Source organism: Aequorivita marisscotiae (genome assembly GCF_029814825.1).
GTDB lineage: Bacteria > Bacteroidota > Bacteroidia > Flavobacteriales > Flavobacteriaceae > Aequorivita > Aequorivita marisscotiae.
On record NZ_CP122379.1, the window covers coordinates 1,326,447 to 1,384,117 of the forward strand.

General features: G+C 38.4%; 40 protein-coding genes and 1 tRNA gene (2 of these 41 cut by a window edge). 23 read left to right on the forward strand and 18 right to left on the reverse strand.

The annotated features are described in order from the left end of the window. The 8 genes from QCQ61_RS06155 to QCQ61_RS06190 form a co-directional block, all read right to left on the reverse strand. Window positions 1-1,751, reverse strand: the 5' portion of a protein-coding gene (locus QCQ61_RS06155; RefSeq protein ID WP_279449893.1) for a pyruvate carboxylase. 1,702 nt of this gene lie to the left of the window's left edge; the window shows 1,751 of its 3,453 coding nt (coding positions 1-1,751); the start codon lies at window positions 1,749-1,751; its stop codon lies beyond the left edge, outside the window. 139 nt (window positions 1,752-1,890) lie between these two features. After that, window positions 1,891-2,955, reverse strand: coding sequence for a hypothetical protein (locus QCQ61_RS06160; protein WP_279449894.1), 1,065 nt, complete (start codon window positions 2,953-2,955; stop codon window positions 1,891-1,893). A 132-nt stretch (window positions 2,956-3,087) separates the two neighbouring features. Next, window positions 3,088-4,671, reverse strand: a complete 1,584-nt coding sequence (locus QCQ61_RS06165; RefSeq protein WP_279449895.1) for a T9SS type A sorting domain-containing protein — start codon at window positions 4,669-4,671, stop codon at window positions 3,088-3,090. 68 nt (window positions 4,672-4,739) lie between these two features. Next, entirely contained in the window at window positions 4,740-6,326 is a 1,587-nt protein-coding gene (locus QCQ61_RS06170; RefSeq protein WP_279449896.1) for a T9SS type A sorting domain-containing protein, read from the reverse strand. 76 nt (window positions 6,327-6,402) lie between these two features. Next, on the reverse strand, window positions 6,403-7,737 hold the full coding sequence (locus QCQ61_RS06175) for an FG-GAP-like repeat-containing protein (RefSeq protein WP_279449897.1): 1,335 nt from the start codon (window positions 7,735-7,737) through the stop codon (window positions 6,403-6,405). 88 nt (window positions 7,738-7,825) lie between these two features. Next, complete coding sequence (locus QCQ61_RS06180) at window positions 7,826-9,295, reverse strand: zinc metalloprotease (RefSeq protein ID WP_279449898.1); 1,470 nt, start codon at window positions 9,293-9,295, stop codon at window positions 7,826-7,828. 190 nt (window positions 9,296-9,485) lie between these two features. Then, window positions 9,486-10,097: a nucleotidyl transferase AbiEii/AbiGii toxin family protein gene (locus tag QCQ61_RS06185; protein WP_279449899.1), complete on the reverse strand. Its 612-nt coding sequence runs from the start codon at window positions 10,095-10,097 to the stop codon at window positions 9,486-9,488. After that, window positions 10,052-10,357 (reverse strand): DUF6922 domain-containing protein, encoded by a 306-nt coding sequence (locus tag QCQ61_RS06190; RefSeq protein WP_279449900.1) that lies wholly within the window; start codon window positions 10,355-10,357, stop codon window positions 10,052-10,054. The genes QCQ61_RS06185 and QCQ61_RS06190 overlap by 46 nt, the downstream gene beginning before the upstream one ends. A gap of 273 nt (window positions 10,358-10,630) precedes the next feature. Here QCQ61_RS06190 and QCQ61_RS06195 point away from each other — a divergent pair, with 273 nt between their 5' ends. Then, the gene (locus QCQ61_RS06195) at window positions 10,631-11,152 is read left to right on the forward strand and encodes a lipocalin family protein (protein WP_279449901.1); all 522 of its coding nucleotides are present in this window, start codon (window positions 10,631-10,633) and stop codon (window positions 11,150-11,152) included. An 87-nt stretch (window positions 11,153-11,239) separates the two neighbouring features. Here the strand turns inward: QCQ61_RS06195 and polA are convergent, their stop codons facing one another. Beyond that, window positions 11,240-14,074 carry a DNA polymerase I gene (polA, locus tag QCQ61_RS06200; protein WP_279449902.1) on the reverse strand — a complete coding sequence of 945 codons (2,835 nt, stop codon included), beginning with the start codon at window positions 14,072-14,074 and terminating at the stop codon, window positions 11,240-11,242. Window positions 14,075-14,298: 224 nt separating this feature from the next. Between polA and QCQ61_RS06205 the strand changes: the two genes are divergently transcribed. Beyond that, entirely contained in the window at window positions 14,299-15,228 is a 930-nt protein-coding gene (locus QCQ61_RS06205; RefSeq protein ID WP_279449903.1) for an isoaspartyl peptidase/L-asparaginase family protein, read from the forward strand. Between the two features lie 53 nt (window positions 15,229-15,281). On the opposite strand, the gene QCQ61_RS06210 is transcribed toward QCQ61_RS06205, so the two are convergent. After that, a complete protein-coding gene (locus QCQ61_RS06210; protein ID WP_279449904.1) occupies window positions 15,282-16,154 on the reverse strand; it encodes a cyanophycinase in 873 nt (290 codons plus the stop codon). Window positions 16,155-16,250: 96 nt separating this feature from the next. On the opposite strand from QCQ61_RS06210, the gene cphA reads away from it, so the two are divergent. After that, entirely contained in the window at window positions 16,251-18,884 is a 2,634-nt protein-coding gene (gene cphA / locus QCQ61_RS06215; RefSeq protein ID WP_279449905.1) for a cyanophycin synthetase, read from the forward strand. 163 nt (window positions 18,885-19,047) lie between these two features. On the opposite strand, the gene QCQ61_RS06220 is transcribed toward cphA, so the two are convergent. From QCQ61_RS06220 to QCQ61_RS06230, 3 genes are read right to left on the reverse strand one after another with little or no spacing between them, the layout of a single operon-like run. Then, complete coding sequence (locus QCQ61_RS06220) at window positions 19,048-20,364, reverse strand: sugar MFS transporter (protein WP_279449906.1); 1,317 nt, start codon at window positions 20,362-20,364, stop codon at window positions 19,048-19,050. An 18-nt stretch (window positions 20,365-20,382) separates the two neighbouring features. After that, window positions 20,383-21,381: an isoaspartyl peptidase/L-asparaginase family protein gene (locus QCQ61_RS06225; protein WP_279449907.1), complete on the reverse strand. Its 999-nt coding sequence runs from the start codon at window positions 21,379-21,381 to the stop codon at window positions 20,383-20,385. A 51-nt stretch (window positions 21,382-21,432) separates the two neighbouring features. Then, window positions 21,433-24,336, reverse strand: coding sequence for a GH92 family glycosyl hydrolase (locus QCQ61_RS06230; protein ID WP_279449908.1), 2,904 nt, complete (start codon window positions 24,334-24,336; stop codon window positions 21,433-21,435). 101 nt (window positions 24,337-24,437) lie between these two features. Here QCQ61_RS06230 and QCQ61_RS06235 point away from each other — a divergent pair, with 101 nt between their 5' ends. Both QCQ61_RS06235 and QCQ61_RS06240 read left to right on the forward strand, forming a co-directional pair. Continuing rightward, window positions 24,438-25,667, forward strand: coding sequence for a metallophosphoesterase (locus QCQ61_RS06235; RefSeq protein WP_279449909.1), 1,230 nt, complete (start codon window positions 24,438-24,440; stop codon window positions 25,665-25,667). Between the two features lie 141 nt (window positions 25,668-25,808). Further along, window positions 25,809-26,105: a thioredoxin family protein gene (locus QCQ61_RS06240; protein ID WP_279449910.1), complete on the forward strand. Its 297-nt coding sequence runs from the start codon at window positions 25,809-25,811 to the stop codon at window positions 26,103-26,105. 16 nt (window positions 26,106-26,121) lie between these two features. Here QCQ61_RS06240 and QCQ61_RS06245 read toward each other — a convergent pair whose 3' ends face one another. Beyond that, entirely contained in the window at window positions 26,122-26,760 is a 639-nt protein-coding gene (locus tag QCQ61_RS06245) for a polysaccharide deacetylase family protein (protein ID WP_279449911.1), read from the reverse strand. 27 nt (window positions 26,761-26,787) lie between these two features. Beyond that, window positions 26,788-30,111, reverse strand: coding sequence for a protein O-mannosyl-transferase family (locus QCQ61_RS06250; protein ID WP_279449912.1), 3,324 nt, complete (start codon window positions 30,109-30,111; stop codon window positions 26,788-26,790). A 237-nt stretch (window positions 30,112-30,348) separates the two neighbouring features. Here QCQ61_RS06250 and QCQ61_RS06255 point away from each other — a divergent pair. Continuing rightward, window positions 30,349-30,421, forward strand: a tRNA-Gln gene (locus tag QCQ61_RS06255). Window positions 30,422-30,552: 131 nt separating this feature from the next. On the opposite strand, the gene QCQ61_RS06260 is transcribed toward QCQ61_RS06255, so the two are convergent. Together QCQ61_RS06260 and QCQ61_RS06265 are read right to left on the reverse strand one after the other, a co-directional pair. After that, window positions 30,553-31,143: a hypothetical protein gene (locus QCQ61_RS06260; protein ID WP_279449913.1), complete on the reverse strand. Its 591-nt coding sequence runs from the start codon at window positions 31,141-31,143 to the stop codon at window positions 30,553-30,555. Beyond that, a complete protein-coding gene (locus tag QCQ61_RS06265; RefSeq protein WP_279449914.1) occupies window positions 31,144-31,965 on the reverse strand; it encodes a universal stress protein in 822 nt (273 codons plus the stop codon). 149 nt (window positions 31,966-32,114) lie between these two features. Here QCQ61_RS06265 and rimP point away from each other — a divergent pair, with 149 nt between their 5' ends. From rimP to QCQ61_RS06285, 4 genes are all read left to right on the forward strand, one after another. Then, the gene (gene rimP / locus QCQ61_RS06270; protein WP_279449915.1) at window positions 32,115-32,579 is read left to right on the forward strand and encodes a ribosome assembly cofactor RimP; all 465 of its coding nucleotides are present in this window, start codon (window positions 32,115-32,117) and stop codon (window positions 32,577-32,579) included. 10 nt (window positions 32,580-32,589) lie between these two features. Continuing rightward, complete coding sequence (gene nusA / locus QCQ61_RS06275; protein ID WP_279449916.1) at window positions 32,590-33,822, forward strand: transcription termination factor NusA; 1,233 nt, start codon at window positions 32,590-32,592, stop codon at window positions 33,820-33,822. A 60-nt stretch (window positions 33,823-33,882) separates the two neighbouring features. Next, the gene (infB, locus tag QCQ61_RS06280) at window positions 33,883-36,714 is read left to right on the forward strand and encodes a translation initiation factor IF-2 (RefSeq protein WP_279449917.1); all 2,832 of its coding nucleotides are present in this window, start codon (window positions 33,883-33,885) and stop codon (window positions 36,712-36,714) included. A 136-nt stretch (window positions 36,715-36,850) separates the two neighbouring features. Continuing rightward, window positions 36,851-39,349 carry a DUF5916 domain-containing protein gene (locus QCQ61_RS06285; protein WP_279449918.1) on the forward strand — a complete coding sequence of 833 codons (2,499 nt, stop codon included), beginning with the start codon at window positions 36,851-36,853 and terminating at the stop codon, window positions 39,347-39,349. A gap of 4 nt (window positions 39,350-39,353) precedes the next feature. Here QCQ61_RS06285 and QCQ61_RS06290 read toward each other — a convergent pair whose 3' ends face one another. Then, a complete protein-coding gene (locus QCQ61_RS06290; RefSeq protein WP_279449919.1) occupies window positions 39,354-39,749 on the reverse strand; it encodes an SPOR domain-containing protein in 396 nt (131 codons plus the stop codon). Window positions 39,750-40,064: 315 nt separating this feature from the next. On the opposite strand from QCQ61_RS06290, the gene QCQ61_RS06295 reads away from it, so the two are divergent. The 13 genes from QCQ61_RS06295 to sov all read left to right on the forward strand — a co-directional run. Then, window positions 40,065-41,372, forward strand: coding sequence for a c-type cytochrome (locus QCQ61_RS06295; protein WP_279450240.1), 1,308 nt, complete (start codon window positions 40,065-40,067; stop codon window positions 41,370-41,372). 30 nt (window positions 41,373-41,402) lie between these two features. Further along, window positions 41,403-44,468: a TAT-variant-translocated molybdopterin oxidoreductase gene (locus QCQ61_RS06300; protein ID WP_279449920.1), complete on the forward strand. Its 3,066-nt coding sequence runs from the start codon at window positions 41,403-41,405 to the stop codon at window positions 44,466-44,468. A gap of 34 nt (window positions 44,469-44,502) precedes the next feature. Further along, window positions 44,503-46,302 carry an NrfD/PsrC family molybdoenzyme membrane anchor subunit gene (gene nrfD, locus QCQ61_RS06305; protein WP_279449921.1) on the forward strand — a complete coding sequence of 600 codons (1,800 nt, stop codon included), beginning with the start codon at window positions 44,503-44,505 and terminating at the stop codon, window positions 46,300-46,302. 2 nt (window positions 46,303-46,304) lie between these two features. Beyond that, window positions 46,305-46,841, forward strand: a complete 537-nt coding sequence (locus QCQ61_RS06310; protein WP_279449922.1) for a DUF3341 domain-containing protein — start codon at window positions 46,305-46,307, stop codon at window positions 46,839-46,841. Window position 46,842: 1 nt separating this feature from the next. Further along, window positions 46,843-47,502: a c-type cytochrome gene (locus QCQ61_RS06315; protein WP_279449923.1), complete on the forward strand. Its 660-nt coding sequence runs from the start codon at window positions 46,843-46,845 to the stop codon at window positions 47,500-47,502. A gap of 25 nt (window positions 47,503-47,527) precedes the next feature. Next, window positions 47,528-48,904, forward strand: coding sequence for a quinol:cytochrome C oxidoreductase (locus QCQ61_RS06320; RefSeq protein ID WP_279449924.1), 1,377 nt, complete (start codon window positions 47,528-47,530; stop codon window positions 48,902-48,904). Between the two features lie 28 nt (window positions 48,905-48,932). Further along, a complete protein-coding gene (locus tag QCQ61_RS06325; RefSeq protein ID WP_279449925.1) occupies window positions 48,933-50,003 on the forward strand; it encodes a cytochrome c oxidase subunit II transmembrane domain-containing protein in 1,071 nt (356 codons plus the stop codon). 17 nt (window positions 50,004-50,020) lie between these two features. After that, on the forward strand, window positions 50,021-51,850 hold the full coding sequence (locus QCQ61_RS06330; protein ID WP_279449926.1) for a cytochrome c oxidase subunit I: 1,830 nt from the start codon (window positions 50,021-50,023) through the stop codon (window positions 51,848-51,850). A gap of 240 nt (window positions 51,851-52,090) precedes the next feature. After that, window positions 52,091-53,113, forward strand: a complete 1,023-nt coding sequence (gene ruvB / locus QCQ61_RS06335; protein ID WP_279449927.1) for a Holliday junction branch migration DNA helicase RuvB — start codon at window positions 52,091-52,093, stop codon at window positions 53,111-53,113. A 45-nt stretch (window positions 53,114-53,158) separates the two neighbouring features. Continuing rightward, complete coding sequence (gene queG, locus QCQ61_RS06340) at window positions 53,159-54,082, forward strand: tRNA epoxyqueuosine(34) reductase QueG (RefSeq protein WP_279449928.1); 924 nt, start codon at window positions 53,159-53,161, stop codon at window positions 54,080-54,082. Between the two features lie 129 nt (window positions 54,083-54,211). After that, window positions 54,212-56,506, forward strand: a complete 2,295-nt coding sequence (locus tag QCQ61_RS06345) for an NADP-dependent malic enzyme (protein WP_279449929.1) — start codon at window positions 54,212-54,214, stop codon at window positions 56,504-56,506. An 85-nt stretch (window positions 56,507-56,591) separates the two neighbouring features. After that, window positions 56,592-57,173 (forward strand): Holliday junction branch migration protein RuvA, encoded by a 582-nt coding sequence (gene ruvA, locus QCQ61_RS06350; protein ID WP_279449930.1) that lies wholly within the window; start codon window positions 56,592-56,594, stop codon window positions 57,171-57,173. Window positions 57,174-57,176: 3 nt separating this feature from the next. Further along, on the forward strand, window positions 57,177-57,671 hold the 5' portion of the coding sequence (sov, locus tag QCQ61_RS06355) for a T9SS outer membrane translocon Sov/SprA (protein ID WP_431605804.1). Its footprint extends 6,720 nt past the window's final position; only the first 495 of its 7,215 coding nucleotides appear in the window; its start codon is at window positions 57,177-57,179; the stop codon falls past the right edge of the window.

A 57,671-nucleotide genomic window follows, 5' to 3' on the forward strand; every position in this document is an offset into this window, starting at 1 on the left:
ACATCAAAAGTAGCGCCGCCCCACATTTCAATACTAAAAGTGTTGGGATGGTTTTTAGCAAAACTTTCTGCAACTTGCAACATATCGTAACTGCGCATACGAGTTGCGAGCAGGGATTGATGCGCATCGCGGATGGTTGTATCTGTATAATGAATTTTTTTATCTTCCTTTAACCAAAGGCAGAATTTCTCTGGTCCCAGTTCGGTGAGCAGATCTTTTGTGCCTTTCGGAAATTCTTTCTCGGCTTCAAACTTTGGAATTTTTGGTGTTCTAAAAATTCTGTTTTTATCAAAAGTTTTTACGTCCGGATTACCATTTACTATTACTTCACCTAAATAATTTACAATTTTTGAAGTGCGATCCTGTGGTAATTTTATATCGAAAAGTGAAGGAGTATTGGCAATAAAATTAACGGTCGCTTTTCCGTCCTTAAACGTTTCACTATGTATTACATTTTGAAGAAAGTGAATGTTTGTTTTTACTCCGCGAATACGAAATTCGCGTAGAGCACGCGACATTTTTCGTACCGCGCCGTCTAACGTTCTGCCGTGCGCCGAAACTTTAACGAGCATAGAATCAAAAAACGGACTAACGCTGTACGATTGGTAAATACTTCCGGCATCTAGCCGAATTCCCATTCCGCCAGCACTTCTGTAGGTTGTAATGGTTCCGTAATCTGGGGTAAAATTGTTTTCGGGATCTTCGGTAGTTAATCGGCATTGCATGGCGAAACCATAGGTTGCAAGCGATTCCTGATCGTAAATTTTAATTTGTTTGTCTGAAAGTTTATACCCGCCGGCAATAAAAATTTGCGTTTTTATAAGGTCTATTCCCGTTACCATTTCGGTAACTGTGTGTTCTACTTGAATGCGCGGATTTACCTCGATAAAGAACACATTATCGTCTTTATCTACCAAAAATTCTACGGTACCTACATTGTTGTATTTTACCTCTTCTGCAATTTTTAAAGCGTATTTATAAAGAGCATCTTTTACTTTTTTTGAAACGTTATACGAAGGTGCAACTTCAATAACTTTTTGGTGCCTTCTTTGTACAGAGCAATCGCGTTCAAACAAATGGCGAATGGTACCGTGGTTATCTGCCACAATTTGCACTTCTAAATGCTTGGGATCTTCCACATATTTTTCGAGAAACATTGTGTCGTCTCCAAATGCGTTAAGCGATTCGCTTCGGGCAGATTCAAAATTATTTTTTAGATCGTCGTTATTTCTAACAATACGCATGCCGCGTCCACCACCACCGGAAGCCGCTTTCAACATTAATGGGTAGCCAATGGTAGCTGCTTCAGAAAGTGCAACTTTAAGTGAAGTAAGTTTTTTTGTATTGCTTTTTATAATGGGAACATTGCATTTTTCGGCAATTTTTTTGGCGGTAATTTTATCGCCCAAAGCGTCCATAACCTTCGGGTCTGGCCCTATAAATACCAGTCCGTTTTTTGCGCAATTTCGGACAAATTCAGAGTTTTCGGATAAAAATCCGTATCCGGGATGAATGGCATCTACGCCTTTAGATTTTGCCAATGCAATTATGGCATTACCGTCTAAATACGGTTTTAAAGGTTGGTCGTTTTCGCCAATTTGGTAAGATTCGTCAGCTTTGTAACGATGTTGCGAATAGCGGTCTTCGTAAGTGTAAACGGCAACTGTTTTTAAATTTATTTCTGAACAAGCGCGTAAAACTCGAATGGCTATTTCGCCACGATTAGCAACCAACACTTTTTTAATTTTCATGGATACGGTTTTTTAAAATTTTAAATAAGGCGTTAAAGTTAGCAATTGCACAATTGTATAAAGAATAATAAATAAATAACTATAGAACCTATTACGACAATCAAGTTTTGGGGAGTAAGAAAAGTGTAAAAATATAAAACTATGAGAGTATATATGGGTTTTCACTTTTATAATTCCGAATAACAAAATCTAGCGCACTTTGTAATACCTCGCCCATATTTTGTGCTTTTTTAAATTTTATATCGCCAGTTAACTCAAAGAGCTCCATTTTTAATTGTTTCATTTTTTCGGGTGGTGCAATCTTATCTTTCTTCATACAGGCCATAAGCCCTTTTAAGCGTTTTTTCATACTGGTGGCGCGCTTAGCCAACAGCGATCTTTCTTCATTAATGTATTGGTCTATGGATGCTTGTTGTAAAAGTTCGGTGGTCATTGCCACCAGCTTGTTGTTTTCCTTCAAAAATTGTGGTTTGTAAACTTTTGAATTTCCTTCATAACTCTGTTGGTCAAAATCTATGGCGCGAATTCGGTACTGAATACGGTCAAAATCGTGGGTTAAAACCATTACGTAATTATACGAACGCATATCGCCCAATAATCGCACAAAGCAACGTTCGTTAAATTTCACGAACTCTTTAGCAATTTCCATTTTATCGCGATGGGTGCAATTTTCTAAATGGTTTTCTATAAAATCATCGCCGGGAATACCCGAAATATGTTCTTCAATTAAAGTGTTTTTTCGCACTAAAAAGTTTATGTGATTTGGCGAAAGCAAATCTTCCAGTTCCAAGCCGTAAATACGGGAAGCATCGGCTTTTTTAATATACAAATAGAGGTAATTGTCGTTTAGGATATTTCGAACTTTTATACGAAAAGGTTTTGAATTTCCGAAAGTGCAAAAATCTATACTGTCTATATTTAAGTAGGGAAAAATAGTATCGCTACCATCGGAATGCAAGATGGAATATACTTTTTTTAGGCTTTGGTTGATTTCTTCGGTTTCAAATTCAGAATAATAAACACTTACCCAAAGGGTGTCTTTTCCGTTTTTATCGAATACGGCCACCGAGCCGTGAAAACGCAACAAATCGTCGTAGTAGATAGGAATTTTAATGGTTCTTCCGTGGCGGGTTAAGTATTTTAAAAGCGCATCCGAAACGGGATATGCGGGTTTCTTTTTTGAAATTAATTTGTTTCGCTCCATAATTGCGGTAATAATTTTTAAAGATATGGATTTAAAAAAAGACGTAAGACCGCTTCGCTGAAAAGATGTAAGACCGCTTCGCTGAAAGACTTAAGATATAAGACTAAAAAAATCAGAATTCGGAAATGAAAGTTATTCCTTCACAAACTTTTTCAAAGCCACATTTTTTCCAGAATATAGTTGAAGATAATATACACCTGAAGCCAAACTGGAAACGTCCACGGTTGGGGAAACGGTATCAACATCAAATTGCAAAACTTTACTGCCCGTCATTGTGTAAATGTTTACTTGGTCTATGGTTTTGTCTTGGGTGTTTAGTTGCAATGTGTTTTTTGCGGGGTTGGGGTAGAGGGTTATTGCTTCTGAAAATGGGTTTTCTTCGAGGCCTAATGTTTCTGCATGTTTTAATATCCAGAAATCATTGCCACCCCGAGAATTTTCTGTTTTATCTCCTGAGATATTTGATGCAGAACGCCCTCCAAGGAAAAAACTTCCATTGGTTGCTTGGCTTAGTGACATTATAACATCAGGATTGTTTCCTCCAATGGTGTTTTGCCATTCTATAATACCTAAATTATTTATTTTTATTATCCAATAGTCTGACTCTCCTAAAGAATTTTCTGATTTATCACCTGAAATATTTGAATAGGAATATGTCCCTATGAGGTAACCATTATTTGAATCGGAAATAAGCGCAGTTAGCCCATCAGTTTGATCACCTCCAATAGTATTTTGCCAAAGAATATTTCCATTTTCATCTAATTTTATAATCCAACTATCAGAACCACCTAAAGAATCTTCGGTTTTATCTCCAGAAATGTTTGAATCTGAAGATGCTCCAATTAAATAACCTCCATCATTGGCAAGGATAACACTTGAAGCTCTATCTCCACTACTCCCTCCAATTGTATTTTGCCACTGTATTTGACCTAATGAATCAAGCTTTAAAATCCAACAGTCACTACTTCCTTGAGAGTTTTCGGTTTTGTCGCCAGAAATATTAGAATATGAAAACCCAGCTAAAATATAACCTCCATCTAATGTTTGTTTTATTGAATCGACCCAATCTTCATCATCTCCGCCAATTGTATTTTGCCATTCAATTTCGCCCATAGAATCTAATTTTACTATCCAAATATCATTTAATCCTATGGCATCTTCAGTCTTATCGCCGGAAATATTTGAGTTGGAATTGCCTCCAGCTAAAAAACCTCCATCAGAAGTTTGTATAAAACTTCTTAATTGATCGTCGTAATTGCCACCAATAGTATTTTGCCATTCAATGTTGCCTGTTGAATTAAGTTTAATGATCCAATAATCATAATAACCATTTGTGTCTTCAGTTTTATCCCCTGATATATTCGAATCAGAATAGCCTCCCAAAATATAACCTCCATCTGATGTTTGGGAGATTTGGGGATTCCAATCTGCCCAATTACCACCAATTGTATTTTGCCATTCAATGCTGCCTGCGCTATCAAGTTTTAAAATCCAATAATCAATACTGCCATTTGAATCTTCTGTTTTATCTCCTGAAGCATCAGACTCAGAATAACCACCAATTATTATTCCACCATCCATTGTATTTCCCATTGAAGTAAAAGAATCGTATTCACTCCCCCCAATAGTACGCTGCCAAAGTATATTTGGGTCTTGAGCGTAAAGTGAAATTGTTATTAATGCTAAAACTAAACTAACGAGGATATTTCTTTTCATAATAAAGGGTTTCTATTTTTACTAATTTTTTTTCGATTTCGATTTCGATTTCAGTTTCGATTTCAATATCATTCCTTCACAAATTTTTTCAAAGCCACATTTTTCCCTGAATACAGTTGAATATAATAAATGCCCGAAGCCAAGCTGGAAACATCTACGGTTGGGGAAACGGTATCAACATCAAATTGCAAAACTTTACTACCCGTAATTGTATAAATGTTTATTTGATCTATTGTTTTGTCTTGGGTATTGAGTTGTAGTGTGTTTTTTGCTGGGTTGGGGTAGAGGGTAATTCCTGTAGCTAAAAAGTTTTCCGTTGTGCCTAATAAATCATCTAACTTTAAAACCCAATAGTCATTTTCTCCAATAGAATTTTCTGTTTTATCTCCAGATATGTCTGATCTTGAATTTCCACCTAAAAATATTTTATTTTCAGATGTTCGATTAATTGATACTGCATAATCAGCGTGGCTTCCGCCTATGCTATATTGATTTAAAATTTCACCAGAATCATTTAATTTTAATAGCCATATATCAATACTGCCATTGGATGGGACAGTTTTATCTCCAGATATATTTGATGTAGAAAAACCAACGATCCAAAAGGAGCCATCAAAATCACTATATGAATCTAAACAACCATCAGCTTCATTTCCGCCAATAGTGTTTTGCCATTCAATATTTCCTGTTTGATCAAGTTTAATTATCCAATAATCCGAATCACCATAATTGTTTTCCGTTTTATCGCCAGACATATTTGAAAAGGATTCTCCTACAAGAATATATCCGCCATCATAAGACTGCGTAACATTATTTAAAATATCACCATCATCTCCTCCAATTGTATTCTGCCATTCAATATTTCCTGAAGGGTTTAACTTGACAATCCAATAATCATAATTTCCTTGATTAATTTCAGTTTTATCTCCTGAAATACCTGATCGAGAATATCCTCCTAAGATAAATCCGCCATCAGGAGTTTGCAGAACGGATTTTAATCTGTCTTCTGAATTTCCTCCAATTGTATTCTGCCATTCAATGTTTCCAGTGCTATCTAATTTTAAAATCCAATAATCGTCACTGAAGTTTACTGAGTCTTCAGATTTTTCTCCAGAAATATTAGAATTTGAGGTGCCACCAACAAAATAACCCCCGTCATTTGTTTGAATGATAGTATTCATTATATCCTGGTTGCTTCCTCCAATAGTTTTTTGCCATTGAATAATGCCTGAAGAGTTTAATTTTACAATCCAATAATCGTAAAAACCTCGACAATTTTCATTTTTATCTCCCGAAATGTTTGAGCCAGACCATCCTCCAATAACATATCCTCCATCAGAATCTTGAATTATAGTTTCTACTCTGTCAATATCGTCTCCTCCAATAGTATTATCCCATTCTATATTTCCAGTGGAACTCAATTTTACAATCCAATAGTCATCTTCGCCAATATTGTTTTCAGATTTATCTCCTGAAATATTTGATTTTGACGGTCCAGCAATCAAAAACCCCCCATCTAGTGTACTAATTGAAACCCTTAATTCTTCATCATCACTCCCCCCAATAGTTCGTTGCCAAAGAATATTCGGGTCCTGAGCATAAAGTGAAACTGTAATAAATGTTAAAACTAAACTTGCAATTAAATTTCTTTTCATAATGAATGGTTTTTATTTTTTCAAATTTTCCAAAGCCTTTCAGCTTTGATTTCATTTTCGATTTTGATTCAAAAAATTATTCCTTAATAAACTTTTTCAAAGCCACCTTCTTCCCAGAATACAACTGCACATAATAAACGCCAGCAGCCAAGCTGGAAACATCCACGGTTGGGGAAACGGTGTTAACCTCCAGTTGCAAAACATTGCTGCCCGTGATTGTGTAAATGTTTATTTGGTCTATGGTTTTCTCTTGGGTATTGAGTTGCAATGTGTTTATTACCGGGTTGGGGTAGAGGGTTACGTTTGTTTCAAGTTCGCTCCCTTCTACGCCCAAAATCGTTAAATTTTCATACCATACCAATTCCCTGTTTTGATTGGAAAGGGCCGCAGATAAAATGTCCAGATCGCCATCGTTGTCCAGATCTGCGGCATGGACCGTGCGCGGGCTTTGCAGATTGGGGTCGATTATGTTTTGGGGTCCAAAGCCGCCCATTCCATCCTCGTTTCTATACCAAGCAATTTTATTATCGTCTGTAGAGGCAGATAGCACGTCAACATCACCGTCGTTATCCAAATCTGCACTAGTAGTATCGAAAATATTGAGTGCCTCATTGCTTATTATGTTATAATAGTCGAACTGCCCCAAACCATTTAAATTCTCCCTCCAAATTACCAAATCTGTTTTTTGCGAAACTATGTCAAGATCATTATCGCCATCAATATCTACCAAGCTAAGGGAATTTTCATATAGCCCGATAGGGTCAATTATATGTTGTTCATTAAAATCTCCTAAGCCATCCACGTTTTCAAACCAAGAGAGATAAGCACTTCCTACAGAGTTGGTCAAAATATCCATATCCCCATCCCCGTCTATATCCCCGATTGCCTGGGTCCTGGCTTGGCTGATATTTGCATCTATGGTAATTCTTGAACTAAATGTTCCCGCTCCGTCAAGGTTTTCCACCCAATATAATCCATTCCCGTTAGAGACTCCCAGGACCAAATCAAGATCGCCGTCTCCATCTAAATCCGCTCCAGTAATTCCTGCGGCCCTTAGCAAATTATTGGAGATTAACTGTAATGCGGAAAAAGTGCCATTTCCAAGATTACGGTACCAAACCACTTCATCATCATCAAAAAAGCTAACGGCTAGGTCTATTTTCCCATCATTGTCAATATCTGCTGGGAACAGGGAAAAAGACTGTTTTTTGCCTTCCTGTATGGAAATGGGAGCGCTAAAAGTTCCTAAACCATCGAGGTTTTTATACAATGCAATTCTATCAAAAGAAGAAACAGCCACATCCAAGGCTCCATCTTGATCGAAATCCGCAGTTCGCACCATACGTACCGTACCGGAATTTTGGTCTATAATTTGTCGGGACCCAAATTGGGCATGACAACTTGTTCCCATAATTAAAATCCATAAAAAAATTTTAAGTTTATCTCTCATATTAAAAGGAAGGAGGCAGTTAAATATGAACTACCTCTTTTTTTATTTTTTAATTATTGCTTTTTAATATAACGGTTTCTTCTGTTCCGCCATCGTCATATTCTTTTATGATATTGTAAAGCCCCGGATCCAAATCGTTTATTAATTGGGGGTCGTTAATGCCCAACGAGTCCTTTGGAGTAACCGTTACGTTGGTGTTGAAAATGCCATCGTTAAACTTTAAAATATCCCCGCCACTTGGGGCTCGGTTATTATTGTCATAGCATCGTTGTGGCTGGGTGGTGTTTTCCTCCAATTGCAAAATACGTATGGCAGCGTGGTTGGGGTGCACAATGATATCGTAACGGGGCTCGTCAGCATCTATGCTGCTTACTATATTGAAATTATTATAGGTGAAATTTGTATTGCCGTATTCAATAGGCTGTGGGCAGTCGCATTCGCAGGAAACAAACCTATAATCAAAGCCCGGTTGGAATAAGGGTTTGTGGGTTGGCATGGTAGGCCCCACTAAGTAATAATCCCCCTTATAGGGTTCATAAAGCGATGCCACATCATACGTCATTACGGCCGCATACTTTCCATAGCAATCAATATCGATGGCCTCACGCATGCGGATGGCCTGACCCACGGAAAATATATGGCCACAGGCCAAAACTTCAGGCACATAATTCATATAGTTGCGCACATCTTCATCAAAAATTTGATAAGGATCTCCTTGACAATCCGCATCATTACCCAAATATTCACAAGTCTGATCATCGGTATTATATGCCCGTAATATCAACGTAGCAGCGGTATCGGTAACACGGTCGCCATTGGTATCTGCATTATAGTCCGGGTCGGTTTCAACGCGGGTTACGTGTTCACATTCATCTTCTTCTCCTGGTGGTACATTATAAAACTGGAAGGTATGTACCAAACCCATGTTGTGGCCCAATTCGTGGATCATCCCCCAAGTTGTAAACAACTCTCTTTTTACGATGCTCCTTGTTCCAAATAAGGTTGCGGAGCCCCCATAATTTTGCACAAAATCGTATGGAATGTACATATTTAAGGTGTTGGGATTTATTACATCTTCAGATGGACCGGGGTATTCGTCTATCCAATTGGCTAAATCAGAAGGTTTTTCAGGAATATAAATGGCCGTACTTTCAATATCATCAAACCCTCTATACTTAAAAAAGATATTGTATTGATTGAAAATTATGTTCATTTTGGCAACAGCTTTTAGAACGTCCTGTTCATTGATGTGTTCAGGACCGGGATTACCATTGTCCTGAACTATTCGCCAAAAGAAAATATTAAAAACCACAGGTTCAAAAGTATCCAAATAATTTTGGTCCACGGATTTGCTGAATTGTTCATCGCACCAATTTGTACTCAATGAAAAGTCTGACGCGCATTTAAGCTCAATTTGATCGTTGATTTGAGCGAACAAACTACTGTTATATCCAATAAATAAACAAAGGAAAATGGGAAAAAGGGCTGTTCGGCTTTTGTTAAAAATGATTGTTTTCATAAGAAAAATGGTTAGTGGCTATTAATCTTGAAGATATGAAATTTTTCTAAAAGGGAAGGGTTTAATCCCTTAAAAAGAAAAATCTCATAATTTCCCTTAAAACTGTCGTAAATATCCCTTAAGCAATTAATATATGTATAATTTCACAAAAAATTAAAAAAAGGATTCCTATTCCTTAATACTTCTATGGCTATCTTAGGTTTATTGTTTCCTGAAGGATTTTTTCTTTTACACTTTCCCAAGCTGTTGGCTTGGTCATTACCGGCATTTCTTCTTTTTCGGCATCTTCAAAATAGGTCAGGCTTTTCAGAACTAAAAATTGGGAGCCATCTTCATATTTTTTATTGTAGAACCCTATCATTTCTTTTAGGGAAAATGTTTTTAGTAAAAAATATAAATCAATAAAATCCCTTTTGCTCCCGCGTCCCGAAATGGCGTTGAGCTTCATTGCGGCAATATCTTCCAAGGAAAGCAAACGGATTGAATCTACTTTTTTGGTTTTTTTCAAAAGAGGATAACGATAGTTTACAAAATCCACTTTTATACCATTTATGGAATAAACGATGATGTTTTTACTTTTTTTTAAAACAAGGGGGTTCCCAAATCTGGAAAGTTCTCGATTAAATTCCAGTTCGTTTATTTCAGAATTTCCAAACATGTCAATATCCACAGAAAGACGGTGCCCAATCTGAAGTGCCAATGCCGTGCCGCCTACAAGATCGAAACCTATAAAAATTTCAGAACGCATTAGCTTATCTAAGAGTTCCAAAAGCTGGGCATCGACGTTTTGTTTGTATAACATCTGAATTCTTTTTTGTCAATTTTGAAAATAGCCGAAAGGAAAGAAAGCGTAACTGCATCCAATTCCCTAAATTGAAGCGAAATCTGTTTGATGGTTTCCAGTCCGTAAATTTCTTTAATAAGCTCCCAATCTTCCATCAATCCATACTCCAAAACCCTATGAATAATAAACTCCTTCGATTTTTCAAAATGAAGATCCGCTTTATTCACATCCCAAAAAAGATGCTCGGATAAGTGGGATATGGAATGAACAGCGGCCATTTAAAGGATATTGATTTTACATTTCAAAAATACCAAAAATAATAAGGTTTTATAAGACACCACCTTGGAATGTGAAATTTATTTTTTTTGGAATTTCCTCCCCTTCGGGAGTTAGGGAGCTTAATGCACCTTTAGCCAATTCTCGCCACCTCCTAAATCCACATCTAATAGGACTGTGAGCTCTACGGTGATACAATTTATATTTATTTAACATTTTAAAAAATACACTTAGTATAATTTCCTTAGTTTTGCGCCCACAAAAAAACAAAACTTATGAAAAAATTATTTGGATTATTATTTTTAGCTCTTGCTTTTACTGCTTGTTCAAGCGATGATGACAGCAGCAGTAACGAAGCATCTATCGAAGGTACTTGGAAAATGACAGCTTTCAACACTGAAAATGCCTACGACTTAAACAATGATGGCACAGCTTCAACAAGCGTTATGGACGAAACTAACTGTTACCAAAACGAAACAATTGTTTTTAATGCAGATGGTACGGGAACGGCTTTTAATACTTCGTATGCTGATATTGAACTAACTTTGGTTGCGGGAACTACAGACGAATATGAGTACACTGTAACTTGTGTTTCTGAAGATGATTCTACTCCGTTTTTATACACTCAAAACGGAAATACAATTACCCTAACTATGGGAGGTTTTAACCAAGATGTAACTCTTTCAGGAAATACACTTACATACGTATTTGAAGAAGGTTTTTACGTAGAAGTTGACAACAACGGAACAACTACAACAGTAACTGAAGATATTACTTTTGTTTTTACAAAACAGTAAGATTAAATTTCTAAATTGAAAAGAGCCGAAAGTAAAACTTTCGGCTCTTTTATTTTCTGCCAACTGCCACTGAATACTGCTAACTTATTAATGCGCTTCCAACCAATTCTCCCCAACACCCAAATCAACATCCAACGGCACGGTGAGTTTATAAGCGTTCTCCATCTCGTGCTTTACCATTGCTTGTAATTTCTCAAGCTCTGGCTTATAGGCGTCAAAAACCAATTCATCATGCACTTGGAGTAGCATTTTACTTTGATAATTTTCTTCCTCCAATTTTTTGAAAATGTTAATCATTGCAATTTTTATGATATCTGCGGCACTTCCCTGTATTGGAGCGTTCACAGCATTTCTTTCTGCCGCGCCACGTACAACTTGGTTGCTTCCGTTTATGTCTTTTAGGTAGCGTCTTCTGCCCAAAACAGTTTGCACATAGCCGTTTTCTCGAGCAAATTGAATTTGCTCGCTTATATAATTGCGAAGTTTGGGATAGGTTTTATAATAGGTATCGATCAACTCCTTGGCTTCAGTGCGGGAAAGGTCGGTCTGGTTGCTGAGGCCGAAAGCTGAAACGCCGTAAATAATCCCAAAGTTTACGGTTTTGGCATTGCTTCGTTGCTCCCGTGTTACTTCACTTAAAGGCACATTGAACACTTTTGAAGCCGTGGAGGCGTGAATATCCTCGCCATTTTTAAAGGCTTCAATCATATTATCCTCTTCGCTCAACGCGGCAATAATGCGGAGTTCTATCTGACTATAATCCGCTGCCATTAAAACGTAATCCTCGTTTCTTGGGATAAATGCCTTTCGCACCTCACGCCCGCGTTCGGTACGGATTGGAATATTCTGCAAATTTGGGTTGTTACTGCTTAAACGTCCAGTTGCGGCAACGGTTTGCATATAGTCGGTATGCACACGGCCGGTAGCTTTTTCAACTTGTTCGGGCAGCGCATCAACATACGTGCTTTTTAATTTTGCTAAACCACGGTATTCCAAAACATCGCGGATTATTTTGTGGTCTTTCGCCAAATAGGAAAGTACATCTTCGGCAGTAGAATATTGGCCTGTTTTGGTTTTTTTCGGCTTGTCTATCAGTTTCATTTTTCCGAATAGAATTTCGCCCAACTGTTTCGGGGATGCAATATTAAATTCTTCTCCAGCTTCTTCGTAAATATTTTTCTCAAGTTGAAGAATGTCTTTGTCCAATTGTTCGGAAAGATTTTTGAGGAAATCTTTATCTAAATTAATGCCTTCCAATTCCATTGCTGCAAGAACGCGAAGTAAGGGCACTTCAATTTCGTCAAAGAGTTTTTGGGTATTGGCTTCGCCCAATTCTTTTTCGAAATGTTCTTTTAGCTGAAACGTTACGTCTGCATCCTCAACGGCGTATTCGGTTTGTTTTTCAATTTCAACATCGCGCATACTTAATTGATTTTTACCTTTTTTACCAATTAATTCGGTGATGGCAACGGGGGTGTAGTTTAAATACGTTTCGCTTAAAACATCCATATTGTGCCGCATATCTGGGTTTATCAGGTAGTGCGCGAGCATCGTGTCAAAGAGTTTTCCCCTGACCGAAATGCTGTATTTGGCCAAAACTTTGATATCGTATTTTAAATTCTGACCAATTTTCTGAATAGATTCATTTTCAAAAAAAGGACGCAGAGCTTCAATTAATTGTTGAGCCTCCTCTTTGCTTTCTGGAAACGGCATATAAAAACCCTTTCCTTTTTCCCAAGAAAAAGCAATGCCTACCAATTCTGCTTCCAGCGGATTTAACCCTGTGGTTTCAGTGTCGAAACACACGCTCTGTTGCGCCATTAAATTTTGAAGAAACAGTTTGGTACCCATCCCCGGATTTACGGTTTGGTAAAAATGTTCGGTATTTGTAATGGTAGCGCGCGAGTTGTAATCTTTAATTTCTTGAGTAGCCTCGCCACCGCCACCAAATAATGAAAACTGTCCGCTTCCCGCAGAAGAAGCACTTTTTGCAGTTTCAGAATTTGAAATTTGCGTAACTTTTTCTGTCGCGCCTTCTTCTGAAAATAGTTTTAAAAACTGGTCTTTTAGTCGTCTAAATTCAAGCTCTTCAAAAATCTGCTGTACTTTTTCGCCATCGGGCATGGAGAGTTCGTAATTGGCTTCATTAAAAGTAACGTCGCATTGGGTATTGATGGTAGCGAGTTTTTTAGAGAGCATACCCAGTTCGGCATTTGCTTCAACCTTCTCCTTCATTTTACCTTTTAGCTGGTCTGTATTCGCCAAAAGATTTTCCATGGAGCCAAATTCTGCAATAAATTTTTTCGCGGTTTTATCGCCTACCCCTGGCAGTCCGGGTATATTATCACTGGCATCGCCCATCATTCCTAAATAATCAATTACTTGTTCGGGGCGTTCTACGCTAAAACGCTTTTGCACCTCAGGAATTCCCCAAATTTCTATTGCGTTACCCATTCGGGCGGGGCGGTACATAAAAATATTTTCGGTAACCAATTGTGCAAAATCTTTATCGGGAGTTACCATAAAAACTTGGTATCCTTGTTTTTCGGCTTGTTGGGCGAGAGTGCCAATAATATCATCGGCTTCCAAGCCCGAAAGTTCAACACACGGAATGTGCATAGCTTTTATAATTTGCTGAATTATGGGGATTGATTGCTTTATTACATCGGGAGTAGCATCGCGATTGGCTTTGTATTCCGCAAATAATTCGGTGCGCTCGGCACTTCCATCTTTATCAAAACATACTGCGAGATGGTCGGGTCTTTCGCGCCGTATTACATCGAAAAGTGAATTTAAAAAACCTAAAATAGCCGAGGTATCTTGCCCTTTGCTATTGATGGTCGGATTTTTTATAAGTGCGTAATACCCACGAAAAATTAGTGCGTATGCATCGAGAAGGAAAAGACGTTTTTGGGTGGTCATAGTTTATATTTTATTCTGAAAATGTCCTCAGGCACAGTTACAGAAGTTGTTTTAAGATAGAAATTTTTTATAGTTCTCTAGGGCGCTCGAACGGACATTCATCTTGTTTTCAAAAATAAAAATTACACTTCAGAAACGAAGGGTTTTATGTGAAAAAGAAAATTATAAATGAAGTGGATAATTATGAATGGCAATTTGTATTTTTCCATCTTAAAATATTTTAGATGAAAAAATACTCAATTGCAATACACGGCGGTGCCGGAACACTTATAAAAGGCTTAATGACTCCCGAAAAAGAAACCCAATATACAGCTGCTCTAAATGAAGCTTTGGAAAAGGGATATGCTGTTTTGGAGAATAATGGTTCGGCTATGGACGCTGTGGAGACGGCAGTAATGCATTTGGAAAATTCGCCACTTTTTAATGCAGGACGGGGAAGCGTTTTTACCAATGATGGCACTCACGAAATGGATGCGGCAATAATGGATGGCCAAACTTTAGATGCTGGGGCGGTTTCCTTAATTAGCGGAATTAAAAACCCCATTTCATTAGCCCGGGATATTTTGGATAAAACAGAACACGTTTTTCTGGCGGGAGAAGGCGCTATGCGTTTTGCGAAAAGCTTGGATTACGCATTGGAAAAACCTGAATACTTTTATGATGAGTTGCGCTATCAACAGTGGCAGGACATAAAAGATAGCGATGCTTTTCAATTAGATCACAGTGCGAAAAAAGACAGCAAATTTGGAACGGTGGGTGCTGTGGCCTGCGATAGTAACGGAAACATTGCTGCAGCAACTTCAACTGGTGGAATGACCAACAAGCGTTGGGGGCGCGTGGGCGATAGCCCAATGATTGGCGCCGGTAATTACGCCAACAACAAAACCTGTGCTGTAAGCTGCACCGGAAGTGGCGAATTTTTTATCCGAGGTGTGGTAGCTTACGATGTGTCTTGTTTAATGGAATACAAAGGAATGTCTGTTGAAGAAGCCGCTAAAGAAGTCATCAATAAAAGAATTGTAGCAATTGGCGGCGACGGCGGTTTAATTGCCGTAGATGCCAAGGGCAATATAGCAATGCCTTTTAATACCGAAGGTATGTACCGCGGGTATAAAACTTCCGAAGGACAAAAGGAGATTTCTATTTATAAATAAATAAAAATTCTTAATCCTTTACTGCCAACCGTACCTCTATATTTATTTTGAAGTTACAGCGTTTCTGCATCTGTCATTTCAAGATGAATGGGAGAAATATGAATTCGCTTTTCTTTTATATCTAATTTATCACCATTGGCTAAAATGTGAACTTTTAAATTGGTTATAGACATCGGGGAGCCTTCAGGGACCGCATCGCGATTGTTGTGAATTAATCTGCGAGGGTCAAAAAGAATTACCATTCCCGAACCAATTACTTCGCAATTATTGCGATTTTTAATTACCAAGCCGGTGTCTTCGGCTAAGCCAATGCCTACGCGCAATGGAAATTTGGCCATTGCTTCTGCCAATCTTCCAAAACGGCCGCGACGAATAAAATGCGAATCGATAATAAAGTTTGGAATAAAGCTCATTCCTTTTCCCATACGTACAGCACCTTTGGTAAAAGCTTCCTGCACGCCACCACCCGTAATCATTTCTTCGCTCATACACATGGCTCCAGCACTGGTGCCTGCAATAACAAACTCTTCATTCTCGTACTTGTTCTTTATAATTTTATCTAAAGGAGTGCCGCCAATGTATTTTACTATTTTAGATTGATCGCCACCTGAGAACATTACGCAATCTGCTTTTTTCATCAGTTCCAAAAATTCTGGATTTTTGGCGTCTTTTCGTTCTCTGATGTCCATTACATGAACATTTTTACAACCTAATTTATTAAATGCGTCCAGATAATTTTCGCTTACTTCAACCGGAATGCTGGATGCGGTGGGTATTACAATTATTGTTGCATCTATACCGCCGCTTTCTCGCACCACGCGAGATAGAATACCGTTCTCAATATATTCTAGTGTATATCTTTCGTTTTCTCCGTTTCCTTTGTCTTCATTTCCACCTATGGGGATTAGGGTGCCTTTAACGCTCATGGATTTATTTGTTTTGCGGGCAAAAATACGCTTATTGTTAGAAAAAATAATCATATATTTATCAAATTCATACGAAACTAACAAATCCGTCAACTTATGCGAATTAGAGAAATCAACGCCATGCGGGGACCTAACTACTGGTCTGTACGCCGTCATAAATTAATTGTAATGGTCCTAGATTTGGAGGAAATGGAAGAATTGCCATCCAATAAAATTGCCGGCTTTGGCGATAGGCTAAAAGCCATGTTTCCTACAATGTATAGCCATCGTTGCAGCGTGGGCGAGCCTGGTGGATTTTTCCAAAGAGTGGATGACGGCACTTGGATGGGGCATATTATCGAGCACATAGCTTTAGAAATTCAAACCTTGGCAGATATGGACACGGGTTTCGGAAGAACGCGCGATTATGGCGAAAAAGGCGTATATAATGTGGTATTCAGTTATATTGAAGAAAATGTGGGGCGTTATGCCGCAAAAGTTTCCGTAGCCATTTGTCAAGCATTAATTGATGGAGAAGATTACGATTTAGAACCAGATATTCAGCGAATGCGCGAAATACGCGAAGACGAACGATTGGGGCCAAGCACAGGATCCATTGTGGAAGAAGCTGAAAGTAGGGGGATTCCCTGGATTCGTCTAAATAAATACTCCCTTTGCCAACTGGGGTATGGAGCAAATCAAAAACGAATTCAGGCTACGGTTACTTCAGAAACCAGCAGTATAGGAGTTGAACTTGCGTGCGATAAAGAAGATACAAAATACCTATTGGAACAGGCTGAGGTTCTCGTGCCGCGTGGCGATATTATTGGCCGCGAAAGCAGTTTAAAAGAAGCTTGTAGCTATGTTGGCTTTCCACTGGTTGTTAAACCCGTAGGAGGAAATCACGGTCGCGGAATTACCGTTAACATAAAAAACTATGAAGACGCTTTAGTTGCATTTCACGCTGCAAAGGAAGTTTCGTCTAAAGTTATAATCGAAAAATATATAATTGGTGAAGATTATCGTGTGTTGGTAATCAACAATATTTTGGTGGCAGCCGCAAAACGCACTCCCGCCAATGTAGTGGGCGATGGTAAATCTACAATTAAAGAATTGGTTGATGTTGTTAATTTAGATCCGCGCCGAGGATACGGGCACGAAAATGTGCTCACAAAAATTACGATAAATAATTTAACGAAAACCGTTCTTGCCGCAAAAGGATATACTGAAGATTCAATCCCGCCGAAGGGTGAAATGGTAATTTTAAAAGACACAGCAAACCTGAGTACGGGCGGAACCGCCGAAGATGTTACAGATATATTGCATCCTTCAAATGTTTCCATGGTAGAACGAATTTCAAAAATAATAGATCTCGATATCTGTGGAATAGATATCATGACTACAGATATAAGTAAACCACTGGAAGAAACGGGTGGCGCTGTAATTGAAGTAAATGCCGGCCCAGGTTTTAGAATGCATTTGGCACCAACAACCGGCTTGCCCAGAAATGTTGCCGCCCCAGTTGTAGATAAACTTTTTCCGCAAGGAACAACGGGAAGGATTCCTATTATCGCAACTACAGGAACCAATGGAAAAACTACGACTACGAGGTTAATTGCCCACATGGCAAAAATGAAAGGTTATAGAGTGGGTTACACCACAAGCGACGGCGTTTACATCCAAAATAGATTGTTGATGAAAGGCGATTGTACCGGACCTGCAAGTGCAGAGTTTGTTCTCAAAGACCCAACGGTAAACTTTGCCGTTTTAGAATGTGCCCGAGGTGGTTTATTGCGCGCTGGGCTAGGTTTTAAAAAATGCGATGTTGCTATTGTTACCAATGTAGCCGCAGATCATTTGGGATTAAAGGGAATACATACTGTTGAACAACTTGCAAAAGTTAAAGGTGTAATTCCAGAAACAGTGTTGCCCGATGGATATGCTATTTTAAATGCCGATGACGATTTGGTGTATGAAATGCGAAGAAATATAAACTGTAACCTTGCCCTATTCTCTATGAATGAAGAAAATCCGCGGATTTTGGCACTTCAAAAATTGGGTGGAATTACAGCTGTGTATGAAAACGGATATGTTACACTTTGCCGCGGCACGTGGAAAATGCGCATTATGAAAGCTGAAAATATTCCCTTAACCTATGGCGGTAAAGCTACGTTTATGATTCAAAATATTCTTCCAGCTATTATTGCAGCCAATGTGCGAGGCATTAGTATTGAAGATATGAAAATGGCTTTGGAAACTTTTATTCCTTCAGCTTCCCAAACACCTGGAAGATTAAATTTATTCGAGTTTGAAAATTTCACAATCTTACTCGATTATGCGCATAATCCGGCAGGAATGCGTGCGCTTAAAAATTTCACCGATAATCTTGAAGCAACCGTTAAAGTTGGAATAATTGCCGGTGTGGGCGATAGAAGGGAAGAAGACACCAATGAATTGGGAAGTATTGCCGCCGAAATGTTCGACGAGATAATAATTCGTCAAGACAAACATTTACGTGGCAAATCTGAAGAGGCACTCATTAAAATGCTCAATGATGGCATAAAAATGAAAGACCCGAACAAAAAAACAACTATTATTCCTTCTGAAAAGGAAGCCATTACCTACGCTGTTAAAAACGCGAAAAAGGGTTCGTTGATAATTTGCTGCAGCGACGTAATCCCTGATGCTTTAGAACTTGTAACGAAATTTAAGGAGCAGGAAAGTAAAGGTGAGTTAGTTTTTGCGCAGTAAAATGCAATAGACTTCACTTCTAAAATTCAATCTTAATTTAAAAAATTAGGGTTGTTTAAAAAGTTTGATTTTATATTAGCAAAAGCACAGTAGGGAATACGAGAACATTAATTCTCAATCTTGGTCTCAACTGTGCTTTATGCTTAATATGGAATCTTATGTGCTAGATTTTTTTCAAAATTAAACTTCGTCCTTTTAAAATTCCAAATAATAGAATATAACCGTAGCAAGCAATTACTAAGAGCAAGGCCAGTTTAAATCCTATATTATCGGTAAGAAAGCCATAAGCGGGTGGAATTACAGCGCCCCCAACAATTGCCATACACAGCAATCCTGAAGCCTGTGGTTTTAAATCGCCCAATCCGTCAATTGTTAAGGCAAAAATAGTTGGAAACATTATAGAATTAAAAAGTCCTACTGCAAGAATGGACCACATAGCTAGTAAGCCCGATGTATTCATAGAAACAAACAACATTAATACCGCCAGAAACGCAAAAATTGATAGCACTTTGGTCGGTGCAATTATTTTAGTTAAATAGGCGCCAATAAACCTACCTACCATAGCCCCGCTCCAATAAAATACAACGAAGGCTCCCACAATGGCTTTGGGATCTATGGCATTTAAATCGGTGTTTAAAAGGCTTTCGGCTAGGTATTTCATTGTTTCGTTTTGCAGGATTATTTCAGAAATATTCATGCTCATAAAATAGTTTACCAAATAACTGCCAATAGCAACTTCGGCGCCTACGTACAGAAAAATACCCAAAGCCCCGAGCATCACGATTTTGTTTTTTAACAGTTTTCCATAGCCGCCCACGGGACTTTTTTCCAAAATAGTTGGTAACTTTATAAACACAAATAGAAGCGCCAATAAGCCAATAAATGCAGCTATATACAGAAACGGCACTTGTACGGCCGAAGCTTCAGAAATGTAATAAGAGCTTTTTTCTGTATCTGATAGAACCAAAATTTCTTCCGAAGATTTTATAGTATCGCTCAATAAAAATGAAGCGCCAATTAAGGGAGCAATGGCAGTTCCTAAAGAGTTGAATGCTTGCGATAAATTTAAACGGCTGGAAGCGCCATCTTCACTTCCCAACACCGAAACATACGGATTTGCAGCAACTTGCAGAATTGTAATTCCGCCAGCCAACGTAAAATAAGCAACCATAAATAACCAGAATTGCCTGTCGGCAGCTGCGGGATAAAAAAGCAAACAACCAACTGCCATAGTAACCAAACCCACAATTATTCCTTTTTGATATCCAATTCGCGAAAGCAAAGCTCCTGCAGGGACGGAAATTACCAAATACGCTAAAAAGAAAGCGAACTGAACGAGTCCTGCCTGAAAATAACTCAGCTCAAAAACATCTTTTAATCGCGGTACTAGGCTATCAACCAAAACGGTGATAAAGCCCCAAAGAAAAAAGAGGATGGTTACAGTGATAAATGCGGAGCGGAAAGATTTTTTTTCGGTCATGATTGCTTGTTGTTAAAATTACTTCTTATCGTAAAAATTCGAGGAAAAGTTTTCGTTTTTATCGTTTTGATATTTCGTTACCCAAAATCCATCGTGAATTGCAAAATATCCCGTTTCGCCCTTTTTATTCACTGCAATATAACCCACTTGAAAGTCATTGTAATTGGGGTTCTTTTTTATTATTCTTCCAATTGCTTCTTCGCAAGCTTGCTGTGGCGTTTTGCCTTGGCGCATCAATTCAACAATTAGAAAACTGCCTACGGTTTTTAAAACTTCTTCGCCAAGACCTGTTGCGGTTGCACCTCCAATTTCATTATCGATAAAAAGGCCCGAACCAATTATTGGCGAATCGCCCACTCGACCGGCCATTTTATAAGCCAGGCCACTGGTTGTGCACCCGCCTGAAATATCACCGTTTTTGTCAATAGCGAGCATTCCTATAGTATCGTGGTTTTCAATATTTATAATTGGTTTGTATTGTGAAGTTTTTTTCCATTCTTGCCAAGCTTTTTTTGAAGCGTCGGTGAGCAAATCTACTGGTTTAAATCCCTTAGCATACGCAAATTGTTCTGCTCCTTTTCCCGCCAAAATTACATGTGGGGTGTCTTCCATCACTTTTCGGGCAACGGAGATGGGATGCATAATATTTTGAAGATAAACCACAGCGCCATAATCGCCGTTCTTGTTCATAATACAGGCGTCCAAGGTTACATTTCCATCGCGATCGGGCAATCCGCCAATACCAACAGATTGTCCTTCGGCATTGGCTTCTTCAATCCTACATCCTTTTTCCACCGCATCGAGCGAAGAATTTCCTTCTTGCAAAACGCGCCAAGCTTCTGCAGTGCTATTATTTACGTTCCAAGTTGCTATTACTAGTGGAAAACCCGAAGCTTTATTTTGAGGATTTTTTTCTTCCGAGACTTCAGTTTTTATTTCCGAAGCGAAAACTGATGAGCCTACTGCAATTCCCAAAGTGGAAAGCGAAGCATTTTGAATGAATTTTCTGCGTTTCATAACATTTAAGTTTAGTTTTGATTATCGTTTCCCTTTAGTCTCGAGTCTAATTTATTTCACTTCTATTTCATCTACAAACAGCCAAGCTTTTCCGCCAAAACCCAAATGTTCTTTTGGTAAATCGCCGAAGTTTTTTGCCGTAATTTTTATGAATTGAACATTTTTATTTACATCAAATAAAATAGTTTTCGTTTTTACTTCTTCGGAAAGTTGCGCGGCATTCAGTTTTTGGATTGGCAATTGGGTAAAGTCTGTGCCATTTTCTGAAACCAGACAGATAACTTCGGTAGGAAAAAATATCCAGCTGCGCTGGTCTCTCAAAAAGTTTAGGCTAACAGATTTTACTTTCTTTTTAGAACCTAAATTAACTGTCGCTTTTAAATCTAAATCGTGATACCCTTGCCAAGTTCCCGTTCTAAAATCATTTGCCCCGTGAATGCCATCAATAAGTGCGTTTTTCCCGCCGCCGTTGTATTGATTTGCGTATTGGGTTTCTAAAGTTATGCTGAGGTTTGGGTCTATTTTGTAAAAATGTGTTGAGAGAATTTCGCTTTGTTTTTCAAAACCGTTGGAAGCGTAGGTTCTCAATTCAGTTTCTTCCGAAATTATAAACGGTTTCATATAAATTTTAAAATCCGAGCCATCTAAACTATAGAATATTTCGGATTCAGACGGAGCAATTCCTAACGAAATTTCGGTTTCATTTTTAAAAGCTACATCGCCTTTTGCAATAAATGGAGCCGGAACAATTAAATTTTCAGTGATTTCCATCTTCGGAATTTCCTTGTCTTTTGTGGCCCAATCTGAAGGCTTATCAGTCATTTTAAAAACTAAATTCCCACCCTTTACAATTTCAGAATGATTGATAAAACTTCGGTTTAAAGGGTTTCCATTTAAAGTTGCCGAAGCGATATATTTGTTCTTGTCTGAAATATTCTGAGCCTCAATTTTAAAAATTTTACCATCTTCCAAATTAATTGTGGCTTTTTCGAACAAAGGTGTTCCAATAATATATTGGTTGCTCGCGGGCGTTACAGGGTAAAAACCCATCGCACTAAAAATGTACCAAGCGCTCATTTGTCCACAATCTTCGTTTCCTGAGATTCCGTCGGGTGTATTTTGGTACAATTCATTTAAAATCCGGTGTACTTTTTCCTGTGTTTTTGCAGGTTTATTTACAAAATTGTAGAGATAGGCCATATGGTGGCTGGGCTCGTTTCCGTGTGCGTATTGACCAATGAGCCCTGTAATATCTGCCTGTTGGCGACCTGAAGTTTCTTGTTTTGCTGTAAAAAGTTTATCGAGCTGTTTTTCAAATTCGGCTTTTCCTCCCATTAAATTTATCAAACCCGAAATGTCTTGCGGCACGTAGAAACTGTATTGCCACGAATTGGCTTCGGTGTAGTTGAAATTTACTTCGTACGGGTCAAATGGCGCAAACCACGTATTGCGGAAACGGCCGCGCATAAACTTGGTTTCGGGGTCGAAAACATTTTTATAATACTGCGCTCTTTCCAAATAAATCTGGTATTCTACCATATTGCCCATCGCTTTTGCCATTTGCGCAATCGTCCAATCGTCGTAGGCATATTCCAATGTTTTTGAAACAGATTCGCTTTCTTCTTCCACCGGTATAAATCCGAATTCTTTATAGCTTTTTAAGCCTAATTTATCTTGCATGGCGCTATGCGTTATCGCTTTGAAAGCGCTATCTGCGTTAAAGCCGCGAATATCTTTTAAATACGCATCAACAATGACGGGCACGGCGTGGTAACCAATCATACAACCCGTGTAATTGGCTGCCAATGGCCAAATGGGAAGAATTCCGCCTTCGTCGTGCTTTGCCAAAAGTGAATTGATAAAATGGTTGGTGCGCTCTTGCTCAATGATAGTATATAGCGGATGTGTGGCACGATACGTGTCCCAAAGTGAAAAAACGGTATAGTTTGTAAAATCGTTGGATTGATGAATTTTTAAATCCATTCCGCGGTAGCGTCCGTCCATATCTTGATACAAATTTGGCGCTAGCATTGTGTGATAAAGCGCGGTGTAAAAAATGGTTTTTTGATCTTTGTTTTCGGTGTCGATTTCAATTTTCTCAAGTTGGTTTTCCCAAGCAGTTTCGGCTTCGGATTTTATTTGCTGAAAAGTTTTATTGCCGATTTCAACTTCCAGATTTTTCTTGGCACCGGCTTCATCTACTGCGGAAATTGCTATTTTTATTTCCAACTCGTTTCCTTCGGAAGGGTCAAATTCAAAAGCAGCTATTACCTTCTCGCCTTTGGTTTTAGCGTTTAAATAAGTAATACTTTTATAGGGTCGTGAAAACTGAATGTTATAAAAAAGCCGTTGATCTTTAGCCCAAGCATCAGAATGCCGATGACCCGAAATCTCCGTATTTGAAAGCACTTTTACTTCAGAACTTAAAACTTTGTCGCGATGATCTAAATCGAGAATTACTATTTGTTTTGAATTTTTCGGGAAGGAATAGTGATGCATTCCGCTTCTTTCGGAAACGGTGAGCTTTACTTCAATATTGGTTTCATCTAAAAGTACGCTGTAATAACCTGGGGAGGCAGTTTCGTTTTCGTGTGAAAAATGTGCGCGATAACCCTTTTTCCGATCGTCACCATTGTTGAAATTAATAGCGTTTGTAGGCATTAACAAAACATCGCCATAATCGCTAACACCAGTACCGCTTAAATGAGTGTGCGAAAATCCGTAAATATATTGGTCGCTATAATGATAGCCACTGCATCCGTCCCAGCCCTCTAAACGCGTATCGGGGCTCAGTTGCATCATTCCGTAAGGCATCGAAGCGCCCGGATAAGTGTGGCCGTGCCCACCCGTACCAATAAATGGATTTACAAAGGAGATTAGTTTTTCAGAAGAAGATTGCTGTGAAAAACAGAAAATAGTACTTACAAAAAATAGCAGGGAGAAAATGTTTCGCATTATAAAAAAATATTGGGAAAAGATACTAAAACCGTTAAAATAAAGTGAACAGTAGTTTCAATTTTTTGAAACATACTATCTTTAAAAATTCTATTTATACTATGCGTTGGTTCATTTTTATTCTCTTTTACATTCTTGTTGATATTTATGCCTTTCAGGCAGTAAAAACTATTACGAAAAGTCCGTGGTTGTACGGGTTGTACGTTTTTATTTCATTGGCTGTTTTGGCGGCACTTATTTATCAACTTTCTACTTTGGGTGCTGGCAGGGTATTGGATGTAAATGCTATGTATGTTTTTGGTGTTTTTATCGCGGTTTTTATTCCAAAATTAATCGTGGTTATTTTTATGTTTGGGGAAGATATTGTCAGGTTTTTTACTGGAATTTTTATGAAAGTGGCAGGCAGTAGCGATGCGCCATTTATGGGTTCACGAAGAAAATTTGTAAGCACTATTGCCCTGGGAATTGCGGCTATTCCTTTTGCATCGTTGCTCTATGGCATGTTTCAAGGAAAATATAATTATAAAGTCTTAAAATACGCTTTGGAATTTGATGACCTTCCCGAAGCTTTTGACGGGTTTACACTCACACAAATTAGCGACATTCACAGTGGTAGTTTTGACAATCATCACAAAGTAGAATATGCTGTAAATCTTATAAACGAACAGCAGAGCGATGTAATTTTGTTTACCGGCGATTTAGTAAATAACCTTGCCGATGAAATGGACGAGTGGAAAAATCTTTTTTCTACCTTATCAGCACCGCAGGGTGTTTTTTCGGTTTTGGGAAATCATGATTACGGCGATTATGTAAAGTGGAACAGTGCTAAAGAACAAGCCCAAAATTTGGAAAAACTGAAAATGATTCAAAAAGAAATGGGCTGGAATTTATTGCTTAATGAAAATAGATATATTGAAAGGGACGGACAGAAGATAGCTGTTGTTGGCGTAGAAAATTGGGGCCTTAACGGATTTAAGCAAGCTGGAGATTTGGACAAAGCAGTTGCAGGAATCTCAGATGCAGACTTTAAAATTTTATTGAGTCACGACCCATCGCATTGGCAGGCGCAGGTAAAGGAGGATGGGCGTAACTTTCAGCTTACTTTAAGTGGGCACACCCACGGTATGCAATTTGGAATTGAAATTCCCGGGATTATAAAATGGAGCCCTATAAAATACAGATATGAAAATTGGGCAGGAATTTATGAAGAGCTAGGGAGATATATAAATGTAAATCGCGGTTTTGGATTTTTAGGATATCCCGGAAGGGTGGGTATTTGGCCCGAAATAACTGTTATTCAGCTTAAAAGAAAAAAACGCTTAAACGACTAATAAACGAACGAGTTCTTAATTTTTAAAACTAAAGTAAAACGAACATTTTTGAAAACTTTGGGCACTTTATAGCACTTAGGTACTTTGGGCGCTAATTTTATTATATTTGTAATACACTTACTCAACTAACATACTAGGCTAATGTCAAAATTTGGAGAATTAATTGAAACAAAAATCCCAGTTCTGTTAGATTTTTATGCAGAATGGGACGAACCTAGCAAAGAAATGCACCCCATTTTAAGAGATGTTGCGGCTGCACTTGGCGATAAGGCACGAGTTATAAAAATAGACGTTGAAAAAAATAAAGAGCTGGCCGATGCCTTGCGCGTAAAAGGGCTTCCCACCCTTATGATTTATAAAAATGGCGAAATGAAATGGCGGCAAAGTGGCGAGCAAGATGCCAATACGTTAATTGGGCTTGTGAATGAGTACGTTTAAGTGAAAATTTTAAATACTATATCGGTAAACACTTCCAGCCTTTTTCTGAAATAAACGATAGAACCTTCGGCAGTACAAAACGAAGGTTTTTTTCTGCTTTTAAACTATCGTGAAACACAATTACACTTCCCGGTTTTATATTTTTTAAAACATTTTGAAGGCATTTTTCTGCTGAAACAAATTTGTCGTAATCATAGCTTATTATAGACCACATTACAATTTTATATCCTTTTTTATGAAGTATGCTTGCCTGTTTTAAAGTTATTTTCCCGTAAGGAGGCCTAAATAATTTTGAAATCTGAATTTGGTTTTCAATATGCTTGGCACTTACATTATTAGCCATCTGTTTTTTGGCTTCCTCAACGTTTTTAATATACGTTGAGGTTTTTGTTTTCCAGCCATTTAAATGATTAAATGTATGGTTGCCCACCGAATGCTTTTCTACAATTATCCTTTGGAAAATCTCGGGGTTTTTTTGAACGTTTTCACCTATGCAAAAAAATGTGGCTTTTGCATTGTATTTTTTTAGCGTATCTAAGACCCAAGGCGTAATTTCTGGAATGGGACCATCATCAAAAGTAAGATAGATATTGTTTTTTGTATGCGAAAATGCCCAAATTCGTTCAGGGTACAACCACTGAATTAATTTGGGCATTTTTACAAAATTAAGTTGCAATTAGAATTAATTTAAGGGTGCTTCTTCTAAAATTTCATTGGTAGGTTCTTGCTGCATTTTTTCCAAAAGACTTGAATCTATAGGAATTTCAATAGTTGAATCTTTTTGAAGATCCTTATCTAAATCCATAGCTTCATCGGGCGAATAGAAGTGGCGGAACAGTTTTAAATACTCATTAAACTCTTTGGCTTCTGCGCGGCCGTATTCTTCTTTATCATATACCACGACAACCTGAACCAAACCGCGATAACGCTCCATATCGCTTATAATATCTTCAGCAATAGCACGTTGTTTATTGAATTTTAGGCTGTTGTAATACAGCAGATTCTCCTGATATTTTTCAGAAACATCTTGATAAACTTTTCGCGCTTTTTCGGGTTTGCTCAGTTCGTAATATCCAATTACAAATGGCTCTAATAACGAATAGTATTCAAAATAATCTATCGGCATTTTCTCCATTGCTAAATCGAGCACTTTTTCGGCTTTTTCTAATTTTCCTTCGTTTATAAGCGCTTCGGCAAGACGTGCGAGATTACTGCGGTAGGTTATTCCGTTTCTACGGGTTTCGGTATCGTGATAAATATCCGGACTGCCGCTATTGCCCCAATCCCAAGACATAACAATATTGTACATTTTATCGGCGTCTATTCGGCCCATATCAAAAGGACTTCTTTTGTCTAATGGCGTTTTTATTGGCACCAATTTATAAACCACACCTTCTAATTGCAGATAATCTTTCATCCACAAATAATCGTCATCTCCAAAACTTCCACCGCTAAAATAAATAGGTCGTTCCCAATTATTGTTTGCAATTATATCTAGCATCATCATTCTATTTTTGTAAATAATGTCGCCTTTAAGGTTAATATCTATATATGGTACTATACGATCTGCATCTTTTGGATCTACAATGCCATTTTTCAATACAGCCTCTTTATCTACCGGTATGCGGATTACCTTGGAAGGGAAGGTGTTTACTACCTGCCCACTCGGAAGTTCCATTTGTGTAGCCGGGCTATCGTTGGCTACAAAATTCATCCACGTTTTAATATCAATTGTATCTTTATTGGTTTTTTGAAAGATTAAGAAGTCGCGTGTACCCCATCGGTATTTTTCGTGTGTTAATTGTGATGGAATTGGATCGCTAGTAAAGGCTTTCTTCTTCATATCGTCTATATACCAATCTGTTTGGAATAGGCTTGTGTTAATAATACGCACATCCTGCCTGTATCCTTCCACATTTTGTGCATACCAAAGCGCAAAAGTGTCGTTGTCTCCAATTGTAAAAAGAATTGCGTTTTTATCGCAGGAATCTAGGTACATTTTACCCATAGACTGTGCGGTATAACGGTTGCTTCTGTCGTGGTCATCCCAGTTTTGGGTGGCGAGCAAAACGGGTGCCGCCAAGGTGGTAATTAAAAGCACCACGGGTAAGGCAATTTTAGGTTTTAAATACTCTTTGGCCAAATCAAAAAGCGCATAAACGCCATAACCTATCCACATTGCAAAAACGTAAAAACTACCAACTAACGCATAGTCACGTTCTCGCGGTTCAAAAGGGCGTTCATTTAAATAAATTTTTAGTGCTAAACCTGTGAACAGAAAAAACACAAGTAGTACCCAAAAACTTTTTTGATCGTTTTTAAAGTGAAAAACCAAACCAATTACCCCCAAAATAAGCGGTAGGAAATAGTAGGTATTTCGGGCTTTGTTTTCTTTCATATCGCTCGGCAACATATCTTGATTGCCTAGGCGCAGTTCGTCTATAAATTTAATGCCGCTTAGCCAATTGCCATGTAAATCTGTATAGCGTCCTTGAACATCGTCTTGTCTTCCGGTAAAATTCCACATAAAATAGCGCCAGTACATATATCCAAATTGAAATTCGAGCATAAATTTCATATTCTGGAAAAATGAGGGCTTTTGTATATCGAGAAATTGATTGAAATTCTTTAAAAATTTATCGTAATCAGTTTTATCAACGAGGCCTTGGTTATAAGCTTGTTTAAATTTATTTACTTCGTCAACCAATCGCGGTTCATTTAAATATTCGCTTTTAACCGAAAAGTCTAAACCGCCCGTAAATTCCATATAATTGGCAGTGTGCTCTGTGCTCCACATACGAGGCATGAACGCTTTCTGTGAATCTTCGGTGTTTTGGCCAGCATTTTTGTAATTGTTTACAATAATATATTTGCCAGTGGCTTCGTCTTTTTCATATTTGGGTTTTTCATCTTTATACGGATTGTCTTCATCTAAACCAGCATAGGTTTCAGTAAAAAGAGGTCCGTAAAACAAATGTGTTTCGGGGTATTGCTCGCGGTTGTAATACGCCAAGAGTTCGCGCGCATTGTTTGGATTATTTTCATTAATTACCGTTCCGGCATTTGCCCGAATAGGTAGCATTAACCAACTTGAAAACCCAATAAATATAAAGAGAACGCAGAGTAAAAGGGTGTTGAGCTGAACAAATCCTTTATTTCGGGTATAGCGAAGTCCATAAATAAATAGGACAATAAAGAGTAGTGCGGCAAAAATAGTTCCCGAGTTAAAAGGCAGTCCAATGTTATTGACGAAGAATAATTCTGAGGCGCTAAAAAACTTCATCGTCATTGGCAATAACAATTTAAAGATAAAAAGTAAAATTGCAACAGTGACAATATTGGCTATGATAAAATTTTTAACCGTAACTGTTTTATAGTGTTTAAAGAAATATAAAAATCCGATTGCCGGAATAGTAAGCAGCGCCATAAAGTGAACCCCGAATGACAAGCCAATAATAAATGCGATAAGAATTACCCATCGATTGCCACGTGGCTCAAACATTTCGCGTTCCCAACGCAGGGCAGTATAAAATAGAACAGACATTAAAAAAGCCGCACTAGCATAAACCTCTGCTTCTACGGCGTTAAACCAAAAACTATCAGTAAAGGTAAATGCCAGCGCTCCAACGGCTGCACTTCCAATAATTGTCATGGCCGACGTTTTGTTTATGTCTTGATGTTTCGAAATTAAATTGGACAGTAAAATAGTGAGCGACCAAAACATAAAAAGAATGGTAAATGCACTCGAAAAAACAGACATTAAATTTATGGTAAGTGCAATTTGCGAAGCATCTGCCGCAAAAATGGAGAAAAAAGCACCCAGCAATTGATATAAAGGAGCTCCCGGTGGGTGTCCGACCTCCAAATTACTGGCAGTAGTTATGTATTCGCCGGCATCCCAAAAACTAGCAGTTGGTTCAACGGTTAACCAATAGGTTGTAAGGGCAATAGCAAAGACGAGCCAACCTGTAATTTTGTTCCATTTAGTAAAATTGAAAGAACCCATAAGCACTAAAAAATTTTTATGGGACGAATTTACTAATAATATAGATAGCCCCACATATGTAAATGAGGTAACGTGCAATAAGTGACGTTATTTTCAATAATGGAGGTAATTGCAAAAAAAATGTACTTAAATTTTTAATGAAATATTTGTACAAGACAAAGTTTGTATTAAATTTGCACCTCCTAAGCTAGAAAATATTTTTAGCCGTGGTGGACGCAAGTCTATATTTATGTAAATTGGCCCATGGTGTAACTGGCAACACGTCTGGTTTTGGTCCAGAAGAGTCTAGGTTCGAGCCCTAGTGGGCCAACTTCTAAACCCTGTAATAACTTGTAAAATTGAAGTTATACAGGGTTTTTTTATTCGGTTGTTCGAACGAGTGTGAATTAAGGTTGCAAAGTATAGCTACATTGCAAAAATCAAAAGAAGTTATTTTGCTTCTTAATCTTCATCATTAAAAATAGGAATACGTTCATGCTCTAATTTCCAAGTAAATTTTTTTTCGCTCTTTCTGTCCATATTAAAAACCGAATAATAGCGCAGCAATAGCGTGCTGTCTTTAGCGTCATTGGTTATTGGCACTAAGGAGTCTGACATGTTGCTTTTGTGGATTGCAAAACGATTAACGGGTTGTTTCCAAACGGAGTCTTTATAAACAAAGACGTAGTATTCATTAAAATTGGTATCCTTCAATTTAGCATTTACAAGCAACACATCGTTCTTAAAATTCGTGAGTTTTAATAGTTTCATCTCTGCTCCTATACTTTCAGGAATAGGTATTGAAGGAAGTTTTGATTTCTCAAAACCAATTAACGTTATTTGTTTAGTGGTGTCAATATTTTTAATATAAGCATAAACAGAATCGGTATTCCCTATAAAATCTGCTTTCAGGGCGCTTTCGGGAATATTTGGTTTTTCCTCAACCGCAATAGTAGATTTCTCTGGTATTACCACCAATTTTGGTTCTTTATCTTTAGGTATTTGATTGCAACCTAATAAAATTACACAAAATCCTAGGGGTAGTAGTTTCATTTAAATTTTAAAAGTTATAACCGGCATATTGGCGTGGTTTACCATATCTTCACTAATGCTGCCGTTAAAAAAATGCGATATACCTTTGCGGCCATGAGTGCCCATCCCTATAAGTTGTGCATTTATGTGGTTGGCAAAATTGAGGATGCCTTTTTCTACTGAGTTATCGTTAAAAATATTAAGCGTGTAATTTTCTACGCCCATTCCGCGAACAAAGTTTTCCATTATTTTTTGGGCTTCAACAGATGTATGAAAGTTACCGGGTGTGTTTACAAAGAGCAGGTGCATTTTGGCACCCACTTTTTTAGCAAATTTTTGTGCCTTGTCTAGTGCGCCCCGTCCATCTTCAGAAAAATCTGTAGCAAAAATAAAATCGTTTACCTTAAAATCGGGATGATTATTCTTTATAACCAATACAGGAATTTTGGAGGTGCGAACTACCTTTTCGGTATTGCTTCCCACAAACATTTCTTTAAAACCGCTTGCACCAGTAGAGCCCATTACAATTAAATCTATATTGTTTTTGGCGCAAGTTGTTTCAATATCTTCGTAAATCTCGTCGTGGCCTATGGTTTCATACAGCGTAATACCTTGCAAATAGGGTTTTTGCCTGAGTTCGCTAAATCGTTTTTCCACAAGTTTAATAAAGAAAAGTGACTCCGGAAGATTGCCCGAATCGCTCGAAGTTGCCAGATGAAGCGGCATTTCCATAGAGTGAAGAACATATATTTCGCTATTGTGCTTTTTTGCCAAAGTAATGGCCACTTTTAATGCGTTTTCCGCCTGTTCGGAAAAATCTGTCGGTACTAAGATACGTTTCATAGAAGGTTGGTTAATTATTAGAACCCTTAAATTACAAAATAAATCCTTTGCGCTTGGTTTTTATAATATTAAAAAATATAGTATATTTGCACCGAATTTGATACGAAAATATCTGAGGGGACTAAAGTCCCCTCTTTTTATAGCTAAAAATGATGCGGGAAAAAGTAGCACAACTGCTTAAAAGTGCACTGGACGAAAACAAATCACTGTTTCTGATTGACCTAAATATTTCTGAAGACAACCAAATACGGGTCATCCTTGACGGCGATAGTGGTGTAACGGTGGAAGACTGTATTGCGGTTAGCCGCCAGATTGAGCACAATTTAGATAGAGAAGAATACGATTTTTCCTTAGAAGTAATGTCTGCCGGTATTTCAGAGCCCCTAACCATGCCCCGACAATACAAAAAAAATATAGGAAGAACCCTAAAAATAAGAACCAAAAACGACGAAAAAATTGAAGGCGAATTAACCACTGCCAACGAAGAAAGCTGTACCCTTACTTGGACTGCACGCGAACCAAAACCTGTTGGAAAAGGTAAAATTACCGTTCAAAAAGAGGCAACATTGCCTTATAAAGATATTATGGAAGCAAAAGTGATGATAACATTTTAATTGAATTGATATGGAAAACTTAGCACTAATCGATTCTTTCTCGGAATTTAAAGACGACAAACAAATAGACAGAGTAACGCTTATGGCGATACTTGAAGACGTTTTCAGAAACGCGCTAAAAAAGAAATACGGAAGCGATGATAACTTTGATATTATTGTAAACCCAGATAAGGGCGATCTTGAAATATGGAGAAACCGTGTAGTTGTAGCCGATGGTGAAGTGGAAGATCCAAACGAGGAAATTTCAATAAGCGAAGCTCGAAAAATTGAGCCAGATTTTGAAATTGGTGAAGATGTTTCTGAAGAAGTAAAATTAATAGATCTTGGCCGTCGTTCAATATTGGCACTGCGCCAAAACCTTATTTCAAAAATTCACGAGCACGACAATACCATAATATATAAGCAGTTTAAAGATCTTGAAGGTGAAATTTACACCGCAGAGGTACATCATATTCGCCACCGTGCCGTTATTTTGTTAGACGACGATGGTAATGAAATTATTCTTCCAAAGGAAAAGCAAATTCCTTCAGATTTCTTTCGTAAAGGAGACAATGTTCGTGGAATAATTGAAAGTGTAGATTTAAAAGGAAACAAGCCTGCAATCATTATGAGCCGCGCAGCGCCAATTTTCCTTGAAAAATTATTCGAGCAGGAAATCCCGGAAGTTTTTGACGGTTTAATCACGGTTAAAAAAGTAGTACGTATCCCAGGAGAAAAAGCAAAAGTTGCCGTAGATTCATACGATGATCGAATAGATCCCGTAGGAGCCTGTGTAGGTATGAAAGGTTCTAGAATTCACGGGATAGTACGCGAATTGGGCAATGAAAATATAGACGTAATAAACTACACCAGCAACCTTACCTTGTTTATAACCCGAGCGCTGAGCCCTGCAAAAGTTACCTCGGTGAAAATTGATGAAGAAAAAAAACGTGCCGAAGTTATTCTTCGCCCAGAAGAAGTAAGTAAAGCAATTGGTCGCGGGGGTCACAACATACGTCTTGCCGGACAATTAACAGGTTACGAAATAGATGTGCTTCGCGAAGGTGCCGAAGAAGATGTAGAGTTATCAGAATTCTCTGACGAAATTGAAGGTTGGATTATTCAAGAATTTCATAAAATTGGGCTGGATACAGCAAAAAGCGTCTTGGAACACGACATCAACGATTTGGTAAAACGTACCGATCTTGAAGAAGAAACAATTCGCGATGTAATAAATATATTAAAAGAAGAATTTGAAGAGTAGTTGAAACTTTAACTACTTTTATACAAATTTTTTAAAAAGACAAAACAGGAAAAAGCATTTATGGCTGAAGTAAAGACAAAAAGACTAAGTCAGGTATTACGTGAATTCAATATCTCGTTAGATCGTGCCGTGGAATTTTTAAGCTCCAAAGGGTTCGATGTGGACGCAAGTCCCAATACCAAAATAACAGGTGATGAATACGAAGTTCTTTTTGAAGAGTTTGAAACCGACAAAAGTAAAAAAGTAGCATCTAAGGAAGTAGGCGAGGAAAAACGCAAAGAAAAGGAAGAATTACGCCTTGAGCGCGAGCGCGAGCTAGAAGAAAAGCAAAAAAAGGAAGAAGCTTCGCGCGTTATTAGAGCTGGAGCAAAATTGGACGGTCCAAAGCAAGTAGGGAAAATTGACCTTGCAACTGGAAAACCCAAAAAAGATGAGCCTAAAGCCGAAGAGAAACCCGCGGCAGCAAAAGAAGAAAAAGTTGAAGCAGAAAAGGTTGAAAAACCAGCTGCGGAAACATCTCCAGTAAAAGAAGAGACGGCGAAAGAAAAGGTTAAGGAGGAGAAGCCAAAGGAAGAAAAAGTTGTAGAGGCGCCAAAAGAAGAAAAGAGTAAAAAAGAAAAACCGAAAGCAGATACAACGGCTAAAGCTATAGAAAAGGAGCCAGCTAAAGAAGCTCCTGTCCAAAAAGCTGAAACCCCAAAAGAAGCGGAAAAAACCGAATCTCCGAAAGAATCAGATACCGTTACTACACAATACCGCAAGCTTGAAGGCCCTAACTTTACAGGCCAAAAAATAGACCTTACCCAGTTTAAAAAACCGGAGAAGAAAAAAGATTCAAAAAGCGACGATAAGAAAAACGTTAAAGGTAAAAGACGCCGTATAAGTAAGGATGCCTCAAAACCTGGAGGCAATAATTTTAGAGATAAGCGCGGAGCAGGACCTGGGTCTGGAAACAGAAAAGGACGAAGCAATACGCCAAAAGAAGAGCCAAGCGAAGAAGAAGTACAAAAACAAGTTCGCGAAACTTTAGAAAAACTGCAAGGAAAGTCTTCTAAAGGTAAAGGTGCTAAATACCGTCGTGAAAAACGAGATACGCACCGTCAAAAAACCGATGAGCTTGCACAACAAGAGGCCGATAACAAGCTTATTAAAGTTACCGAATTTGTTACCGCAAGTGAAATGGCAACCATGATGGAAGTGCCCGTTACCAAAATTATCTCGGCTTGTATGAGTTTGGGTATGATGGTAACTATGAACCAGCGTCTTGATGCCGAAACTTTAAGTATTGTTGCAGATGAATTTGGTTACGAATTAGAATTTGTAACAGCAGACCTCGAAGAATCTATAGATCGCGAAATTGATGCGCCAGAAGATTTGGAAGATCGCGCACCTATTGTAACGGTAATGGGTCACGTAGATCACGGTAAAACTTCGCTATTGGATTATATACGTAAAGAAAACGTAATTGCAGGTGAATCTGGAGGTATAACACAACATATTGGAGCCTATGGAGTTGAATTGGAAGGTGGCCAAAAGATTGCATTTTTAGATACACCCGGTCACGAGGCGTTTACTGCTATGCGTGCTCGTGGAGCACAAGTTACCGACGTTGCCATTATTGTGGTTGCTGCGGACGACGACATTATGCCACAAACAAAAGAGGCAATTAGCCACGCGCAAGCAGCGGGTGTGCCAATAGTTTTTGCAATTAATAAAATAGATAAACCTACCGCAAATCCTGAAAAAATTAAAGAAGGTCTGGCTCAAATGAATTTGCTGGTTGAAGATTGGGGTGGAAAGATTCAGTCGCAGGATATATCGGCAAAAACAGGTAATGGTGTAAAGGAATTACTGGAAAAAGTATTGCTTGAAGCCGAACTACTTGAACTAAAAGCAAACCCAGATCGTCAGGCAAACGGTACAATTGTAGAAGCATTCTTAGACAAAGGTCGAGGGTATGTATCTACCGTTTTGGTGCAAGGTGGTACATTAAAAGTTGGAGACTACGTACTCGCAGGACAGCACAGCGGTAAAGTAAGAGCTATGCAAGATGAGCGTGGCAAGAATGTAAAAGAGGCTGGGCCATCAACGCCAGTGTCTGTGCTTGGTCTTGACGGAGCACCGCAAGCGGGCGATAAATTTAATGTTTTTGACGACGAACGTGAGGCCAAGAGTATTGCCACAAAACGCACCCAACTGCAACGAGAGCAGTCTGTACGAACACAGCGCCATATTACGTTAGACGAAATAGGAAGACGTATTGCCTTAGGTGAATTTAAAGAACTCAACATAATTCTAAAAGGTGATGTTGATGGTTCTGTTGAAGCATTAACAGATTCATTCCAGAAATTATCTACTGAAGAAATACAAGTAAATATTATTCATAAAGCGGTTGGCCCAATTACCGAAAGCGATGTGCTGCTAGCATCAGCTTCAGACGCAATTATTATTGGTTTCAACGTTCGCCCTATGGGTAATGCGCGCCAGATTGCCGATAAAGAAGAAATAGATATCCGTACATACTCCATTATTTACGATGCTATAAACGATCTAAAAGATGCAATGGAAGGTATGCTTTCTCCAGAAATGAAAGAAGAAATTACTGGAACAGCAGAAATTCGTGAAACTTTCAAGATATCGAAAGTAGGTACAATTGCAGGTTGTATGGTATTGACCGGAAAAATTTTCCGAAATTCTGGAATTCGTCTAATTCGCGAAGGAGTGGTAGTTTACACAGGTGAACTGGCTTCCTTAAAACGATTTAAAGACGATGTTAAAGAGGTGTCTAAAGGATACGATTGTGGTATTCAAATTAAAAACTACAACGATATTTATGAAAATGACATTATCGAAGCATTCCAGGAGGTTGCTGTAAAGAAAAAATTAAAATAATCTATTCCTGAGTTCTATATTAAAGCGACCTGAAAGTGAATATTTTCGGGTCGTTTTTGTTTAGAATCCGCACTGTTTTTTTTAGCCTCCTGTAACATTCAGTTTTTTTTGGTGTCTATTAAGAAAACCAAACCAAATGAATTTTGCGCTATACAGGCTTTGCTTTACCACATTCCTGCTTTTTAATTTTGTAGCCCTTTCGCAAACAAAGGATAGCATTCCACGGAAAAAAATTACCATTCCGCGTATAGTTGAAGCACCAAAAATTGATGGCGTATTAAACGATGCAGCTTGGCAAAATGCTCCAATCGCAACCAATTTTGTAGAAAGACAACCCAATAACGGAAAGCCAATTCCCGATAGTTTACAAACCGATGTAAAAATTGTTTATGACGATTTGGGTATTTATTTTGGCGCAACCTTGAAAGATCCAGAACCGGATAAAATTTTAAAGGAACTTACCGAAAGAGACGGTATTGGAAACGACGATTTCTTCTTTGTACTTTTAAATGGGTATAACGACAGGCAACAAAGTTTGCAATTTATTGTTACGGCAGCCGGGGTGCAATACGATGCAAAAATGACTAATGGCAATGAAGACAGTTCTTGGAATGGAATCTGGTACAGTGCTGTAAAAATTAACGAGAACGGCTGGGTAGCCGAAATGTTTATTCCGTATTCCGAAATTCGTTTTCCCAATAAAAGTGTGCAGGTTTGGGGGTTAAATATGGAGCGTGAATTTAGACGAAAACGAACCAGATATTCCTGGAGCCCGATTGATAATTCAAAAGGAGCCTATTCTATCTACGATGGCGAAATCTATGGCATTGAAAATGTACAAGCGCCCACCCGACTGTCTTTTCAACCATATTTGTCGGCTTATGTAAATGATTATGATGGAAAAACTGAAACAATATTAAACGGCGGTATGGACCTAAAATACGGTATAAACGATGCGTTTACCCTAGATATGGTTTTAATTCCGGATTTTGGACAGTCTAAATTTGATGCCGAGGTTTTAAACCTTTCTGCCTTCGAAACCCAATACGAGGAAAATCGCGGATTCTTTACCGAAGGAACCGAGCTATTTACAAAGGGAAATCTCTTTTATTCGCGAAGAGTAGGTGGTAATCCTTCTAAATACCCAAATCTTTCCGAGAGTGAGGAAATTAAAAATTATCCAACTTCGGTGGCCTTAATTAATGCATTTAAAATTTCTGGGAGAACCGATGGCAATCTAGGCATTGGTATTTTTAATGCGATTACTGAAAAGACCTATGCCGAAATTCAAGACGTAACAACCGGCGAAACAAGACGGGAAGTTGTTGAACCATTGGCCAATTACAATATCTTGGTTTTAGACCAGCGATTTGGCGATAATTCATCAATTTCATTCGTAAATACAAATGTTTTGCGCGAAGGCTATTTTCGCGATGCGAACGCTTCTGGTTTATATATGGACCTAACAAATAAAAACAACACCATTAACTATTTTGCCAATGCCGAAGGTAGTTGGGTAATGGAAGATTCTACAAAGTTTGGAATGGAAGGTAATGCCGGAATTTCAAAAATAAATGGTAGTCATCGCCTTTCGGGAGAGGTAGATTTTAGAACCCAAGATTATGATATTAATGATATGGGCTATTCAAGTGAAACGAATTATATTAGATATGGCGCGTATTACGGGTACCGTTATCTTCAACCTAAAGGCAATTTAAATAATTTGTTTTTAAACTTTAATGTAAACTACACTCGAAGGCTAAAAACCGATCTGTACAGCAATTTTCTTTTTAATTTTAATTCGAGTTTTACCACTAAGGAATATTTGGGTTTTGGGGGTGGTTTTGAAATGACGCCCTTTGGAACTAATGACTTTTACGAGCCACGAGTTAAGGGTAAATATTTGCAAGTGCCCGATTATTACAATGTTTGGGGGTGGTTTTCTACAGATTACAGAAAAAAATTGGCGTTAGATGTAAATGTAGATTGGTATAAATACAATGAAAACGGACGAGATAGATTTATTTTTGAATTGGGTCCGAAGTATCGCGTTTCAGATAAATTTAAAATGTTTTTCAATACGGCAGTAACTTTTTCAAAAAATGAAGATGGTTTTGTAGGTATTTCAAATGATGACATTATTTTCGGAAAGCGCGACAGAAATACGGTTGTGAATGCTGTAGAATCGCAATATATTTTTAATAATAAAATGGCGTTAAATTTTTCGTTCCGCCATTATTATTCCGAAGTAGCATACAGTGAATTTTTTACGTTACAGCCCAATGGGGAATTATTGGAAAATTCATTTTATTCTGAAAACCGCGATGCAACTTATAATAACTGGAATATAGACCTGCGATTTTCGTGGTGGTTTGCTCCAGGCAGCCAACTTACGCTCTTGTATAGAAATGCTATGGAAAGTTTTGTAAACGATTCGCGAATAAATTTATCAAACAATTTCAATAATCTTTTTGATAAACCTTCACTTAATAGTATTTCGTTGCGTGTAAGTTATTATTTAGATTACAACAGGATAAAAGGTTGGGTAGGCAATCGCTCAAAGGCCAATCCGGTAGGTTTTAATGATAGCAAAATACCAAGGCAGCGGAAATACGATAAATTAAAAAAATTATAGAAAATTATTTTCTGCGTTCAGGTTTTAAAATAAAAGCAGAAGAAAATGTTTTTTGTATTTCAAGCAGTGCCCTTTCTGCTTCAATTCTCGTAGAAAAGTTTCCTGCCCAAACCTTAAAGTTTGGTGTTTCGTAACCTATAGAGGCGGGCCAATTACCGTAACTGCTTCGGTATTTGCTAATAACCTGGTTGGCTTTATCCAGCTCGCCATAATATAACTGTATGGTGTATCCATCAGAAAGTTTATTGTCTTTTTCCAGATTTTTCTTTAGCTCCAGCAATTGGGTGATTTTTGAATCTGTATTTACCGTCAAGGTAGCGTTTTGTGCAATACAATCTTCAGAAAAAAAAGTGATTAAAAGACTGACTATTAAAATTTTGAAGCAGGATTGTGGATTCATAAGCTTTTTTCTTTCTTGCAAAGGTAAAACTTAATAACATTGCGGACACCCGATTTATTATTTAGAACTAATATAAATTAATAGTTAACACTTTGTTTGCATTTTCAAAATCGACTTTATAATGTACTTTTGTGCCTTTGTTTGTGGTGCAGAATCGGGATTAAGTATCCTGGAAATCGTAATTAATTCTGTTCCAAAACTATCGAGAAAAATTAATCATTAGTAATGAAATGCGCATATCAATGAGTTTCGAGCTAAACCGAAATGATTTATCTGCAAATTCCACTGACCAATAAAAAACTATACAATCAACAAATGAAAAAGGTGAATTTAATACATCTACGCTCAAAATTGCCACTTCTTTTGTTAGTGTTTTTACTAACTTTTTCAACTTCCATTTATTCGCAAGAAACAGCAGAAGGCAATGCTGCCGGAGGAGACGTTGCTGCGGGGGAAGCTTTGTTTAAGGCCAATTGTGCTGCGTGTCATAAACTAGATAAAAAGGCAGTGGGTCCCGCACTAAGAGGCGTGGGCGATAAATTTGACCGTGATTGGTTGTACAAATGGATTCAGAACAGTCAGGCGCTAATTGCCGCTGGCGATCCACAAGCTGTAAAGCTTTTTGAAGAAAACAACAAGGCTATAATGACGGCCTTTCCGGCACTTTCGGAAACAGATATGGATAATATCTTGGCATACGTTGATCAGCCTAAAGCGGAGCCGGTTGCAGCAGCACCGGGCGCAGAAGCTACTGCTGGGGGTGGAGCCTCAGGCGGAGGTTCTGTTTCTAACACATTGGTGGTAGGAGCACTGGCGCTTATTTTCTTGTTGCTGGTTATTATGCTCTATTTGGTCACCAATACGCTTAAAAGAATTGCAGAAGCAAATGGTGTTGTTTATGAAGAAAAGGAAAAGGGCACCCCTATTTGGAAAGCTTTTGTTCAAAATCAATTTTTGGTTTTGGTGTTTTCAATATTCTTATTGCTTTCCGCGGCATATTTCGGGTTTGGGTATATGATGCAGGTAGGTGTAGATCAGGGGTACGCTCCTGTGCAGCCAATTCATTACTCACATAAAATTCACGCTGGCGACAATCAGATAGATTGTAATTTCTGCCATAGTTCTGCTAGAAAAAGTAAACATTCCGGAATACCTTCATTAAATGTTTGTATGAATTGTCATAAAAATATTTCAGAAGTAGCTCCTGAAACGGCCACTGAAGAATATTCAAAAGAATTTTACGACGGAGAAATCCAGAAATTATACAAAGCCGTAGGCTGGGACGCCGAAAACCAAGAATACACCGGAAAAACGGAGCCTGTAAAATGGGTTCGTATCCACAACCTTCCTGACTTTGTATATTTTAACCACTCACAACACGTTACCGTTGCCGGGATCGCCTGTCAAAAATGTCACGGTGAAATTCAGGAAATGGAAGTAGTAGAGCAATTTGCTCCACTTACAATGGGGTGGTGTATAGACTGTCACAGAGAAACGAACGTTAATTTGGAGAATAATGAATATTATGCCAAAATACACGAGGAGCTTTCTAAAAAGTATGGAGTTGAGAAGTTAACAATCGCCGAAATGGGCGGATTGGAATGTGGAAAATGTCACTATTAATAAAATAAAAGGATAATTACAGATAGCAATATGGCATCAAACAAGAAATACTGGAGAAGTGTTGAAGAGCTGAACGAAGACAGTGCAATTGTGAAGGCGCTGCAGGATAATGAGTTTGTAACTGAAATCCCTACAGACGAGTTTCTTGGCGATAAAAAAGCTTTAGAATCTTCATCAACCACGCGTCGTGATTTCTTAAAATATGTGGGCTTTTCTACAGCTGCGGCTACATTGGCTGCTTGCGAGGGTCCCGTGGTTAAGTCAATTCCTTATGTTGTTCAGCCTCACGAAATAGTGCCTGGAGTAGCAAATTATTATGCTTCAACTATGGCCGACGGTTTCGATTTTGCCAATGTTTTGGTAAAAACTCGTGAAGGACGTCCCATTAAAATTGAAAGAAATGACCTTTCGGAAAATGGCGGAAGCGCAAATGCACGTGTGCATGCTTCAATCTTAGGATTATACGATAAAAACAGATTAACTGGCCCCTTGTTAAACGGTGCTGCTGTTAGTTGGCCAGAGTTTGATACGGCTATGGCGCAGAAAATGAATGAAATGTCTGGAAAAGATATTGTTTTGCTTACGCAAACATTCGCGAGCCCTTCTACTTCAAAATTAATTTCTGAATTTACCGCTAAATACGCGAACATAAAGCATGTTGTTTATGATACAGTATCTTGTTCGGCCGCTTTAGATGCGTTTCAGAATACATATGGAAGCCGTGCATTGCCAGATTACGATTTTTCAAAAGCCGAATTAATTGTATCTGTAGGAGCCGATTTCTTGGGCGACTGGCAAGGTGGAAGCTACAGCAAAGGTTATGCTAAAGGCCGCATTCCAAAAAACGGAAAAATGTCTCGCCATATTCAGTTTGAAGCAAATCTTACCTTAACCGGTGGAAAGGCAGATAAGCGAGTTCCGGCTACACCTACCCAACAAATAGAAATTTTAAAAGCTTTAACCGGTGGAAGTGCTTCTGGTTTGCCAGAAAATATAGCCGATGCTGTAAATAAAGCGAAAGCCCAACTTCAAAAAGCTGGAGGTAAAGCTTTATTGATAACAAACTTACCCGATGTAGCTTCGCAAACAATGGCGTTAAAATTTAATGCCAATAGTGAGGCTATGGATGTTAACAAACCATTGTTGACTAGACAGGGCAGTAATAGTGAAGTAATGAGCGTTGTAAACGGTGTTATTTCAGGAAATATAAAAGGCTTAATTACGGTGGGTGTTGACCCTGTTTATTCCTTGCCAAATGCACAGGAATTTGCTGAGGCATACCAAAAATTGGAAATGAGTCTTGCATTCGCTATTAAACAGGATGCTACTGCTTCATTGGCTAAAATGGTTGCCGCTGTTCCTCATTACTTAGAGTCTTGGGGCGATGCACAAATAAAGAAAGGCCACTATAGTCTTACACAGCCTACAATCCGTCCGTTGTTTAATACACGTCAGTTTCAAGATTGTTTGTTGCAGTGGACTGGCAATTCAAAAAAATATTACGATTACGTAAAAGAAACTTGGACATCTTCAATTTTAGGTGGTGGTTCGTGGGGTCAAGCGCTTCACGATGGTTTCGTAATCAGTGATTCTGAAGTGTCCATGGAGTCTGTAAAATCTGCTTCAGAAGGAGCTGGCGTTTTAGAGGAAAGTACTTCTAACGGTGCACTTTCGTTTCTTTCACAAGACGGTAATTACGATCTTACTTTATACACTTCTACTGGTTTGGGAGATGGCCAACAAGCTAACAACCCTTGGCTGCAAGAATTTCCAGATCCTATTACAAGAGCCTCGTGGGACAACTATCTTACGGTTTCGGCGTCAGATGCTGAAGCTCTCGGTCTAGTAAACAAACATGTATCTAATGGTGCTTTAAACGGAAGTTATGCAAATGTAACTTTAGGAAACGTAGTTATTGAAAACGTTCCAGTGATCATCCAACCAGGGCAAGCCAAAGGTTCTGTTGGTCTAGCATTGGGGTATGGTAAAACGGCTGCAATTCAAGAAGAAATGCAAACGGGAGTTAATGCCTATGCGCTGTATCAAAACTTCTCAAACATTCAGAAGGTATCTATTGAAAAAGCTAGCGGAATGCACGAATTTGCTTGCGTACAGTTGCAAAGTACAATGGCCGGACGTAGTGAAGATATTATAAAGGAAACAACTCTTGAAATTTTCAATACTAAAGATAAATCACACTGGAATTCTGTTCCTGTAACCGACTACGATCACAGTCCAACTTCGGTACGCGATGAAAAGGCAGATATCTGGAGCTCGTTCGATACTAGTGTTGGGCATCATTTTAATCTTTCTATAGATTTAAATGCGTGTACAGGATGTGGAGCTTGTGTAATTGCTTGCCATGCAGAAAACAACGTTCCCGTTGTTGGTAAAGAAGAAGTTAGGAAGTTCCGCGATATGCACTGGTTGCGCGTAGATAGATATTATGCTGCCGGTGAAACCTTTAAAGAAGAAATTGAAACTTTAGAAAATCTTCCTGCTTTTGATTCGTATAAAGTAGTTGAAGTTCCTGCATATGAAAATCCACAGGTTGCATTTCAGCCTGTAATGTGTCAGCATTGTAATCATGCACCTTGTGAAACTGTTTGTCCTGTTGCGGCCACGTCGCACGGTCGCCAGGGTCAGAATCATATGGCTTACAACCGTTGTGTTGGAACACGCTATTGTGCAAACAACTGTCCTTACAAGGTTCGTCGTTTTAACTGGTTCCTATATAGCGAAAATGATGCTTTTGATTATAATATGAACAATGACCTTGGAAGAATGGTGCTTAACCCAGATGTGGTGGTGCGTTCTCGCGGGGTAATGGAAAAATGTTCGTTGTGTATCCAAATGACACAGAAAACAATTCTAGATGCTAAGCGCGAAGGAAGACCTGTTAAGGACGGCGAATTCCAAACTGCTTGTTCAAAAGCTTGCGACACTGGAGCAATGGTATTTGGAGATATAAACGATGAAGAATCTGAAGTGTTAAAACTGAAAAAGGATGATAGAATGTATCATTTGTTAGAGAATGTTGGTACAAAGCCGAATGTATTCTATCACGCTATTATAAAAAACACCACAGAAGCATAAAAACTAATAAAAACCAATTATTTAAGAATTATATATGTCGTCACACTACGAAGCACCTATAAGAGAGCCTTTGGTTCTGGGAGAGAAGTCCTATCATGACATCAGTGTAGATGTTGGGGCACCCGTTCTGGGAAAGGCCAATAAATCTTGGTGGATTGTTTTTACCATCGCCCTAATAGCATTTTTATGGGGGTTGGGATGCATTATCTACACCGTATCAACCGGTATTGGAGTTTGGGGATTAAACAAGACCATTGGTTGGGCTTGGGATATTACCAACTTTGTTTGGTGGGTAGGTATTGGTCACGCCGGAACACTTATTTCTGCCGTATTATTACTTTTCCGCCAAAAATGGAGGATGGCCGTTAACCGTTCTGCGGAAGCGATGACTATTTTCGCAGTTGTTCAGGCTGGATTGTTTCCAATTATTCACATGGGGCGTCCGTGGTTGGCGTATTGGGTATTACCTATCCCTAACCAGTTTGGGTCGTTATGGGTAAACTTTAACTCACCATTGCTTTGGGATGTATTTGCAATTTCAACATACCTTTCTGTATCACTTGTATTCTGGTGGACAGGGTTGCTTCCGGATTTTGCAATGATACGCGATAGAACCCAAAGCCCATTTCAGAAAAAAATATATGGCATACTTAGTTTTGGATGGAGCGGCCGTGTAAAAGACTGGCAACGTTTTGAAGAAGTGTCACTTGTTTTGGCAGGTTTGGCCACGCCACTGGTACTTTCGGTACATACCATTGTATCTTTTGACTTTGCTACTTCGGTAGTTCCGGGCTGGCATAGTACCATTTATCCGCCTTACTTTGTTGCAGGAGCAATTTTCTCTGGTTTCGCTATGGTACAAACCCTGCTTATAATTATGCGTAAGGTTTCTAACCTAGAAAACTATATTACTGTACTTCATATTGAGTATATGAATAAAGTAATCTTACTTACCGGAGGAATAGTTACCGTTGCGTATTTAATTGAATATTTTATAGCTTGGTATTCTGGTGTGCCTTACGAAAATTACGCTTATTTATCCTTTGGTGCTGCAACTGGACCATACTGGTGGGCATTTTGGGCGTTAATAATCTGTAACCTAATTGTGCCACTTACACTTTGGGTGAAAAAGTTAAGAAGAAATATTGTTTGGACGTTTATCGTAGCTCTTATAATTAACATCGGAATGTGGTTTGAGCGTTTTGATATTATTGTTATAGATTTAAGTAAAGATAGATTAACCTCTACTTGGGCTATGTTTCAACCAACCTTTGTAGACATAGGTACCTTTATGGGAACCATCGGATTTTTCTTTGTGCTTTTCTTACTATATGCTCGTACTTTCCCAGTAATTGCACAAGCAGAAGTAAAAACAATTTTAAAATCTTCGGGAGAATCCTTTAAAAAATTACGCGCAATTCACGGCGATGACCACAGTCACGTACAAACAGTAGAGGAATATCCTGCTGATGCCGGTCCGGCCGCAAATACGTTAGATAAAAATTTTGAATCGCCATTTAATTCGGCTGAAGATGAAGTTGAAAATAATGCAGTTGATTTTGAAATGCATAAAGGGAAAATAGATAATCTGCTAAGTGCCGTAGGTGTCTTTAACCCAGAAACACAATCTCAGGACGACCTTAAAAAGATAAACGGAGTTGGACCAGTGATGGAACAGAAGCTTCACCAATTGGGAATATTTACTTTTGAACAGGTTAGCCGAATGACCGATCGCGAATACGATTTATTGGATGAGATAATTAGTGAATTCCCAGGAAGAGCCAAACGAGACGATTGGGCTGGACAAGCACTAATTTTAAAAAACGAAAACTAATTATGGCTTCTAAAAAGATACACGCAATTTACACTGATGACGATCTGCTAATGCAAGCCGTTAAGCAGACGCGCGCGGCAAACTATCATATCTCCGAGGTTTTTACCCCGTTTCCGGTACACGGTTTGGACCATGCTGTAGGTTTGGCGCCAACCCGTATAGCAATAACCTCATTCCTTTACGGTCTTGTGGGATTAAGTTTTGCGGTTTGGATGATGAATTTTATAATGATTGAAGATTGGCCGCAGAACATTGGTGGTAAACCAAGCTTTACATTTTATCAAAATATGCCGGCATTTATACCAATTATGTTTGAACTTACCGTGTTTTTTGCGGCTCACTTAATGGTTATCACGTTCTATATGCGAAGTAAACTATGGCCTTTCAAAAAAGCTGAAAATCCAGATTTACGTACTACGGACGATCACTTTCTAATGGAGGTTGATGCAGAAAACCACGACGTTGCAAAGTTAACCAAGTTCTTGTATGATACGGGTGCATCGGAAATTAGTCTAATTGAAAACGAGCAAGACCATTAATATGAAAACATTAATAAACATAGGAATCGCCATTATTGCATCTGCAACCATGGTTTCTTGTTTTAACGATAAAAAACCAAACTATCAATATTTTCCAAATATGTACGAGCCGGTTGGTTACGAAACATATGGTGAATACGATATATTTCCAGATCAACAGGAGGCAATGATTCCGCCGGCTAACACTGTTGCACGTGGCCATTCTGCTTATGACTATGAAAACAGTACGGAAGGATTATTACTTGCCAAAGCAGAGTTAACTAATCCATATCCTGTTACGGAAGAAAATTTGGCAACGGGTGCCCAGCTTTATACACTTTATTGTGCTGTATGCCATGGCGATCAAGGCGATGGAAAAGGAATATTGGCAACTCGTGAAAAATTCTTAGGAATTCCCAGCTATGCAGATGCAGGACGTACTATTACACCTGGAGGTACCTATCATGTACAAGTTTACGGTTTAAATGCAATGGGCTCCTATGCTGGGCAAGTAGACGAAAAGGAGCGCTGGCAAATAGCAATGCATGTTATGGATTTAAAGGCATCGTTAAAAGGTGAGCCTGGAGTCCTAGAAACTGCTAAAGCTACCGCAGATTCTATTAGTAGTTTGTCAGAAAAGAATATGGATGCAGGTACTGCTTCCGAAGTAGATAATAAGTAAGAAATTAAAGAGAATAGCTAAAGATATGTATACGCTACCTAGTAAATTAAAACTGTTTTCTATCATTATAATGGTGCTTGGACTGGCAGGAATGGCCTATGGTTTTCTTACAACCCCAAAGACTGTTGAGGATGTTAAAAAAATAATGGCCCAACAAGAAGGCCATCACGCTGAGGGACATGCAGATGCAGGACACGGCGAAGATAATACGGCGAACTTTGTTGATACTGCTCGTGGTGAAGCAGGTTATTCAGAAGCCGCGATGGAACACGCTACCGATTTAAAACCTGAAGGTCATGGTGCGAGCTCACACGATGAGCATGTTTTGCACCAGATGCAAACCAGACCTTGGTCTGCTACATTTGTGGCGGCATTTTTCTTTATGATGATTGCTTTAGGAGTATTGGTGTTTTATGCTATTCAATATGCTTCTCAGGCAGGTTGGTCTCCGGCACTTTATAGAATTATGGAAGGAATTACTAGCTATTTACTGCCTGGTTCTATTATTGTATTTTTAATAGTTGCTTTTGCGGGAACTCATTTTTTTCCTTGGCAGAACGAGGAGTTGGTAGCAGGAGATAAAATATTGCAAGGAAAGGCAGGTTATCTTAACCTTCCATTCTTTTTAATTCGTGGTTTTATCTATCTTTTAGGATGGAACCTATATAGATACTTCTCCAGAAAAAATTCATTGGCGCAAGACGAGGTTAATAATTATGGGCCATATAGAAAGAACTTTAAAATCTCAGTTTTCTTCCTGGCCTTCTTCCTTGTAACAGAAGCTTCAATGGCTATAGATTGGTTTATGTCTATGACACCGCACTGGTACAGTACGTTATTTCCTTGGTATGTTTTTGCAAGTTTATTTGTGTCGGCTATTACAGTAATAGCATTGGTAACAATACATTTAAAGAGCCGAGGCCTTATACCCTTTGTGAGCGATAAACATCTACACGATTTAGCTATATATATGTTTGCATTCAGTATATTCTGGACTTATTTATGGTTCAGTCAGTTTATGCTTATTTGGTATGCAAACATTCCAGAAGAGGTGACTTATTTTATAATACGGATTCAAGAATATAAAGTATTGTTTTTCGGAATGCTTATACTTAATTTTGTATTCCCTATTTTAGTATTGATGAATAGCGACTACAAGCGAGTACCGTGGTTTGTTGTTATTGCTGCAGTATTTATTTTGGTAGGCCACTATATAGACGTGTTCTTATTAGTGATGCCTTCAACTGTAGGCCATAACTGGTACTTTGGAATACCAGAAATAGCAGCATTGTTATTTTTTGCAGGACTTTTCATATTAGTTGTCGGAACGGGATTAGGGAAAGTTTCTCTCAGACCAAAGAATGATCCGTTTATTAAAGAAAGTGAAAACTACCATTTTTAATCATTTAGTTTAAAGAAGATATTGTAAGATGACCGCATTTTTAGTAATATTAGTAATCGTCCTTTTTGGAATTTCTGTATGGCAAATGAACAGAATTTTCCAGTTAGCAAAGACAAAGCCTACCGGCCATTCTGAAATAGCATCAGATAAGGATAATAACACCCAAGGGTACTTAATGTTAGGCTTTCTGGCATTTATCTATATTTTAACCATTGTTTCCTTTTGGTTGTGGTTTGATACCCTATTGCCAGAATCTGGATCTGAACATGGTTCTAAGATTGACAACCTTATGTTAATCTCTATGATTCTTATATTCTTTGTTGGAATTCTTACGCAAGGAGTGTTGCATTATTTTGCTTTCATTTACCGTGGCAACAAGGTTAAACGAGCTACTTTCTATGCCGATAACGACAAATTAGAATTTATTTGGACTATTATTCCAGTAATTGTATTGGCGGGGCTCATCATTTACGGTCTATTTACTTGGACCGATATTATGAATGTTGACAAAGATGACGATCCATTAATCGTTGAGCTTTATGCGCAGCAATTTAACTGGAAAGCTCGCTATGGTGGAAATGATAATACCCTCGGAAATGCAAACGTTCGCTTAATAGAAGGTGTTAATCAATTGGGGGTAGATCCTGCAGATCCAAACGGTCAGGATGATAAAATAGTAACCGAACTTCACCTGCCGGTTGGACGAAAAGTATTAATTAAAATGCGATCACAAGATGTGCTGCATTCTGCTTATATGCCTCATTTTAGAGCGCAAATGAACTGTGTCCCAGGAATGATTACACAATTCGCTTTTACTCCTACTATTACTACGGAAGAAATGCGACAAAATGATTATATTATCGATAAGGTAGCGAACATCAATACCATTAGAAAGGAAAAATCTGTTGAACTTGCAGCCAAAGGAGAAGAACCTTTAGAAACTTATGAATTTGACTATTTTGTACTGTGTAACAAAATATGTGGTATAAGCCACTACAATATGCAGATGAAAATAATTGTAGAGTCTGAAGAAGATTACAAGGCTTGGTTGGCAGAACAACCTACCTTAGGAGAACAGCTTAGCAAAGAAACTAAATAATATTAGCTTAATTAGATATGTCAACAAACGCACAGGTCCACGCAGTAGAAGATCACCACGACGATCACGGGCATCATAGTGAACAAACCTTTGTAACTAAATATATTTTTAGTACAGATCATAAAATGATCTCAAAGCAATACATGATCACCGGTATATTTATGGGTGTTATCGGTATTTTGATGTCTTTATTTTTTAGATTGCAATTGGCATGGCCAGACCATACTTTTACTCTTTATGAAATATTCTTAGGCAAATGGGGTACAGACGGTGTAATGGATCCGAGTGTATACCTAGCATTGGTTACCATTCACGGAACTATAATGGTTTTCTTTGTTTTAACCGCAGGACTAAGTGGAACGTTTAGTAACCTGTTAATACCCTTACAGATTGGCGCGCGAGACATGGCCTCAGGATTCCTAAATATGGTTTCGTATTGGTTGTTTTTCCTATCTAGTTTTATAATGCTCTGCTCTCTTTTTGTTGAAGCTGGACCAGCTTCTTCCGGATGGACTATTTATCCGCCCCTTAGTGCCTTGCCGCAAGCTATTCCAGGTTCGGGTACAGGGATGACGCTATGGTTAATTTCAATTGCAATTTTTATTGCATCATCATTACTTGGATCACTAAACTTTATTGTAACTGTAATAAACTTGCGAACCAAAGGAATGTCTATGACGAGACTTCCGCTTACAGTTTGGGCATTTTTTATTACAGCCATGATTGGGTTGGTTTCGTTTCCAGTTTTGTTTTCAGCGGCCTTAATGTTAATTATGGATAGAAGCTTCGGTACTTCATTCTTCTTATCTGACATTTATATTGCTGGTGAAGTATTGCACCATCAAGGTGGATCTCCGGTTTTGTTTGAGCATCTCTTTTGGTTCTTAGGACACCCGGAAGTTTATATCGTAATTCTGCCCGCAATGGGAATTGTTTCTGAAATTATGGCAACTAACTCGCGAAAACCAATTTTTGGTTATCGTGCAATGGTTGCTTCCCTTTTGGCAATTGCATTTTTATCAACCATTGTTTGGGGGCACCATATGTTTATTTCGGGAATGAATCCGTTCTTGGGGTCTGTATTTACCTTTACAACGCTGTTAATTGCAATTCCTTCAGCGGTAAAATCGTTTAACTGGATCACAACCCTATGGCGAGGTAAGCTGCAAATGAACGTAGCTATGCTTTGGTGTATAGCGTTCGTTTCAACCTTTATTACGGGTGGTCTTACAGGAATTATCATGGGCGATAGTGCCTTAGATATTAATATTCACGATACATATTTCATCGTGGCTCACTTTCACCTTGTAATGGGTATTTCTGCTGCCTATGGATTTTTGGCCGGTGTGTATCATTGGTTCCCAAAAATGTTTGAAGGCAGAATGATGAACAAAAAACTGGGCTATATTCACTTTTGGGTAACCTCAATTGGAGCATATGGAATTTTCTTCCCTATGCATTTTGTAGGATTGGCTGGACTTCCACGTAGATACTACAATAACACGAGCTTCCCTTATTTTGATGATTTGGCTGATATAAATGTGGTTATGACCATTTTTGCCATTATCACTATTGCAGTACAGGTAGTATTTCTTTATAACTTTATTCACTCCATGTTTTACGGAAAAATGGCGGGAAAAAACCCTTGGAATGCAACAACTTTGGAATGGACTACAGAATTAAAGCACATTCACGGAAACTGGGATGGTCCTATTCCACACGTTTATCGTTGGGCTTATGACTACAGCAAATTAAATAAGGATGAAACCGATTTTGTAATACCTGGTCAGGATTTCATTCCGCAGAACGTACCGCTTCAAGATAATGAAGATGAATTGGATCATTAAGTAATTCAATATAAAGTATTTAGCAAGCGCCCTTTTTTTGAGAAAAAAAGGGCGCTTATTATTCTACGTAAAGAATTCGTACTTCTACGTAGTATATTTTTAAAAGTTTTGCCTTATCTTTACCATATTGAGTTAATAATATGTAGGAAGTGAGGAATCTACTATTTATTTCAAGAGCCATACTGAAAAGTATGGCTCTCTTTTTTTATAGCGCATCTAAAGGATTGTTATATTTGTGATATGAATGAACATCTCAATCCCTCTGGAGAAGACCTCACCCCACAGGAGCTGGATATTGAAAAAAAACTGCGGCCCCTAAGTTTTAACGACTTTACAGGGCAGGATCAGGCCTTAGAAAATCTTCAAATATTTGTTCAAGCGGCAAATTTACGAAGCGAAGCTTTGGATCATACTCTATTTCACGGTCCACCAGGTTTGGGTAAAACGACCCTTGCCTATATTTTAGCTAATGAACTCGACGTAAATATTAGAGTAACTTCTGGCCCAGTTTTAGACAAACCTGGAGATCTTGCCGGATTGCTCACGAATCTTGACGAGCGCGATGTGCTTTTTATAGATGAAATACACAGACTAAGCCCCATTGTTGAAGAATATCTTTATTCTGCGATGGAAGATTATAAAATCGATATAATGATTGAATCGGGACCCAATGCCCGTTCGGTTCAAATTAACTTAAACCCTTTTACCCTTATTGGGGCTACCACACGCTCTGGATTATTAACTGCGCCAATGCGTGCGCGATTTGGTATTTCGTCTAGATTGCAATATTACACGACCGATTTATTAACCACAATATTACAGCGCAGCGCAGGCATTTTGCACGTTCCCATAACTATGGAAGCCGCTATAGAAATAGCGGGTAGAAGTCGAGGAACTCCCAGAATTGCAAATGCATTATTACGTAGAATTCGCGATTTTGCACAAATAAAAGGCAATGGAAAAATTGATGTTGAAATAGCTAAATTTGGTTTAGATGCCCTCCACGTAGATGCGCACGGCTTAGATGAAATGGACAATAAAATCCTATCCACTATAATCGAAAAATTTAAAGGGGGTCCTGTGGGCATCACCACTATTGCAACGGCCGTTTCCGAAAGTCCCGAAACAATTGAAGAGGTGTATGAGCCATTTTTAATTCAGCAGGGTTTTATAATGCGTACTCCCCGCGGCCGTGAAGTTACCGAAGCCGCCTATAAACACCTTGGTAAAATAAAAGGTTCTACGCAGGGCGGACTCTTTTAAACATTGTAGGTACATAGCCAAATTAATGCTTCGTAACTTCATAAAGTGAAGAATACCTCAAAAAATACAAGCCTAATTAAAACCGAAGCCAAACGTCTCGGTTTTCTCTCCTGTGGAATAAGCAAAGCTGAATTTCTAGAAGAAGAAGCGCCACGATTGGAAAACTGGCTCAATAATAATATGAATGGCGAAATGAGTTATATGGAAAATCATTTCGACAAAAGACTGGATCCTACCATTTTAGTTCCAGGCTCAAAAAGTGTTATTTCGTTACTGCTAAATTACTATCCTTCCCAAAGGCAGCCATCAGATACCTATAAAATCTCTAAATACGCCTATGGCACCGATTATCACTTTATCATAAAAGATAAGTTGAAGCAATTAATGCAATTTATTTCCGAAGAAATAGGTGAAGTACACGGACGTGCCTTTGTAGATTCAGCTCCGGTTTTAGACAAAGCTTGGGCTGCAAAAAGTGGGTTGGGCTGGATAGGAAAACACAGTCTTATGTTAACTAAGAATGTGGGTTCCTTTTTCTTCGTGGCCGAACTCATTGTAGATATGGAGTTGGAATACGACACTCCCGTAACCGACCACTGCGGTACATGCACCGCTTGTATTGACGCTTGCCCAACCCAAGCCATCGTTTCAGATAAGGTTGTTGATGGCAGCAAATGTATTTCGTACTATACAATAGAACTTAAAAATGAAATCCCCACTTCGGAAAAAGGAAAGTTTGAAGATTGGATATTTGGCTGCGATATTTGTCAAGATGTGTGCCCTTGGAATCGTTTTAGCAAACCCCACAACCAGCCGCTTTTTAATCCATATCCCGAAATGCTTTCTATGACTAAAAATGATTGGGAAGAAATAACCGAAGAGGTTTTTCAGAAAATATTTAAGAAAAGCGCAGTAAAAAGAACCAAATTTTCCGGACTTACACGCAATATAAACTTCGTGAAAGATTAGCCGTTAAAATTTCTACTTTGCCAATAACCTTTTATCTTTGTTGGTTGCGTTATTTTATTTTTTATAGAACAAGCGCATCGGTTGTGGCAAAATAAGCCATAGCTGTAACGGCAAAATTATCCCTAAAATATGAGCAAACAGAGCAAACGAAGAGAAGCCCTTTTATATCACGCAAAACCAAGACCGGGAAAAATAGAGGTGGTACCCACCAAAAGTTATTCTACCCAACGCGATCTTAGCTTGGCCTATTCACCAGGTGTTGCAGAACCCTGTCTGGAAATTGAAAAAAATGTAGATAATGTATATAAATACACCAATAAGGGTAATTTAGTTGCAGTAATATCTAATGGAACTGCTGTTTTAGGTTTGGGTAATATTGGTCCCGAAGCTTCAAAACCGGTTATGGAAGGGAAGGGCTTGCTCTTTAAAATTTTTGCAGACATTGATGTTTTTGATATTGAAATTGATACCGAGAACATAGATGCTTTTATTGCAACGGTAAAAAATATAGCCCCAACTTTTGGAGGCATAAATTTAGAAGATATAAAAGCGCCGGAAGCTTTTGAAATTGAAAAAAGGCTCAAAGAAGAACTCAATATTCCGGTAATGCATGACGATCAGCATGGTACGGCTATTATTTCGGCCGCAGCGCTGTTAAATGCTTTGGAAATATCCGGAAAAAATATTGAAGATGTTAAAATTGTAATCAGCGGGGCGGGGGCGGCAGCCGTATCGTGTACTAGACTATACAAATCTTTTGGAGCGAAAGACGAAAATATAGTAATGCTAGATAGTAAAGGTGTAATACGCAAAGACCGTGAAAATCTCTCTGAAGAAAAGGCCGAGTTTGCTTCGCATCGAAAAATCGATACTTTGGAAGAAGCCATGGTCGATGCCGACGTTTTTGTTGGACTTTCGGTGAAAGATATTGTTACCCCACAAATGCTTTTGAACATGGCCTCCAATCCTATTGTCTTTGCAATGGCCAATCCCGATCCAGAAATTGAATACGATTTGGCCATTAAAACGCGCAAGGATATTATTATGGCAACCGGCCGTAGCGATCATCCCAACCAAGTAAACAATGTACTTGGTTTTCCGTTTATATTTCGCGGAGCGTTAGATGTTAGAGCCACCAAAATTAATGAAGCCATGAAAATGGCAGCTGTAAAAGCACTTGCCGATCTGGCAAAAGAACCCGTGCCCGAACAAGTTAATATTGCCTACGGCGAAACAAAATTAGCTTTTGGAAGAGATTATATTATCCCAAAACCATTTGACCCACGGTTAATAGCTGCCGTTCCGCCTGCAGTTGCAAAAGCAGCGATGGAAAGCGGTGTAGCCACTTCGGCCATTACGGATTGGGAAAAATACCAGGACGCGCTTTACGAACGCATGGGTAGCGACAACAAAATAATTAGATTGTTATTAAACCGTGCCAGATTAGCGCCCAAACGTATTGTTTTTGCCGAAGCCGATCATTTAGACGTTTTAAAGGCAGCGCAGATAGTGTTTGAAGAAGGCATAGGGATTCCTGTTTTATTAGGAAGAAAAGAAATTATTCTTGAACTAATGGAGCAAATTGATTTTGAAGCAGACTTAGAAATTATTGATCCTAAAAATGATGAAAATGCCGATAAACTTCAACACTATGCTCAAAAACTGTGGGAAAAAAGAAGAAGAAGCGGTATTTCGCTTTACACTGCCCAAAAGTTAATGACCGAACGAAATTATTTTGCCGGAATGATGCTTAGCGAAGGCGATGTGGACTGTATGATTTCGGGCTATGCACGTTCGTATCCATCGGTGGTAGTGCCGGTTTTTGAAACAGTAGGAAGATTTGAAGGCGTTACTAAAGTTGCAACTACTAATGTGATGCTAACCAAACGTGGGCCGTTGTTCATTTCAGATACTTCCATAAATATTGATCCTACTGCAAAAGAACTTGCAAAAATTGCCCAGATGACCAATTATACAATGAAAATGTTTGGGTTAGATCCGGTAATTGCCATGATTTCTTACGCAAACTTTGGATCTTCAAAAGATCCGCACGCCACAAAAGTACGCGAGGCTGTTGATTTGCTTCATAAGAGCAATCCAGATATGGTTGTAGATGGCGAGCTGCAAACAGATTTTGCACTAAATGCAGAACTGCTTCAGAAAAAATTTCCATTTTCAAAATTGGCAGGCAAAAAAGTAAACGCATTAATATTTCCAAATTTAGATTCGGCAAATAGCAACTATAAATTATTAAAAGAGCTTAACGGTGTAGAATCTATTGGCCCAATAATGTTAGGAATGCGCAAACCTGTGCATATATTACAATTAGGTGCAAGTGTAGAGGAAATTGTAAATATGAGTGCGGTAGCGGTAGTAGATGCCCAGCAGAAGGAAAAGCGCGCAAGGGAGCAGGCAAAAGCATAGTTTTTACGGCAATATTTTCCCAAAAACCTCAATGGCAGTTGCAAATAATTATACTATATTTGAACCTTTAAGTTTTCGTTAACACATGATAACCCATATACAGGGAAGACTGGTTGAAAAAAACCCTACCGATGTAGTTATAGATTGCAATGGAGTAGGGTACGCTATCAATATTTCGCTGCACACATTTTCCGAACTCCCCTCTAGTGAAAATGTAAAATTATATACCCATCTAATCGTTCGGGAAGATGCCCATATTTTGTATGGTTTTACCAGTGTTACAGAACGTGAAATATTTAGATTGTTAATTAGTGTGTCGGGGGTTGGAGCCAGTACTGCCAGAACAATGCTGTCTTCGTTAACGCCAGAGCAAGTGCTGGACGCCATTGCTCAAAACGATTTACCAACTATACAATCGGTAAAAGGAATAGGAGCTAAAACCGCCCAACGTGTAGTTTTAGACCTAAAAGATAAGATTTTAAAAGTGTATGGTTTGTCATCAATTTCTGTTGGAGCAAGCAATACTAATAAAAATGAAGCGTTATCTGCTTTGGAGACGCTGGGCTTTGTTCGCAAACAGTCTGAAAAAGTAGTGGATGGAATTGTGAAAGAAAATCCGCTGGCTTCAGTAGAAATGATCATTAAACAAGCTTTAAAAAATTTGTAAAATTTGAAGGCAAAAAATTACGTTTACAAGGGTGGCTTTTTTAAGCTGTTAGCAATAGTAAGTTTTATATTTGTTGGCAATGTTTCGTTGGCACAAGATTCCACAGCTGTTGGCAACGAAATGGGGCGATTGGATCTTCCGAATCCTACGAGCATTCAGAATCTGTATACCTACGACCCTATAACAGATAGATATATTTATTCACAAACTTTGGGTAGTTTTAAAATTACCTATCCCATTATTCTTACGCCAGAGGAATATCAGCGCCTTATACAAGAGGAGCAGATGAAGGCGTATTTTAAAGAAAAAATTGACGCTGCCGATGGAAGGAAAGAAGGAGCGGAAGAACAACAAAAAAATCTATTGCCCACCTTTTACGTGAATTCAGACTTTTTTGAGTCTATTTTTGGCGGAAATTCTATTGAAGTAATTCCACAGGGATCTGTAGAAATGGATCTTGGTTTGCTGTATACAAAGCAGGATAACCCACAATATTCG

Excerpts from the sequence above, each read along its gene's own strand:
- nrfD (WP_279449921.1), top strand. The coding sequence starts at position 44,503 with ATGTCGTCACACTACGAAGCACCTATAAGAGAGCCTTTGGTTCTGGGA.
- QCQ61_RS06170 (WP_279449896.1), bottom strand. The coding sequence starts at position 6,326 with ATGAAAAGAAATTTAATTGCAAGTTTAGTTTTAACATTTATTACAGTT.
- infB (WP_279449917.1), top strand. The coding sequence starts at position 33,883 with ATGGCTGAAGTAAAGACAAAAAGACTAAGTCAGGTATTACGTGAATTC.
- QCQ61_RS06260 (WP_279449913.1), bottom strand. The coding sequence starts at position 31,143 with ATGAAACTACTACCCCTAGGATTTTGTGTAATTTTATTAGGTTGCAAT.
- QCQ61_RS06295 (WP_279450240.1), top strand. The coding sequence starts at position 40,065 with ATGAAAAAGGTGAATTTAATACATCTACGCTCAAAATTGCCACTTCTT.
- QCQ61_RS06290 (WP_279449919.1), bottom strand. The coding sequence starts at position 39,749 with ATGAATCCACAATCCTGCTTCAAAATTTTAATAGTCAGTCTTTTAATC.
- QCQ61_RS06210 (WP_279449904.1), bottom strand. The coding sequence starts at position 16,154 with ATGAGCGTTAAAGGCACCCTAATCCCCATAGGTGGAAATGAAGACAAA.
- QCQ61_RS06300 (WP_279449920.1), top strand. The coding sequence starts at position 41,403 with ATGGCATCAAACAAGAAATACTGGAGAAGTGTTGAAGAGCTGAACGAA.
- QCQ61_RS06330 (WP_279449926.1), top strand. The coding sequence starts at position 50,021 with ATGTCAACAAACGCACAGGTCCACGCAGTAGAAGATCACCACGACGAT.
- QCQ61_RS06240 (WP_279449910.1), top strand. The coding sequence starts at position 25,809 with ATGTCAAAATTTGGAGAATTAATTGAAACAAAAATCCCAGTTCTGTTA.
- QCQ61_RS06190 (WP_279449900.1), bottom strand. The coding sequence starts at position 10,357 with ATGGCCGCTGTTCATTCCATATCCCACTTATCCGAGCATCTTTTTTGG.
- QCQ61_RS06285 (WP_279449918.1), top strand. The coding sequence starts at position 36,851 with ATGAATTTTGCGCTATACAGGCTTTGCTTTACCACATTCCTGCTTTTT.
- QCQ61_RS06265 (WP_279449914.1), bottom strand. The coding sequence starts at position 31,965 with ATGAAACGTATCTTAGTACCGACAGATTTTTCCGAACAGGCGGAAAAC.
- QCQ61_RS06160 (WP_279449894.1), bottom strand. The coding sequence starts at position 2,955 with ATGGAGCGAAACAAATTAATTTCAAAAAAGAAACCCGCATATCCCGTT.
- QCQ61_RS06325 (WP_279449925.1), top strand. The coding sequence starts at position 48,933 with ATGACCGCATTTTTAGTAATATTAGTAATCGTCCTTTTTGGAATTTCT.
- polA (WP_279449902.1), bottom strand. The coding sequence starts at position 14,074 with ATGACCACCCAAAAACGTCTTTTCCTTCTCGATGCATACGCACTAATT.
- QCQ61_RS06195 (WP_279449901.1), top strand. The coding sequence starts at position 10,631 with ATGAAAAAATTATTTGGATTATTATTTTTAGCTCTTGCTTTTACTGCT.
- QCQ61_RS06165 (WP_279449895.1), bottom strand. The coding sequence starts at position 4,671 with ATGAAAAGAAATATCCTCGTTAGTTTAGTTTTAGCATTAATAACAATT.
- ruvB (WP_279449927.1), top strand. The coding sequence starts at position 52,091 with ATGAATGAACATCTCAATCCCTCTGGAGAAGACCTCACCCCACAGGAG.
- cphA (WP_279449905.1), top strand. The coding sequence starts at position 16,251 with ATGCGAATTAGAGAAATCAACGCCATGCGGGGACCTAACTACTGGTCT.
- QCQ61_RS06180 (WP_279449898.1), bottom strand. The coding sequence starts at position 9,295 with ATGAAAACAATCATTTTTAACAAAAGCCGAACAGCCCTTTTTCCCATT.
- rimP (WP_279449915.1), top strand. The coding sequence starts at position 32,115 with ATGATGCGGGAAAAAGTAGCACAACTGCTTAAAAGTGCACTGGACGAA.
- QCQ61_RS06245 (WP_279449911.1), bottom strand. The coding sequence starts at position 26,760 with ATGCCCAAATTAATTCAGTGGTTGTACCCTGAACGAATTTGGGCATTT.
- QCQ61_RS06235 (WP_279449909.1), top strand. The coding sequence starts at position 24,438 with ATGCGTTGGTTCATTTTTATTCTCTTTTACATTCTTGTTGATATTTAT.
- QCQ61_RS06185 (WP_279449899.1), bottom strand. The coding sequence starts at position 10,097 with ATGTTATACAAACAAAACGTCGATGCCCAGCTTTTGGAACTCTTAGAT.
- ruvA (WP_279449930.1), top strand. The coding sequence starts at position 56,592 with ATGATAACCCATATACAGGGAAGACTGGTTGAAAAAAACCCTACCGAT.
- QCQ61_RS06230 (WP_279449908.1), bottom strand. The coding sequence starts at position 24,336 with ATGCGAAACATTTTCTCCCTGCTATTTTTTGTAAGTACTATTTTCTGT.
- nusA (WP_279449916.1), top strand. The coding sequence starts at position 32,590 with ATGGAAAACTTAGCACTAATCGATTCTTTCTCGGAATTTAAAGACGAC.
- QCQ61_RS06175 (WP_279449897.1), bottom strand. The coding sequence starts at position 7,737 with ATGGGAACAAGTTGTCATGCCCAATTTGGGTCCCGACAAATTATAGAC.
- QCQ61_RS06225 (WP_279449907.1), bottom strand. The coding sequence starts at position 21,381 with ATGAAACGCAGAAAATTCATTCAAAATGCTTCGCTTTCCACTTTGGGA.
- QCQ61_RS06315 (WP_279449923.1), top strand. The coding sequence starts at position 46,843 with ATGAAAACATTAATAAACATAGGAATCGCCATTATTGCATCTGCAACC.
- QCQ61_RS06250 (WP_279449912.1), bottom strand. The coding sequence starts at position 30,111 with ATGGGTTCTTTCAATTTTACTAAATGGAACAAAATTACAGGTTGGCTC.
- QCQ61_RS06205 (WP_279449903.1), top strand. The coding sequence starts at position 14,299 with ATGAAAAAATACTCAATTGCAATACACGGCGGTGCCGGAACACTTATA.
- QCQ61_RS06320 (WP_279449924.1), top strand. The coding sequence starts at position 47,528 with ATGTATACGCTACCTAGTAAATTAAAACTGTTTTCTATCATTATAATG.
- QCQ61_RS06345 (WP_279449929.1), top strand. The coding sequence starts at position 54,212 with ATGAGCAAACAGAGCAAACGAAGAGAAGCCCTTTTATATCACGCAAAA.
- QCQ61_RS06310 (WP_279449922.1), top strand. The coding sequence starts at position 46,305 with ATGGCTTCTAAAAAGATACACGCAATTTACACTGATGACGATCTGCTA.
- QCQ61_RS06220 (WP_279449906.1), bottom strand. The coding sequence starts at position 20,364 with ATGACCGAAAAAAAATCTTTCCGCTCCGCATTTATCACTGTAACCATC.